Source organism: Streptomyces kryoterrae (genome assembly GCF_054072135.1).
Genome location: NZ_CM133358.1, coordinates 4069863 through 4126640, shown reverse-complemented (window position 1 = coordinate 4126640; position 56778 = coordinate 4069863). Strand labels below are relative to the sequence as shown.

49 protein-coding genes, 1 tRNA gene, 1 pseudogene and 1 riboswitch (2 of these 52 running past the window's edge) are annotated in these 56778 nt (G+C 70.7%); of the genes and pseudogenes, 31 read left to right on the top strand and 20 right to left on the bottom strand.

The features are described 5' to 3' along the window. The 15 genes from ACW4TU_RS17525 to ACW4TU_RS17455 all read left to right on the top strand — a co-directional run. Nucleotides 1-646 carry the 3' portion of a hypothetical protein gene (locus tag ACW4TU_RS17525; RefSeq protein ID WP_457428751.1) on the top strand. Its footprint begins 29 nt before the window's first position, so only the last 646 of its 675 coding nucleotides appear in the window; the start codon falls outside the window, past its left edge; its stop codon occupies nucleotides 644-646. Between the two features lie 65 nt (nucleotides 647-711). Further along, nucleotides 712-2166: a protein kinase domain-containing protein gene (locus ACW4TU_RS17520; protein WP_457430177.1), complete on the top strand. Its 1455-nt coding sequence runs from the start codon at nucleotides 712-714 to the stop codon at nucleotides 2164-2166. A 62-nt stretch (nucleotides 2167-2228) separates the two neighbouring features. Next, entirely contained in the window at nucleotides 2229-3059 is an 831-nt protein-coding gene (locus ACW4TU_RS17515) for a glycoside hydrolase domain-containing protein (protein ID WP_457430175.1), read from the top strand. A 139-nt stretch (nucleotides 3060-3198) separates the two neighbouring features. Then, complete coding sequence (locus tag ACW4TU_RS17510; RefSeq protein WP_457428750.1) at nucleotides 3199-3861, top strand: SurA N-terminal domain-containing protein; 663 nt, start codon at nucleotides 3199-3201, stop codon at nucleotides 3859-3861. 112 nt (nucleotides 3862-3973) lie between these two features. Then, entirely contained in the window at nucleotides 3974-5011 is a 1038-nt protein-coding gene (locus tag ACW4TU_RS17505; protein ID WP_457428749.1) for a nucleoside triphosphate pyrophosphohydrolase, read from the top strand. Nucleotides 5012-5166: 155 nt separating this feature from the next. Then, nucleotides 5167-6474, top strand: coding sequence for a cytochrome P450 family protein (locus ACW4TU_RS17500; protein ID WP_457428748.1), 1308 nt, complete (start codon nucleotides 5167-5169; stop codon nucleotides 6472-6474). A 169-nt stretch (nucleotides 6475-6643) separates the two neighbouring features. Then, nucleotides 6644-7639: a transglycosylase family protein gene (locus ACW4TU_RS17495; protein WP_457428747.1), complete on the top strand. Its 996-nt coding sequence runs from the start codon at nucleotides 6644-6646 to the stop codon at nucleotides 7637-7639. 184 nt (nucleotides 7640-7823) lie between these two features. Continuing rightward, a riboswitch (cyclic di-AMP (ydaO/yuaA leader) is annotated at nucleotides 7824-7995 on the top strand. 4 nt (nucleotides 7996-7999) lie between these two features. Beyond that, nucleotides 8000-8734: a transglycosylase family protein gene (locus ACW4TU_RS17490; protein WP_457428746.1), complete on the top strand. Its 735-nt coding sequence runs from the start codon at nucleotides 8000-8002 to the stop codon at nucleotides 8732-8734. Between the two features lie 389 nt (nucleotides 8735-9123). Then, complete coding sequence (eno, locus tag ACW4TU_RS17485) at nucleotides 9124-10404, top strand: phosphopyruvate hydratase (RefSeq protein WP_457428745.1); 1281 nt, start codon at nucleotides 9124-9126, stop codon at nucleotides 10402-10404. A gap of 247 nt (nucleotides 10405-10651) precedes the next feature. After that, nucleotides 10652-11122 (top strand): FtsB family cell division protein, encoded by a 471-nt coding sequence (locus tag ACW4TU_RS17480; protein ID WP_457428744.1) that lies wholly within the window; start codon nucleotides 10652-10654, stop codon nucleotides 11120-11122. A gap of 25 nt (nucleotides 11123-11147) precedes the next feature. Continuing rightward, nucleotides 11148-11753: a DUF501 domain-containing protein gene (locus ACW4TU_RS17475; RefSeq protein WP_457428743.1), complete on the top strand. Its 606-nt coding sequence runs from the start codon at nucleotides 11148-11150 to the stop codon at nucleotides 11751-11753. Further along, entirely contained in the window at nucleotides 11750-12706 is a 957-nt protein-coding gene (locus ACW4TU_RS17470) for a Ppx/GppA phosphatase family protein (protein WP_457428742.1), read from the top strand. The genes ACW4TU_RS17475 and ACW4TU_RS17470 overlap by 4 nt, the downstream gene beginning before the upstream one ends. Before the next feature lie 269 nt (nucleotides 12707-12975). Further along, on the top strand, nucleotides 12976-13647 hold the full coding sequence (locus tag ACW4TU_RS17465; protein ID WP_457428741.1) for a formylglycine-generating enzyme family protein: 672 nt from the start codon (nucleotides 12976-12978) through the stop codon (nucleotides 13645-13647). Nucleotides 13648-14229: 582 nt separating this feature from the next. Beyond that, on the top strand, nucleotides 14230-15630 hold the full coding sequence (locus ACW4TU_RS17460) for an NAD(P)/FAD-dependent oxidoreductase (protein ID WP_457428740.1): 1401 nt from the start codon (nucleotides 14230-14232) through the stop codon (nucleotides 15628-15630). 597 nt (nucleotides 15631-16227) lie between these two features. Beyond that, the gene (locus tag ACW4TU_RS17455; protein ID WP_457428739.1) at nucleotides 16228-17538 is read left to right on the top strand and encodes a class I SAM-dependent methyltransferase; all 1311 of its coding nucleotides are present in this window, start codon (nucleotides 16228-16230) and stop codon (nucleotides 17536-17538) included. Nucleotides 17539-17622: 84 nt separating this feature from the next. Here the strand turns inward: ACW4TU_RS17455 and ACW4TU_RS17450 are convergent, their stop codons facing one another. Beyond that, entirely contained in the window at nucleotides 17623-20166 is a 2544-nt protein-coding gene (locus ACW4TU_RS17450; RefSeq protein WP_457428738.1) for an ABC transporter permease, read from the bottom strand. A 102-nt stretch (nucleotides 20167-20268) separates the two neighbouring features. Then, the gene (locus tag ACW4TU_RS17445) at nucleotides 20269-21045 is read right to left on the bottom strand and encodes an ABC transporter ATP-binding protein (protein ID WP_457428737.1); all 777 of its coding nucleotides are present in this window, start codon (nucleotides 21043-21045) and stop codon (nucleotides 20269-20271) included. A gap of 435 nt (nucleotides 21046-21480) precedes the next feature. Here ACW4TU_RS17445 and ACW4TU_RS17440 point away from each other — a divergent pair. From ACW4TU_RS17440 to ACW4TU_RS17430, 3 genes are all read left to right on the top strand, one after another. Then, a tRNA-Leu gene (locus ACW4TU_RS17440) sits at nucleotides 21481-21564 on the top strand. Nucleotides 21565-21744: 180 nt separating this feature from the next. Then, the gene (locus ACW4TU_RS17435) at nucleotides 21745-22929 is read left to right on the top strand and encodes a 4-hydroxybenzoate 3-monooxygenase (RefSeq protein WP_457428736.1); all 1185 of its coding nucleotides are present in this window, start codon (nucleotides 21745-21747) and stop codon (nucleotides 22927-22929) included. A gap of 221 nt (nucleotides 22930-23150) precedes the next feature. Beyond that, complete coding sequence (locus ACW4TU_RS17430) at nucleotides 23151-24053, top strand: Bax inhibitor-1/YccA family protein (RefSeq protein ID WP_457428735.1); 903 nt, start codon at nucleotides 23151-23153, stop codon at nucleotides 24051-24053. Nucleotides 24054-24186: 133 nt separating this feature from the next. Here the strand turns inward: ACW4TU_RS17430 and ACW4TU_RS17425 are convergent, their stop codons facing one another. Continuing rightward, nucleotides 24187-24417, bottom strand: a complete 231-nt coding sequence (locus ACW4TU_RS17425) for a DUF4287 domain-containing protein (protein WP_457428734.1) — start codon at nucleotides 24415-24417, stop codon at nucleotides 24187-24189. 104 nt (nucleotides 24418-24521) lie between these two features. On the opposite strand from ACW4TU_RS17425, the gene ACW4TU_RS17420 reads away from it, so the two are divergent. Then, complete coding sequence (locus tag ACW4TU_RS17420; RefSeq protein ID WP_457428733.1) at nucleotides 24522-24833, top strand: hypothetical protein; 312 nt, start codon at nucleotides 24522-24524, stop codon at nucleotides 24831-24833. Between the two features lie 37 nt (nucleotides 24834-24870). On the opposite strand, the gene ACW4TU_RS17415 is transcribed toward ACW4TU_RS17420, so the two are convergent. The 3 genes from ACW4TU_RS17415 to ACW4TU_RS17405 form a co-directional block, all read right to left on the bottom strand. Beyond that, nucleotides 24871-25659: a hypothetical protein gene (locus ACW4TU_RS17415; RefSeq protein ID WP_457428732.1), complete on the bottom strand. Its 789-nt coding sequence runs from the start codon at nucleotides 25657-25659 to the stop codon at nucleotides 24871-24873. Between the two features lie 328 nt (nucleotides 25660-25987). After that, nucleotides 25988-27208 carry an acetyl-CoA C-acetyltransferase gene (locus tag ACW4TU_RS17410; protein WP_457428731.1) on the bottom strand — a complete coding sequence of 407 codons (1221 nt, stop codon included), beginning with the start codon at nucleotides 27206-27208 and terminating at the stop codon, nucleotides 25988-25990. A 139-nt stretch (nucleotides 27209-27347) separates the two neighbouring features. Further along, nucleotides 27348-28496, bottom strand: coding sequence for a helix-turn-helix domain-containing protein (locus ACW4TU_RS17405; protein ID WP_457428730.1), 1149 nt, complete (start codon nucleotides 28494-28496; stop codon nucleotides 27348-27350). 279 nt (nucleotides 28497-28775) lie between these two features. Here ACW4TU_RS17405 and ACW4TU_RS17400 point away from each other — a divergent pair, with 279 nt between their 5' ends. Together ACW4TU_RS17400 and ACW4TU_RS17395 are read left to right on the top strand one after the other, a co-directional pair. Then, on the top strand, nucleotides 28776-29180 hold the full coding sequence (locus ACW4TU_RS17400; protein ID WP_457428729.1) for a hypothetical protein: 405 nt from the start codon (nucleotides 28776-28778) through the stop codon (nucleotides 29178-29180). Nucleotides 29181-29297: 117 nt separating this feature from the next. Then, the gene (locus tag ACW4TU_RS17395; RefSeq protein WP_457428728.1) at nucleotides 29298-30209 is read left to right on the top strand and encodes a hypothetical protein; all 912 of its coding nucleotides are present in this window, start codon (nucleotides 29298-29300) and stop codon (nucleotides 30207-30209) included. 89 nt (nucleotides 30210-30298) lie between these two features. On the opposite strand, the gene ACW4TU_RS17390 is transcribed toward ACW4TU_RS17395, so the two are convergent. Beyond that, on the bottom strand, nucleotides 30299-31267 hold the full coding sequence (locus ACW4TU_RS17390; protein ID WP_457428727.1) for a LysR family transcriptional regulator: 969 nt from the start codon (nucleotides 31265-31267) through the stop codon (nucleotides 30299-30301). A gap of 114 nt (nucleotides 31268-31381) precedes the next feature. On the opposite strand from ACW4TU_RS17390, the gene ACW4TU_RS17385 reads away from it, so the two are divergent. Next, nucleotides 31382-34738, top strand: coding sequence for a S8 family serine peptidase (locus ACW4TU_RS17385; protein WP_457428726.1), 3357 nt, complete (start codon nucleotides 31382-31384; stop codon nucleotides 34736-34738). A 146-nt stretch (nucleotides 34739-34884) separates the two neighbouring features. Here the strand turns inward: ACW4TU_RS17385 and ACW4TU_RS17380 are convergent, their stop codons facing one another. After that, nucleotides 34885-35322: a hypothetical protein gene (locus ACW4TU_RS17380; RefSeq protein WP_457428725.1), complete on the bottom strand. Its 438-nt coding sequence runs from the start codon at nucleotides 35320-35322 to the stop codon at nucleotides 34885-34887. A gap of 849 nt (nucleotides 35323-36171) precedes the next feature. Further along, nucleotides 36172-36696: an AAA family ATPase gene (locus ACW4TU_RS17375; protein WP_457428724.1), complete on the bottom strand. Its 525-nt coding sequence runs from the start codon at nucleotides 36694-36696 to the stop codon at nucleotides 36172-36174. Nucleotides 36697-36846: 150 nt separating this feature from the next. Here ACW4TU_RS17375 and ACW4TU_RS17370 point away from each other — a divergent pair, with 150 nt between their 5' ends. Next, complete coding sequence (locus tag ACW4TU_RS17370) at nucleotides 36847-37560, top strand: FlgD immunoglobulin-like domain containing protein (RefSeq protein WP_457428723.1); 714 nt, start codon at nucleotides 36847-36849, stop codon at nucleotides 37558-37560. 244 nt (nucleotides 37561-37804) lie between these two features. Here ACW4TU_RS17370 and ACW4TU_RS17365 read toward each other — a convergent pair whose 3' ends face one another. Beyond that, complete coding sequence (locus tag ACW4TU_RS17365) at nucleotides 37805-38848, bottom strand: SGNH/GDSL hydrolase family protein (protein ID WP_457428722.1); 1044 nt, start codon at nucleotides 38846-38848, stop codon at nucleotides 37805-37807. A 150-nt stretch (nucleotides 38849-38998) separates the two neighbouring features. Here ACW4TU_RS17365 and ACW4TU_RS17360 point away from each other — a divergent pair, with 150 nt between their 5' ends. Then, complete coding sequence (locus ACW4TU_RS17360) at nucleotides 38999-40390, top strand: cystathionine beta-synthase (protein WP_457428721.1); 1392 nt, start codon at nucleotides 38999-39001, stop codon at nucleotides 40388-40390. A 413-nt stretch (nucleotides 40391-40803) separates the two neighbouring features. Here the strand turns inward: ACW4TU_RS17360 and ACW4TU_RS17355 are convergent, their stop codons facing one another. The 5 genes and pseudogenes from ACW4TU_RS17355 to ACW4TU_RS17335 all read right to left on the bottom strand — a co-directional run bounded on the left by ACW4TU_RS17355 (nucleotide 40804) and on the right by ACW4TU_RS17335 (nucleotide 44763). Beyond that, a complete protein-coding gene (locus tag ACW4TU_RS17355; protein WP_457428720.1) occupies nucleotides 40804-41247 on the bottom strand; it encodes a hypothetical protein in 444 nt (147 codons plus the stop codon). A 97-nt stretch (nucleotides 41248-41344) separates the two neighbouring features. Continuing rightward, entirely contained in the window at nucleotides 41345-42280 is a 936-nt protein-coding gene (locus ACW4TU_RS17350; RefSeq protein WP_457430174.1) for an ABC transporter substrate-binding protein, read from the bottom strand. A 56-nt stretch (nucleotides 42281-42336) separates the two neighbouring features. Then, nucleotides 42337-42999, bottom strand: coding sequence for an ABC transporter permease (locus ACW4TU_RS17345; protein WP_457428719.1), 663 nt, complete (start codon nucleotides 42997-42999; stop codon nucleotides 42337-42339). A 1-nt stretch (nucleotide 43000) separates the two neighbouring features. Next, complete coding sequence (locus tag ACW4TU_RS17340; RefSeq protein ID WP_457428718.1) at nucleotides 43001-43642, bottom strand: ABC transporter permease; 642 nt, start codon at nucleotides 43640-43642, stop codon at nucleotides 43001-43003. Then, nucleotides 43639-44763, bottom strand: a pseudogene (locus tag ACW4TU_RS17335) (ABC transporter ATP-binding protein). The gene ACW4TU_RS17340 and the pseudogene ACW4TU_RS17335 overlap by 4 nt, the downstream one beginning before the upstream one ends. A gap of 153 nt (nucleotides 44764-44916) precedes the next feature. On the opposite strand from ACW4TU_RS17335, the gene ACW4TU_RS17330 reads away from it, so the two are divergent. From ACW4TU_RS17330 to ACW4TU_RS17320, 3 genes are all read left to right on the top strand, one after another. Beyond that, complete coding sequence (locus ACW4TU_RS17330) at nucleotides 44917-46494, top strand: aromatic amino acid ammonia-lyase (RefSeq protein WP_457428717.1); 1578 nt, start codon at nucleotides 44917-44919, stop codon at nucleotides 46492-46494. Further along, nucleotides 46491-47420 carry a MurR/RpiR family transcriptional regulator gene (locus ACW4TU_RS17325; RefSeq protein WP_457428716.1) on the top strand — a complete coding sequence of 310 codons (930 nt, stop codon included), beginning with the start codon at nucleotides 46491-46493 and terminating at the stop codon, nucleotides 47418-47420. Before ACW4TU_RS17330 ends, ACW4TU_RS17325 begins: the two co-directional genes overlap by 4 nt. A gap of 128 nt (nucleotides 47421-47548) precedes the next feature. Then, a complete protein-coding gene (locus ACW4TU_RS17320) occupies nucleotides 47549-48142 on the top strand; it encodes a hypothetical protein (RefSeq protein WP_457428715.1) in 594 nt (197 codons plus the stop codon). A gap of 31 nt (nucleotides 48143-48173) precedes the next feature. Here the strand turns inward: ACW4TU_RS17320 and ACW4TU_RS17315 are convergent, their stop codons facing one another. The 5 genes from ACW4TU_RS17315 to ACW4TU_RS17295 form a co-directional block, all read right to left on the bottom strand. Further along, a complete protein-coding gene (locus tag ACW4TU_RS17315) occupies nucleotides 48174-48548 on the bottom strand; it encodes a roadblock/LC7 domain-containing protein (protein WP_164318636.1) in 375 nt (124 codons plus the stop codon). Nucleotides 48549-48574: 26 nt separating this feature from the next. Next, nucleotides 48575-49102 (bottom strand): roadblock/LC7 domain-containing protein, encoded by a 528-nt coding sequence (locus ACW4TU_RS17310; protein ID WP_457428714.1) that lies wholly within the window; start codon nucleotides 49100-49102, stop codon nucleotides 48575-48577. Between the two features lie 37 nt (nucleotides 49103-49139). Continuing rightward, nucleotides 49140-50018 (bottom strand): transcriptional regulator, encoded by an 879-nt coding sequence (locus tag ACW4TU_RS17305; protein WP_457428713.1) that lies wholly within the window; start codon nucleotides 50016-50018, stop codon nucleotides 49140-49142. Next, complete coding sequence (locus ACW4TU_RS17300) at nucleotides 50015-50425, bottom strand: hypothetical protein (protein WP_457428712.1); 411 nt, start codon at nucleotides 50423-50425, stop codon at nucleotides 50015-50017. Before ACW4TU_RS17300 ends, ACW4TU_RS17305 begins: the two co-directional genes overlap by 4 nt. Nucleotides 50426-50661: 236 nt before the next feature. Next, nucleotides 50662-52050: a type III PLP-dependent enzyme domain-containing protein gene (locus ACW4TU_RS17295; RefSeq protein WP_457428711.1), complete on the bottom strand. Its 1389-nt coding sequence runs from the start codon at nucleotides 52048-52050 to the stop codon at nucleotides 50662-50664. Nucleotides 52051-52232: 182 nt separating this feature from the next. Here ACW4TU_RS17295 and hutU point away from each other — a divergent pair, with 182 nt between their 5' ends. From hutU to hutI, 4 genes are all read left to right on the top strand, one after another. After that, complete coding sequence (gene hutU / locus ACW4TU_RS17290) at nucleotides 52233-53897, top strand: urocanate hydratase (protein WP_457428710.1); 1665 nt, start codon at nucleotides 52233-52235, stop codon at nucleotides 53895-53897. A gap of 98 nt (nucleotides 53898-53995) precedes the next feature. Then, a complete protein-coding gene (locus ACW4TU_RS17285; protein ID WP_457430172.1) occupies nucleotides 53996-55198 on the top strand; it encodes an allantoate amidohydrolase in 1203 nt (400 codons plus the stop codon). Next, nucleotides 55195-56553 (top strand): formimidoylglutamate deiminase, encoded by a 1359-nt coding sequence (locus ACW4TU_RS17280; RefSeq protein ID WP_457428709.1) that lies wholly within the window; start codon nucleotides 55195-55197, stop codon nucleotides 56551-56553. The genes ACW4TU_RS17285 and ACW4TU_RS17280 overlap by 4 nt, the downstream gene beginning before the upstream one ends. Nucleotides 56554-56600: 47 nt before the next feature. Beyond that, nucleotides 56601-56778 carry the 5' portion of an imidazolonepropionase gene (gene hutI / locus ACW4TU_RS17275; protein WP_457428708.1) on the top strand. The gene runs 1079 nt beyond the window's last position, so only the first 178 of its 1257 coding nucleotides appear in the window; the start codon lies at nucleotides 56601-56603; its stop codon lies beyond the right edge, outside the window.

The window sequence follows — 56778 nt, the reverse complement described above, 5'->3', positions numbered from 1 at the left end:
CCCCAGCATGGGCACCGTCATCACCCTGCGCGTGCTGATCGCCGCCGCCGGGTTCCTCTCGTGCGGCCTCCTCGCGTGCCTCCCGCTGTTCCGGGTGGCCTTCCTGCGCGGCCGGTGGTTCAACTGGACCGCGGCCTGGGTGAGTCTGCCGCTGTCCATCACGTGCTTCGGGGTGGTCGGCACGGTGGCGGAGAAAGACGTCAAGGGCGACATCGCCCTCAGCACCGTGATGATCCTCGGCGCCCTGGCCAGCACCTACTTCCTGATCATGGACATACGGCCGGGCAACCGACAGCGCCAGTACGCCGGTTACGCGCCGGCCCGGGCCGCGACCGTGCCTCCCGGGTACGGCTACCCGCCCCCGTCGCCGTACGCGAACATGCCGACCGGGCCGCAGCCCCCCATGCCCCACACGCCGATACCCCGGCCCCAGCCTCAGGCCCCGGCACCCCGGCCGCCCGTCGCCCAGGGCCACGTACCGCCCCCGCCGCAGCGCCCCGCGCCCGCCCGCATCGACCAGGTGCGCGCCGAACTCGACGAGCTCAGCGACTACCTGCGCAAGCACGACAGCAACGGCAACGGCACCCCCAACCCCAATGGCACCCCCAACCCCAACCCCAACAGCAGCCACGAGGGCGGACGGTGAGCGTGGCGACGGGCCGTGTCATCGCCGACCGGTACGAACTGTCCACGCTCATCGGACAGGGCGGCATGGGCCAGGTGTGGACGGCGTACGACCAACGGCTCGACCGGCGCGTCGCGGTCAAGCTGCTGCGCCCGGACAAGGTCGCCGGCCAGGAGGCCGACGAACTGCGCCGCCGCTTCGTGCGCGAGTGCCGGGTGACCGCGCAGGTCGACCATCCCGGGCTCGTCACCGTGCACGACGCGGGCAGCGAGGCCGAGGAACTGTTCCTCGTCATGCAGTACGTCGACGGCGCCGACCTCTCCGATCACCTCGCCGAACACGACCCGTACCCCTGGCAGTGGGCGGTCGCGGTGGCCGCGCAACTGTGCGCCGTGCTGAGCGCCGTGCACGCCGTGCCGATCGTCCACCGCGACCTCAAGCCGCGCAACGTGATGGTGAAGCAGGACGGCACGGTCACCGTCCTCGACCTGGGCGTCGCCTCCGTCATGGACACGGACACCACCCGCCTCACCCACACCGGTTCACCCATCGGCTCGCCCGCCTACATGGCCCCCGAGCAGGCGATGGGCGGCGCGGTCGGCCCGTACACGGACCTGTACGCACTCGGCGTGGTCCTCCACGAACTCCTCAGCGGGGACGTGCCGTTCTCCGGCTCGACGGCCCTCGGGGTGCTGCACCGGCACCTGTACGAGCCGCCGCTGCCCGTGCGCCGCCTCAGACCCGAGGTGCCCGAGTCGCTGGAGGCGCTCGTCCTGCGGCTGCTCGCCAAGGACCCCCAGCACCGGCCCGCCTCCGCGCAGGAGGTGTACGAGCACCTGGCACTGCTCCTCCCGGAGCGCGGCATGCCCACCGGGGCGCCCCTGGACCCCACCCGCCCCTTCCTGCGCCCGCACGCCCCCTGGCCGGACCGCGCCCGCACCCCCGCCACCCAGCCGACGGCATCCCCGGCGGCCGAGAGGCCCGACGTCGCCGGAGCCGTCGACGAGGTCAAACGCCTCCTCGGCGAGGGCCGGATCACCCAGGCCGTCGACATCCTCGGCGGGATCCTGCCCGCCGCCGCCGAACAGCACGGCGAGCACTCCCCGGTCGTCCGCACCCTCCGCAAGCAGTACGCGGCCACCCTCATGGACGACGGCCAGTACCGCCGCGCCCTGCCCGAACTGCGCCGCCTCGCCGACGAACGCGCCGCCGAGGCCGGCCAGGCCGACCCCCAGGCGCTGCGCTTCCGCTACGAGGCCGCCCAGTGCCTCGAACAGCTCGGCGAACCCGCGGCGGCCCTCGCCGAGTACCGCGCCCTGCTGCCGTACTACGAGAACCAGTACGTCGCCGGCGACCCCGAACTCGCCCTCGACGTCCGCCGCCGCATCGGCCACCTCCTCCTCGCCCTTGGCGACCGCACCGCCGCCCGCGACACCCTCGCCCGCCTCCTCCACGACGTGGACCGCCTGCGCGGCCCCGGGCACCCGCTGGCGGCGGAGATCCGACGGACCCTGGAGTGGCTGGGGCAGGTGCGGGGGTAGTTTGGCCGGGCTCTGAAAACCAGTCGCAGAAGAACGTCGTAGAACCAGGAGTGGGTTACGTGGTGTCCAGTCACCGGCAGTCCAAGAAGCGCCGATACGTCACCTGGGCGGTGGCCGGCGCGGCCGTCGTCGCCGGGGCCGGGCTCGCCGCGCAGTCGTCGATGGCCGCCACCACCTGGCCCGCCCAGCGCACGTACACCGGCCGCGCGTTCGACACCTGCACCGCGCCCTCCCTCGCCGCGATGAAGGCCTGGCGCACCAACAACTTCTACGGCGCCGCAGCCGTCTACATAGGCGGCAAGAACCGCGGCTGCGCCCAGCCCAACCTCACCGCGTCCTGGGTGAAGTCGGTCAGCGCGCAGGGCTGGAAGCTCATCCCCCTGTACGTCGGCGCCCAGCCCTCCTGCCAGACCGGCTCCAGCCCCGAGAAGATCACCGCCGCCACGGCCGCCTCACTCGGCGCGAAGGACGCGGCGGACGCGGTGACCAAGGCCTCGGCGCTCGGCATGAAGGCCGGCAGCCCGGTCTACCTCGACATGGAGTCGTACGACATCACGAACAAGGTGTGCAACGACGCCGTACTGACGTACGTACGCGCCTTCGGCAAGGCGCTGCAGGCCAAGACGTACCGCACCGGCTACTACGGCTTCACCAGCTCCAGCGCGAAGGCGATCGCCCAGGCCACCGACCGCACCAACCTGCCGGGCAACATGTGGTACGCGCTGTCGGACAAGCAGAACACCACCACCGCGGACTGGCCCTTCGCCGCCACACAGTGGACCAGCCACAGCCGGGCCCACCAGTACATGGTCAACAGCAAGGAGACGCGCGGCGGTTACACGATCACGGTGGACCGCAACGCGTGGGACGCGCCGGTGGCGATCACCGGCTGAGGTCGCCGGAGTGGGCATGGCGGTGCCCGAAGTCCTGGTGAATCGTTGGTCGAATGGCTTGGCCGGAGCCAGGCCACTGCCTAACATCGATCACCGCAAGACTTTGTGCTCTGCCGCACAATCTCCTCGGGAGGCTTCCTTGCACCGCCGTAGTCGCACCGCGCTCTTCCTCTCCGCCGCGATCGTCGCGGCGGCCCCTCTCCTCACCGCCTGCGGAAACGACGCGCATCCCGGCGCGGCGGCCGTAGTCGGCGGGCAGCGGATCACGGTCGCGCAGCTGGAGAGCAGGGTGAACGAGGTACGCGCGGCGCAGCGGGCGGCCACCCCGGACCAGGCCCAGTACGCGCAGACCGTCGCCAGAACCGGCAGCCTCACCCGGGACACCCTGCACACGATGGTCCTCGACCGCGTCCTGAACCAGGCCGCGAAGAACGCGGGCGTGACCGTGACCCGCAAGGACGTCCAGACCCTGCGCGCCTCCCTGGAACAGCAGGCCGGCAGCGCGAAGTCGCTGGCGGACGCCTGGCTCCAGCAGTACGGCGTCGCCCCGGCACGCCTCGACGACAGCCTGCACACCGAGATCGTGGCCCAGAAGCTGGCCACCGCGCTCGGCGCCGACATGAACACCCCGGACGGCCAGGCCACGTTCTGGAAGGCGATGTCCGAGGCCTCGAAGACCCTCGACGTCGACCTCAACCCGCGCTACGGCAGCTGGGACGTCCAGAAGAGCAGCCGCGTCGACGCCAGGACACCCTGGGTACGGGAGGTCACGGCGCCGCAGACGGCCGAGGGGACGGCGTAACGGCCACGGCGTAACGGTTGTCCGCACGGGTGTACGAGCGCCCTGTGCGCATCCGCGTGGTGGCCTGTGGACAACCGGTCGGGCTGTCGGTGGCGTGGGTTACGTTCGGAGGGTGAACGCAACCAGCGGCTTCGAGACCGCTCCGGAGACGGAGACCGACCCCGGTCGTGTCGTCCTGCTCACCACCAGCCACCGCGTCGCGCCCGGCCTGTTGTCCTGGCCCGCCTGGCAGGTGCTGCACGCGGCCGACCGGGTGCTGTGCGCGGACGGTACGCATCCGCAGCTGCCGTATCTGCGGGACGCCGGCATAGCGGTCGAGGAGACCTCCCCGGCCGCCGAGCACCTGATCGAGGCCTGCGCCGGCGGCCGGACGGTCGTGGTCGTGACCACCGGCGAGGGCGACCCGGCCCTCACGGACGGCCTGGCACGCCTCGCCGGCTCCGGCCGCGTACACATGCCGGACCTGGAACTCCTCCCCGCCTCCTACGACCTCCCCGGTGCCCGACTCCTCGACCTCGTGCAGGTCATGGACCGCATTCGCCTGGAGTGCCCGTGGTCCTCCCGTCAGACCCACAAGGGCCTGGCGAAGTACGGCATCGAGGAGGCGTACGAACTCGTCGAGGCGATCGAGGAGGGTGACCGGGACGAGCTGCGCGAGGAGCTGGGGGACGTCCTGCTCCAGGTCGTCTTCCATGCGCGCATCGCCGAGGAGGGCAGCGAGGAGGAGGGCGAGGAGGGCACAGCCCCGTTCTCGATCGACGACGTGGCGGCCGGCATCGTCACCAAGCTGATCCACCGCCACCCGCACGTCTTCGGCGACGAGACGGCGTCCACCCCGGAGGACGTCAAGGAGCACTGGCTGCGCACCAAGGCGATAGAGAAGCGCCGTACCTCCGTCACCGAGGGCATCCCACTCGGCCAGCCCGCCCTGGCCCTCGCGGCGAAACTGGCGTCCCGGGTACACACGGCGGCCCTGGACGTCCCGCTGCCGCAGGGCGAGGGCGTCGGCTACGAGCTGCTGGAGCTGGCCGTACGGGCGGAGCGCGAGGGCGTGGACCCGGAGGCGGCACTGCGGGTCGCCGCGCGGGCCTACCGGGATGCGGTGCGGGTGCGGGAAGGGGTGGGCGCCGGGACGGCTGCGGAGGAGTGACGGTGTGCAGGGCCGGGCCCGGCGCTCAGCGTGGTACCGGTGTCCCCGATGTCCCGGGGCCCGCGCCGAGCCGTGGGGGTGTGCCGGGCGTGTGGCCGCCTCAATGCCGACCAGGGCCCCGCTGAAGTCCTCCGCCCTCCCGATACCGTCACCGGGTGACCAACCAGCCCCCCGCCACGCCCCCGGCCCCCGCCCCCGAACTCTTCACCTGGGAGTTCGCGACGGACCCCTACCCCGCCTACGCCTGGCTCCGTGAGCACGCGCCCGTGCACCGGACCAGGTTGCCCAGTGGCGTCGAGGCCTGGCTCGTCACCCGATATGTCGACGCCAAGCAGGCCCTCGCCGACCCCCGGCTCTCCAAGAACCCCGAGCATCACGACGAGCCCGCGCACGCCAAGGGCAAGACCGGTATCCCCGGTGAGCGCAAGGCCGAGCTGATGACCCATCTGCTCAATATCGATCCGCCGGACCACACCAGGCTGCGGCGGCTCGTCGCCAAGGCGTTCACGCCTCGCCGCGTCGCCGAGTTCGCGCCCCGCGTCCAGGAACTCACCGATCACCTGATCGACCAGTTCGCGGCGAGCGGCTCCGCCGATCTCATCCACGAGTTCGCGTTCCCGCTGCCCATCTACGCGATCTGCGACCTGCTGGGCGTACCCCGCGAGGACCAGGACGACTTCCGGGACTGGGCCGGGATGATGATCCGGCACGGCGGAGGGCCCCGGGGCGGGGTCGCCCGATCCGTGAAGAAGATGCGGGGCTATCTCGCCGAGCTGATCCACCGCAAGCGCGAGGCGCTGACCGACGTGGCCGAACCCGGTGAGGACCTCATCTCCGGGCTCATCCGCGCCTCCGACGAGGGCGAGCACCTCACCGAGAACGAGGCCGCCGCCATGGCTTTCATCCTACTATTCGCTGGTTTTGAAACCACCGTGAATTTGATCGGCAATGGCGTCCACTCCCTGCTCACCCACCCCGAGCAGCGCGCCCGCCTCCAGGCCTCCCTCGCCGTCGAGGACTCCTCCCTCCTCGAAACCGGCATCGAGGAACTCCTCCGCTACGACGGCCCCGTCGAGCTGGCCACCTGGCGCTTCGCCACCCGGTCGCTCAGCATCGGCGGGCAGGACATCGCGGCCGGCGATCCCGTCCTCGTCGTCCTCGCCGCCGCCGACCGGGACCCGGCGCGGTTCGCCGACCCCGACACCCTCGACCTCGGCCGCCGGGACAACCAGCACCTCGGATACGGCCACGGCATCCACTACTGCCTCGGCGCCCCGCTCGCCCGTCTGGAGGGCCGCAGCGCGCTGGCCACCCTCCTCACCCGTCTCCCCGACCTGCAACTCGGTGCGGAACCCGCCGAGTTGAGATGGCGGGGCGGGCTCATCATGCGTGGACTGCGTACCCTGCCCGTCGAGTTCACGCCGGTTCATGGGGCCGGGCAGGCGTCGCCAGTGGTGTCGTAGAGGATCGCGAGAAGGTGACACTCCCTCAACAAAGTGATCTTCACGTGATCTGCGCGGCATTAACTTGTGACAAGCGTTCGTCTGTAGATACGTTCGTGCACCAGTGCGATGCCTTGGTGTCTTGCGGCGCCGGTTGCACTGCCCCCAGTTGTCTCGTGAAAGGCACCGCATGCTCTCCGGGAACGGTCGTCACCGTCGCCCCCGTCAGGCCCCGGCTCTGCTGGTAGCGGCCGGCGTGACAGGCTCCGCCATCGCCATCCCCCTGCTCGCCGCGTCCGGCGCCAGCGCGGCAAGCGGTACCACCTGGGACAGGGTCGCGGAGTGCGAGAGCGGCGGCTCCTGGAGCGCCGACGGCGGCAACGGGTTCTACGGCGGGCTCCAGTTGACCCAGGCGGACTGGGAGAAGTACGGCGGGCTCGCGTACGCCGCGAGCGCCGACCAGGCCAGCCGTTCGCAGCAGATCGCCGTCGGCGAGAAGATACTCGCCGACCAGGGGGCGGGCGCCTGGGAGGCCTGTGCGCTGTTGTCCGGGCTCGGCAAGGACACCGGCTCGGCCGATGTCGACACGGGCGTCGCCGGGGGTGACACCGGCGCGGCCGAGGGCGACACCTCGGGTTCGGGCCTCGGCTTGACCTCGGGCTCGGACTCCTCGCCCTCCTCCTCGACTTCGGCGTCGCCCACGCCCTCGGTGTCCCCCTCGACCGGCTCCTCGGCCTCGACCAGGACCTCCGGCTCGTCTCCGTCCCCCGCGGCGTCCGTCGGAGCGACCACCGGCCCTGTCGGCTCCGGCGACTCCGCCGGGTCGGTCACCTCGCCGGCCCCGTCCTACTCGTCGCCCGGTGCGGGTGACGGTGAGGAAAGCGACAGTTCGCCCATAGGTGCCCCAGAGGGTGAAGAGCAGGGCAACTCCGGTCAGAGTGCGGAAAATCGGGGCGCCGAAGTCGGCACCGAAACCGCCGTCGGTACCGGACGTCATCGGGGTGAGGCCGAGGGCTCGTACGCCGACAGTGTCGGGGGCGTCCTCTGGGGCGTCACCGACTCCCTTGATCTTGCGGGCGGGCAGTCCGGAACCTCCACCGGGACCGAGTCCTTCCTTGACGCGGACTCGGGTCTCATCCTCCCCGGTCAGACCCTTGCGGTAGGTAGCGAACCCGGGCAAAACTGACCGGAGTTCACGTCCTGCTTTCAGGCTGAATGTCCGCTATTGACGCGGTGAGACAAAGGTCTCAGAAGCCCTGATCGTCTTTGTATTTCAGAGGATCAGCTGTTTACGGTCGTCATCGCCCGCCACAGTGGGCCCCGCCGGTCGCAACGCCGAATCCTGCCAACGGCCGTACGGGAACAGTCGTCGCTGTCAAGCGCCGTAGGCAGGAGCGGGGGACCCAAGGTAAGTGCCGCACCGGGCAGTTGTCCGGAGCGGCTTGGGGTGAAGCCGTACGACGCCCGCAAGGGACGTACGGCCGGGCAACTCAACCGGCCCGAACCCGACAGCTCACCTCGCAGGCGTCGGTGAGGGGATACACGCATGCTGTTTACCGGTAAGGGCAAGCACCGCCGTCCGTCCAAGGCCACCCGCGTCGTCGCCATCGCGGGCGTGACCGGTGCCGCCGTCGCCGCTCCGCTCCTGGCGGCCGGCTCCGCCTCCGCCGCCACCTCCGCCGAGTGGGACACCGTCGCCCAGTGCGAGTCCGGCGGCAACTGGTCCATCAACACCGGCAACGGCTACTACGGCGGCCTGCAGTTCTCCGCCTCGACCTGGGCCGCGTACGGCGGCTCGGCGTACGCCTCCACGGCCGACCAGGCCTCCAAGTCCCAGCAGATAACCATCGCCGAGAAGGTCCTCGCGGGCCAGGGCAAGGGCGCCTGGCCGGTCTGCGGCACGGGCCTGTCCAGCGCCTCCTACGGCGGCGGCGCGAGCAGCGGCACGGGTACGAGCACGAGTGACAACAACTCGTCCGGCAACTCCAGCAGCTCGAACAACTCCAGCGGCTCCGGCGAGACCTCCACCCGCTCCACCGACAACCAGCAGGCCTCCCGTTCGCAGGAGCGGCCGGCTGCCAAGAAGACCGTCACCACCCCGACCGGCAAGAAGGTCGAGAAGGGTGACGGCGAGTACAAGGTCGTCAAGGGCGACAGCCTGAGCGCGATCGCCGAGGCGCACGACGTCAAGGGCGGCTGGCAGAAGCTCTTCCAGCTGAACAAGGACATCATCGACGACGCCGACTTCATCTTCCCGGGCCAGCAGCTGCACCTCAGCTGACGCGGCCGTATCTCGGTTGTACGGCAGCTGACCCCGGTCACCTGCGGGCCGGAATCTCCCCCAGATCCCGGCCGGCTCGCAGGTGAACCACAGGGCCCTCACATCCGCGCCTTCCACAGTGAAGGCCTCGTGAGGGCCACCCCCGTCCCCCACGGGCTCCCCGCTTCGGTGCGTCTTCCCCCGTACGCACCGGAGCGGGGCTTTTTGTTCCCCGGGGGAACAATGTTTACCCTCGGTTCCGTTCATGTTCCGTCCATGGGGTGGCCGGAAGGCTGGCCGATCCCCCGGAGCCGGTTAGGCTCATCATCGCGGAGCCGCCGCCGCCTCGTACTCACGAGGCCCAGCAGCCCCGCGTACCCGCGTCACATCCCAGCAAGAAGGAGATGCTCGTGCCGTCCATCGACGTCGTCGTAGCCCGGGAAATCCTCGACTCGCGAGGCAACCCCACCGTCGAGGTCGAGGTCGGCCTCGATGACGGCAGCACCGGCCGTGCCGCCGTCCCGTCCGGCGCCTCCACCGGAGCCTTCGAGGCCGTCGAGCTGCGCGACGGTGACCCCAACCGCTACCTCGGCAAGGGTGTCGAGAAGGCCGTCCTCGCCGTCATCGAGCAGATCGGCCCGGAGCTCGTCGGCTACGACGCCACCGAGCAGCGCCTGATCGACCAGGCGATGTTCGACCTGGACGCCACCGACAACAAGGGCTCCCTCGGCGCCAACGCCATCCTCGGCGTCTCCCTCGCCGTCGCCCACGCCGCGTCGGAGGCCAGCGACCTCCCCCTCTTCCGCTACCTCGGCGGCCCGAACGCGCACCTGCTGCCCGTTCCGATGATGAACATCCTCAACGGCGGATCCCACGCGGACTCCAACGTCGACATCCAGGAGTTCATGATCGCCCCGATCGGCGCGGAGTCCTTCTCCGAGGCGCTGCGCTGGGGCGCGGAGATCTACCACACCCTCAAGAAGGTGCTGAAGACCAAGGGCCTGTCCACCGGCCTCGGCGACGAGGGCGGCTTCGCCCCGAACCTGGAGTCCAACCGCGCCGCGCTCGACCTCATCATCGAGGCCATCAAGCAGGCCGGTTACGTCCCCGGCGAGCAGATCGGTCTCGCGCTCGACGTCGCCGCGTCCGAGTTCTACAAGGACGGCAAGTACGAGTTCGAGGGCAAGTCGCGCACGGCCGCCGAGATGACCGAGTACTACGAGGAGCTCGTCTCCGCGTACCCGCTCATCTCCATCGAGGACCCGCTGTACGAGGACGACTGGGCCGGCTGGAAGACCATCACCGCCAAGCTGGGCGACAGGGTCCAGATCGTCGGCGACGACCTCTTCGTCACCAACCCGGAGCGCCTCGCCCGTGGTATCGAGGAGGGTTCGGCCAACGCCCTGCTCGTCAAGGTGAACCAGATCGGCTCGCTGACCGAGACCCTGGACGCCGTCGAGATGGCCCAGCGCAACGGCTTCAAGTGCATGATGTCCCACCGCTCCGGCGAGACCGAGGACGTCACCATCGCCGACCTCGCCGTCGCCGTGAACTGCGGCCAGATCAAGACCGGCGCCCCGGCCCGCTCGGACCGCGTCGCCAAGTACAACCAGCTGCTGCGCATCGAGGAGATCCTCGACGACGCGGCGGTGTACGCCGGTCGCTCGGCCTTCCCCCGCTTCAAGGGCTGAGAACAGCGACTCAGAACACCGGCTGAGAACAACGGCCGACCCAACCCGGGTCAAGGCATAGCCAGTCGCACGTACGTCCCCGTACCCGGTCCCGTACCGTGTGCGGGGACGTACGCGCGTGTGAACGGGAGGCGGGGAACATGGGCCGTACTGTGCTGTGCCTTCCCGGGGGACGACCTCCCGGACCCCCGGCCGCGAAGATCAGGTGCGCGAGCGTGACCGGCCTAGAGCTGCGAGGTGAGCATCAGTGACCAACCGGGACCGGTTCTCCACCGCGACCAGGATCAAGCTGCTCGGCGAGCAGACGGCGGCCCGTGTCTACCGGTCCCAGACCAAGCGCCAGGCCCGCCGCTCCCGGCTGACCGGCCGGGCGGCCCTGCTCGTCCTGGTCCTCTGCACGCTGATCGTGGCCCTCGCCTACCCGATAAGGCAGTACGTCTCCCAGCGCGCCGAGATCGCCGCCACGGAACGCGAACGCGACCGGACCAGCCGGCGGGTCGAGCAACTCCGCGACCTGAAGGCACGCTGGCAGGACGACGCGTACGCGGAGCAGCAGATCCGGCAGCGGCTGCACTATGTGCTGCCGGGTGAGACCGGGTTCATCGTGATCGACCCGGACGCGGCGAAGCAGTCGCGCGCCGACCTCGGCGCGGCCGACCGCCCCTGGTACGCGAACGTCTGGGACGGCGTGGACAAGGCCGACGCCGCCGACCAGTGAATTGAACGGAACAGAGAAGACAGGTATGGACACGCCCCCGCCTCCCACTCCGCGCACCGAGCCGACCGACGCGGACGTCGAGGCCTTCCAGCAGCAGCTGGGCCGCCCGCCGCGCGGGCTGCGCGCCATCGCGCACCGCTGTCCCTGCGGTCACCCGGACGTCGTGGAGACGGCTCCACGGCTGCCGGACGGCACGCCCTTCCCCACGACGTACTACCTGACGTGCCCGCGCGCCGCCTCGGCGATCGGCACGCTGGAGGCGAACGGCGTGATGAAGGAGATGACGGAACGTCTGGCGACGGATCCGGAGCTGGCCGCCGCGTACCGGGCCGCGCACGAGGACTACATCGCCCGCCGTGACGCCATCGAGGTCCTGGAGGGCTTCCCGAGCGCGGGCGGCATGCCGGACCGCGTGAAGTGCCTGCACGTCCTCGTGGGCCATTCGCTGGCCGCGGGCCCCGGGGTGAACCCGCTGGGCGACGAGGCGATCGCGATGCTGCCGGAGTGGTGGGCGAAGGGGCCCTGCGTCATGCGCTCGAGGCCTCCGGAGGGGGACGGCTGGGAGGTTCACGAGAGCGAGTCCGGCTACTTCGCGTTCAAGCCGGTGGAGCCCGGGGAGGGCGGCAAGTGACCCGCGTCGCCGCCATCGACTGCGGTACGAACTCGATCCGCCTCCTCGTCGCCGACGCCGACCCGGACACGGGCGAACTCGTCGACCTGGACCGGCGGATGACCATCGTCCGCCTCGGGCAGGGCGTCGACCGTACGGGGCGGCTGGCCCCCGAGGCGCTGGAGCGGACCTTCGCGGCCTGCCGGGAGTACGCCGCGGTCATCAAGGAGCACGGCGCCGAGCGGCTCCGCTTCGTCGCGACGTCCGCCTCCCGGGACGCGGAGAACCGGGACGAGTTCGTACGGGGCGTGCTGGACATCCTGGGTGTCGAGCCCGAGGTCATCTCGGGCGCACAGGAGGCCGAGTTCTCCTTCACCGGCGCCACCAGGGAACTGACGGGACGCGACGACCTCGCCAAGCCCTACCTCGTCGTGGACATCGGCGGCGGCTCGACCGAGTTCGTGGTCGGGGACGACCACGTGCGCGGGGCGCGGTCCGTGGACATCGGGTGCGTACGGATGACGGAGCGGCACCTGGTGCGGGACGGCGCCGTCACCGATCCACCCGCCGAGGAGCAGATCGCGGCGATCCGATCGGACATTGAGGCGGCCCTGGACCTGGCGGCGGAGACGGTCCCGCTGGGCGAGGCGCGCACGCTGGTGGGTCTCGCGGGGTCGGTCACCACGGTGTCGGCGATCGCGCAGAACCTGTCCGCGTACGACCCGGAGGCCATCCACCACTCCCGGGTCTCCTACGACCGCGTCCGCGAGATCACCGAGACCCTTCTCCGCTCCACCCACGCCGAGCGCGCCGCGATCCCCTCCATGCACGCGGGGCGCGTCGACGTGATCGGGGCGGGGGCGCTCGTACTGCTCTCGATCATGGAGCGCATCGGTGCGTCGGAGGTCGTGGTGAGCGAGCACGACATTCTTGACGGGATCGCGCACAGTTGCGCGGCCGAGTCGCGTTCGTAGGCGTTCCTCGACGGGATCACGTTCACAGTGGCCCAGGACGTCGCAGAGGATGACAGTAGAGATTGACCTGCGGTGATGCGCTGAGCTGAGCGCGAGGCGGCCCCGGAACCTCGTTCAGAGGGACCGGGGCCGTCGTCTGTGCGGGGCCCTCGGCCGCCTGCTGCCCTTGCCGTGTGGCAACGGAGCATTGCTGTCCCATCTCGTCGGTTGTTCTGCTCTGGTCCGGGCCGCCGTGGAGTACTGACAGGTCTCGGTAGGATCTCCCGATCATGGACGTGGTCGCAGGAAGCGGGATGGTCGTCGTTCCGCCGGGGCAGGTAACGCTGTCGGACCGGCGGACACAGCGCAGTTGGCCGGTCGAGGTCGCGTCGTACCGGCTCGGGGCACGTCCGGTCACCCAGGCGTTGTACGCACAGATCACCGGCCGGCGGCCGAGCGCCGCCTGTGGGGACCAGTTGCCCGTTGAGTCCGTTTCCTGGTGGGACGCGGCGCGGTTCTGCAACGCCCTGTCCCTGCGCGACGGGTTCACGCCCGCTTACCACCTGCGTACCGGCAGCGAGGGCGTCGAGTGGGACGGGTCCGCCGACGGGTACCGGCTGCCGACCGAAGCCGAGTGGGAGCACGCCTGCCGGGCGGGCACGACCGGACCGCAGTACGGGCCGCTCGACGAGATCGCCTGGTACCGGGACAACTCGGACGAGCGGATCCATGCCGTGGGCGGCAAACGTCCCAATCCGTGGGGTCTCTACGACATGCTCGGCAATGTCTGGGACTGGTGCTGGGACGTCTACGACGCCGAGGTCTACGGCACCTACAGAGTGCTCCGCGGCGGTGGCTGGTTCGACGAGCACTGGAGCTGCCGCGCCTCTGCGCGGCGCCGCAGCCACCCGACCTTCCAGGTCGACGACGTAGGGTTCCGCCTCGCGCGCTCCATCGTGTGACGACCGGTTCCCGCGTGTCGCCGCAGGGGCTGTCCGCCGCCGGCCCGCACCCGTTGAGGGCTGGTCGGCCTTGATGGGGCATCGAACGAATCTGATCACCCGGTGAACGGTTTCGCCCGGCCGGATGGGGCGCGTTCGATCGGTCCTCGGCTGTTCCCAAAGGGCTACCGGCAGCCTCTCCTGAGCAGGTCGGACAACGTATGAGCGCACCTGGGGGACTGTTTGCGGCCCTCCGGTGACGCCCTCGCGGGAAACTTCGTGAAGTTCTTCACAAGGAATTCGGTCCTGTTGGGCGACGAACGTGGTCCGAAGGCCTCTTTCGGGGGCTCACCTGGGGCGGGAGCGTGCTCGGGGGAGCGTTTCGGCGGTGTTTCCAGGGGGTGTGACCGAGGGCTGGTCCAGTCACTCCGGCGGCCCGGAAGAGCAGTTCACGCGGCATTGACATCGGGGCGTACCGCCCGCTGGTACCTCTCGCGTGGCAGGGTCTCGCCCAGGCGGGGCGCGCAGTGTAGCAGAGGGTCCGCATAAGCTTGTGAAGGGGCGCACGAGCGACCCCCCTGGAGCGGGTGGATACTCGATGGCATGAGCACCACGGAGCGTCCCAGGATCCTCGTAGTAGGCGGTGGGTACGTAGGCCTGTACGCAGCTCGGCGCATCCTCAAGAAGATGCGCTACGGCGAGGCGACCGTCACGGTCGTCGACCCCCGGTCGTACATGACCTACCAGCCCTTCCTCCCCGAAACCGCCGCCGGCAGCATTTCGCCGCGCCACGTCGTCGTACCGCTGCGACGCGTGCTGCCCAAGGCGGAAGTTCTCACCGGTCGGGTCACCACCATCGACCAGGACCGCAAGGTCGCCACGATCGCCCCCCTCGTGGGTGAGGCGTACGAGCTGCCTTTCGACTACCTCGTCATCGCCATGGGCGCGGTCTCCCGCACCTTCCCGATCCCCGGCCTCGCCGAACAGGGCATCGGTATGAAGGGCATCGAGGAGGCCATCGGCCTGCGCAACCACGTCCTGGAGCAGCTGGACAAGGCTGACTCCACGACCGACGAGGAGATCCGCCGCAAGGCGCTCACCTTCGTCTTCGTCGGCGGTGGCTTCGCGGGTGCGGAGACCATCGGCGAGGTCGAGGACATGGCGCGCGACGCGGCGAAGTACTACACCAGCGTGTCCCGCGAGGACATGCGGTTCGTTCTCGTCGACGCCGCCGACAAGATCCTTCCCGAGGTCGGCCCGAAGCTGGGCCAGTACGGCAAGGAGCACCTGGAGAGCCGCGGGGTCGAGATCTACCTCTCGACGTCGATGGACTCCTGCGTCGACGGTCACGTGGTCCTGAAGAACGGCCTCGAGGTCGACTCCAGCACCATCGTGTGGACCGCGGGCGTCAAGCCCAACCCGGTCCTGTCGCGGTTCGGCCTTCCGCTGGGCCCGCGCGGTCACGTGGACGCGCAGCCGACGCTCCAGGTCACGGGTACGGACTACATCTGGGCCGCGGGCGACAACGCCCAGGTGCCGGACGTGGCCGCCCGCAAGGCCGGCGTGGAGAACGCCTGGTGCCCGCCGAACGCGCAGCACGCGCTGCGGCAGGCGAAGGTGCTCGGCGACAACGTGGTCTCCGGTATGCGGGGCTTCCCGCAGAAGGAGTACGCGCACTCCAACAAGGGCGCTGTCGCGGGTCTCGGCCTGCACAAGGGCGTCGCGATGATCGTCATGGGCAAGCTCAAGATCACGCTCAAGGGCCGGCTGGCGTGGTACATGCACCGCGGCTACCACGGTCTGGCGATGCCGACGTGGAACCGGAAGATCCGGGTGTTCGCGGACTGGACGCTGGCGATGTTCCTGAAGCGTGAGGTTGTGGCGCTGGGGGCGCTGGAGACTCCTCGTGAGGAGTTCTACGAGGCTGCGAAGCCGGCGCCGGTCGCTGCGGCGAAGAAGGCGGAGGAGAAGGCCGAGGAGAAGACAGAGGCCAAGGCCTCCTGACCTCCTCCCTTTGACCTCCGGTCACTGAAACACCCCTGAAGGGGCCGCTCGCCATCCGTGGTGCGAGGGGCCCCTTCAGGCGTTTCTCCGCCCCCGCCGCCCCTACCCGTCCCGTCCCGTTCCTGGGGGCTGCCGCCCCCAGACCCCCGCTTCGGCCCTGAAGGGGCCTCGTCCTCAAACTCCCCCAGAGGGGGGACCCCCAACGGGCTGGGAAGGGGTGCCTGGGCCTGGGCTGGACAACTGCGGTGAACGGGTGGGTGGGTGGGAAACCAGGGCTGGGCTGTATCGGCCTTGTCCTGGAACGCCGGATCGGGTGACGTGGCCGGGCCTGGGCTGGACAGGTGTGGGAAACCAGGCCCGGGCTGTATCGGGCCTCGTCCCCGAATGCCGGATCGGCCGGCGTGGCCGGGCCCCCGGCTGGACAGGTGCGGTGAACGGGTGGGCGGGTGGGTAAACACGGCCTGGGCTGCGACGGCGCCGCCCCTCGCATCACCCTTTTGCCCAGTTGTGATCAACCCTGGGGACTGCGAGCCCGACCCGTTGGTGTTTTCGTGGGTGTTGGACATTCCCGGTGATGTCGTCACGGAGGTGTGCGTCATGCCCGAAGCCGCATCGCGGCTCCAGAGCTTCGCCGAACAGGTGCTGGGGGCCCCGCTCCCGATGCGTATCCGCGCCTGGGACGGTTCACAGGCCGGCCCGCCCGGCGCCCCCGCACTGGTCGTCCGTAACCGCCGCGCCCTGCGCCGGCTGCTGTGGAAACCCGGCGAACTGGGGCTCGCCCGGGCCTGGGTCGCCGGCGACCTGGACATCGAGGGCGATTTCTACGCCGCCCTCGATCACCTGTCCGGGCTGGTCTGGGAGCGCGGGGAGGACACCCGGAGACTCACCGAGGCCCTGCGCGAACCCGGCGTGCGGACCGCGGTGCGAGGGCTGGTGAAGATGGCCGGGCTCCCCGTTCCTCCCGCCCCGCCCCGTGAGGAGGTTCCGCGGCGGCGCCGGCGGCTCCACACCAGGCGCACCGACAAACGTGCCGTCAGCCACCACTACGACGTCGGCAACGACTTCTACGAGGTCGTCCTCGGCCCGTCCATGGTGTACTCCTGCGCCTACTGGGAAAGCCCCGACGGAGCCCCTGGCGGCGCCGCCGGCCTCGAAGACGCCCAGCGCGACAAGCTCGAACTGATCTGCCGCAAGCTCGCCCTGACGCCGGGCCTGCGGCTCCTCGACGTCGGCTGCGGCTGGGGCTCCCTCGCCGTCCACGCCGCCCGCGAGCACGGCGTACAGGTCGTCGGCATCACCCTTTCGCAGGAACAGGCCGCGTACGCCCGTAAACGCGTCGCGGAGGAAGGGCTCGCGGACCGGGTCGAGATCCGGGTGCAGGACTACCGGGATGTCACCGACGAACCCTTCGACGCCGTCTCCTCCGTGGGGATGGCCGAGCATGTGGGGAGCGAGCAGTATCTGGCGTACGCGCGCGATCTGTACGCCCTGCTCAAGCCGGGCGGCCGGCTGCTCAATCACCAGATCGCCCGTCGGCCGCACACGGACGAGGACGCGTACAGCCTCAACGGGTTCATCGACGCGTACGTCTTCCCGGACGGCGAACTCGCGCCCGTCGGCACCACCGTCACCCAGCTCGAACGGGCCGGGTTCGAGGTGCGTGACGTCGAGTCGATCCGGGAGCACTACGCGCTGACCCTGCGTCGGTGGGTCGCCAATCTGGAGGCCGACTGGCCGCGGGCCCAGCGGCTCACCAGCCCGGGGCGGGCCCGCGTCTGGCGGCTGTACATGGCCGCCTGCGCCCTTGCCTTCGAACACAACCGGCTCGGCGTCAACCAGGTCCTCGCCGTACGGACCCCCGGGTCCGGTGCCTCCGGGATGCCCTTGCGGGCCCGTACCTGGAACTGACCGCGACGAGAGGGGAGTTGGGCCCGCTGTGCTGTCAGTGGGCCCAACTCCCGTATGGCTGCTACCGCTGCGACTGCCGCACCCCTACTCCGACTTGATCGCCGCCAGCATGTTCAGGCGGGCCGCGCGGCGGGCCGGCCACAGGGCCGCCAGGACGCCCACCGTGGCCGCGAGGAGCAGGAAGAGCGCCATCCTGGCCCAGGGCAGGACGAGTTCGTACGTCGGCATGCTCGTGCCCAGCAGTTCGCCCGCCGCCCAGCCGAAGAACACGCCCAGGCCGATGCCCAGGACGCCGCCGAACAGGGAGATGACCAGGGACTCCAGACGGACCATCCGCTTGATGCCCTTGCGGTCGAGGCCGATCGCGCGGAGCATGCCGATCTCCTGGGAGCGTTCGAAGACCGACATGGCCAGGGTGTTGATGACCCCGAGGACCGCGACCAGGACCGCCATGGCCAGCAGGCCGTAGAGCATGTTCAGCATCAGCGTGAACATCTGCGCGATCTCGTTGGAGATGTCCTTCTTGTCCTGGATCTTGATGGCCGGGTTGGCGCCCAGGGCCTTCGCCAGCCTGTCCTTCGTCGCGCTCGTCGCGCCGTCCGACGTCTTCACCATGACCTGCGTGTCGGCGTGGTCGGCCGGGTCCGTCCGGTGCGGGGCCAGCAGGGTGTTGTCGAGCATGATGCCGCTCACCACCTCGTTGCCCTCGTACACGCCCGCCACGGTCAGCCGCTGCTTCTGCCCGTCGTCGTAGGTGACCGTGAAGGCCGAACCCGCCTTCCATCCATGGGACTTGGCCGTCCGTTCGTCCACGACCACCTGGGTGCCGCCGACCTTGAACGTGCCGTCGTCGACCGTCAGCTTCGTCAGCTTGCCGATGGCGCCGCCGGTGACGCCGGTCATGTACTCCGACGTGCCGTCGATGAGGACGGGGGCGTCGCTCAGGGGACTGACGGCGGTCACTCCCGGCGTCTTCGCCAGCTTCTCGGCGACGTCGGGGGAGAGGCCGTTGCCGTTGGCCATCGAGACGATGTAGTCCGCGCTGATCGAGGCCGACGCCATCTTGTCGATCGCCTGCTGGAGGCTGCCCGCCATCACCGTCATACCGGTGATGAGGGTGAGCCCGATCATCAGCGCGGAGGCCGTGGCGGCCGTACGACGGGGGTTGCGGACCGAGTTCTGGCGGGCCAGCTTCCCGGAGACGCCGAACACGCGCATGAACGGGCCGGCGGCGGCGATCAGCGGGCGGGAGAGGAGGGGGGTGAGGATGAAGACGCCGATGATGAGCAGTACCGCGCCGATGCCCATGGGGGCCTGGCCGTCCGAGCCGTTCATCGTCGTCGCGGCGAGGACCACGGCGATGCCCGCGCCCGAGAAGAGCGCGCCCAGTGTGTTGCGCAGCACCAGCGACTTGGTGGTCGCGGTGGCGTGGACGCTGCTCATGGCGGCCACCGGCGGGATCTTCGCGGCGCGGCGGCCGGGCAGCCAGGCCGCCAGCATGGTGATGAGGATGCCGACCGCGAGGGCCGCGCCGACCGTGCCCGGAGTGACGACCAGCGGCCCGTCGGGCACGGTCGCGCCGATCGTGCCGAGGAGCGCCTTCAGTCCCGCTCCGATTCCGATGCCCGCGACCAGCCCGGTCACCGCCGCCACCGCGCCGACCACGAACGCCTCGACCAGCACGGACCGCGTGACCTGCCGGCGCGAGGCGCCGACCGCCCGCATCAGCGCCAGTTCCTTGGTGCGCTGGGCGACCAGCATGGTGAAGGTGTTGGCGATGATGAACGTACCGACGAACAGCGCGATGCCCGCGAAGACCAGCAGGCCCTGCTTCAGGCCGCTCATCCCGGAGGCGATGATCCTCGCCTGTTCGTCGGCGAGTTCGGCGGCCGTCGTCGTCTCGACGGCGTTGCGCGGCAGGGCCTTGTCCAGCGCCGCCTTGAGCGTGGCCTGGCTCGTCCCGGCCGCCGCCCTGACGTCGATCTCGTCGTACGCGCCCGCCTTGCCGAACAGCCGTTGCGCGGTCGCCGTGTCGAAGAGGGCGAGGCTGCCGCCGGCCGTCACGTTGCCGTCGTCCGTGGTGAAGATGCCGGAGACGGTCGGGGAGAGGACGGGGCCGTCCACCGACAGGCGTACGGTGTCGCCGACCTTGTATCCGGCCCGCTCGGCGGTCTTCGCGTCGAGGGCGACCTGGCCGGCGCCCCTGGGCGCGTTGCCGTCCGTCAGCGGGTACCGGGCGTCCTTGTCGCCCCAGTAGTTCGCGCCCCGTGACTCGAAACCGTCGCCGACGAGCTTGCCGTCCTTGTCGGCGATGGCCGTGAAGCCGTTCACGACCCCGATGACGGACGCGGCGCCCGGAACCCTCGCGCTCTCGTCGAGCAGGGCCTGCGTCAGCTCCGGGGGCCTGCCGGTCGTGCCCCGATCGTTCGCAACGTCCCCGGTGCCCGGCTGCACGGCGACGTCGACCTGGTCGAAGCCCTTGGCGGAGCTGTTCTGGAGGGCGTTCGAGAGGGTGTTGGTGAAGACCAGGGTCCCGGTCACGAACGCGACGCCGAGCATCACGGCGAGCACGGTCATCAGGAGTCTGGCCTTGTGCGCGAGTACGTTGCGCAGGGCGGTACGGAACATGGGTGTCGTCTCAGTCCGTCGAGGTCGAGGTCGTGCCGAAGTCGGTTCGGGCACACGGAAGTTGAGGTAGCGTCAACTGGTGGCCCGTGCGGTGGCGGTGCGTCAGCTGGTGCGGACCGTCCTGGTGTCGAGCCGCTTCATGCGGTCCAGGACGCCGTCCGCCGTCGGGCCGTACAGCTCGTCCACGATCCTGCCGTCCGCGAGGAAGACCACCCGGTCCGCGTACGCCGCCGCCACCGGGTCGTGGGTGACCATCACGACCGTCTGACCCAGCTCCCGTACGGAGTTGCGCAGGAAGCCCAGTACCTCGGCGCCCGCGCGGGAGTCGAGGTTCCCGGTCGGTTCGTCGCCGAAGATGATGTCGGGGCGGGAGGCCAGGGCCCGGGCCACGGCGACGCGCTGCTGCTGGCCGCCGGAGAGCTGGGACGGGCGGTGGCGGAGCCGGTCGGCGAGGCCGATCATCGAGATCACCGAATCCAGCCACTCCTTGTCCGGCTTACGGCCCGCGATGTCCATCGGGAGGGTGATGTTCTCCAGGGCGGTCAGCGTCGGCAGCAGGTTGAACGCCTGGAAGATGAAGCCGATCTTGTCCCGGCGGAGCTTGGTGAGCTGCTTGTCCTTGAGCGAGCCCAGCTCGGTGTCGCCGATGCGCACGGAGCCGGACGAGAAGGAGTCCAGGCCCGCCACACAGTGCATCAGCGTGGACTTGCCGGAGCCGGACGGGCCCATGATCGCGGTGAACTCGGCCTGCTTGAAGTCGACGGAGACCCGGTCGAGGGCGACGACCCGCGTCTCTCCCTGTCCGTAGACCTTGGACAGTTCCGTGGCGCGGGCGGCCACCGTGGTGGTGGTCCGGTCGGCGAGGGGAGTGGTCGTCACGGGTGGGGCTCCTGTCGGGACGGCGGTGCGCGGCGATGGGCCAGAGATGTGCCGGCTTCGAGGTCCGAAGCTCGTGAACCCATCGTCATGGCCCGGGGCCGCCGTGTAGTCAGCCGCTGTTCCGGTTCCGAAGGCAGACCCGGGACGGACCCGGGGGGCCCGTGTCATACCTGGGGATGACGGTCGTCCCCCAGGACCTCCGGACGCGGCCATGGCAAGAACAGGTGGAGCCCCCTTGTTCGAACGGTGAAATTCCGTCATTCCGCATGTGCGCCGAACCGCCTCACGAAAGGCTATTGGCAAGTGCGGATGGCGCGTTCCAGGTGCTGATGCACCCTCAGAAGTCAATAAAATAAGACAACATCGGTTCCCTCACCCGCAGTTCGGGTGGGGCGTCCCGATAGGCTCGGAACCTCGATGCGGAGCCCAGGGCCTGCCCGGATGGTGGAATGCAGACACGGCGAGCTTAAACCTCGCTGCCCCTTCGCGGGCGTGCCGGTTCAAGTCCGGCTCCGGGCACTTCCGACTGCCGTAACGCCGGATTTGTCGGTGCTGTGTTCATTGAGGACTTCATCGCGGAAGCGTTGACATCGGGCGTGTGCGGCCAGAGACTCATCACAGAGCATTCGTGAAGAAAATTTCACCACGCGAACGTACTCCCGCTGGATGACCGTACCGCCCGTATGAAGGGAACGACCGATGCGTACCACCGTCGGCATCATCGGAGCCGGCCCCGCCGGGCTCCTGCTCGCCCGGCTGCTCCACAACGCCGGTATCGACTCGGTCGTCCTGGAGAGCCGGGACCGGGAGTACGTGGAGCGGCGCCAGCGGGCCGGGATCCTGGAGCAGGGCACCGTCGACGTGCTGCGCGCGGCCGGGGCCGGCGCCCGTATGGACCGCGAGGGCCTGCGCCACGACGGCATCGAGCTGCGCTACGACAGGAAGCGCCACCGTGTGGACTTCCCCGCCCTCACCGGCGGCCGGTCCGTGATGGTGTACGCGCAGACCGAGGTCTGCAAGGACCTCATCGCCCTCCAGCTGGCCGAGGGCGGCCCGCTGCTCTTCGAGGCGGAGGCACTCGCCGTGGAGGGAGTCGGGGGCGCCGACGGCGGTGGCCCCCGGGTGCGGTTCCGGCACGAGGGGCGCGAGGACGTACTGGAGTGCGAGTACGTCGTCGGGTGCGACGGCTTCTGGGGGGTGGCCCGTACGGCGGTCCCCGCCGAACTCACCCGCGTCTTCGAACGGTCGTACCCCTTCGGCTGGCTCGGCATCCTCGCCGACGTACCGCCTTCGCACGACGAGCTGGTCTACGCCCGCCACGACCGCGGCTTCGCCCTGCTGTCCATGCGCTCCCCGTCCGTCTCCCGCCTCTACCTCCAGGTGCCGGACGGCACCGACGCCGAGGCGTGGAGCGACGAGGAGATCTGGGACGAGCTGGAGCGGCGCTTCGAGACCGCCGACGGCTGGAAGCTCGACCGGGGGCCCATCACCCAGAAGTCCGTGACACCGATGCGGAGCTACGTCCACGAGCCGATGCGGTACGGACGGCTGTTCCTGGCCGGGGACGCCGCGCACATCGTGCCGCCCACCGGCGCCAAGGGGCTCAACCTCGCCGTCGGGGACGTCGTGACCTTCGCGCGCGCACTGACGCACGAGAGGGAGACGGGGTCGGCGGAGCTGCTCGACGCCTACTCCGAGACCTGTCTGCGCCGCGTCTGGCAGGCCGAGCGGTTCTCGTACGACATGACGACCCTCCTGCACCGCGCCCCGGACGCCACTCCCTTCGAGGACCGGCTCCAGCTGGCCCGGCTGGAGCGGATCGCCGGCGCCCGCTCGGCGGAGACCGACCTCGCCGAGGGGTACACGGGCTTCCCCCTGGAGTGACGGCGGGGTGAGGGGTGCCGCCGCCAGGCTTGATCAGCGGGCGGTCTCGGGTCTGTACCGGGTTGGTCATGGTCCCAGGGGGCCGTGGCCGGGAATCCGGGGGACGCGTAGCGTGTTCGCGACAGGACAGGGAAAGATCCTCCCCAAGCACTAGGGTCAATCCTTTGCCCACCCATTACCCTTGAGCCCAAGGCCACGCACTGTGGCCATGGAGGAGTGAAATGAGGAGCAGCAACCCGGTCTTCTCGCGACGGGGGTTCAGCCGCGACAACGGCTACGCGGGCTTCAACACCGCGCCGCAGGCCGGGGGCGTCGGCACGCAGTCGGGCAACCCGTATGCGGACCAGCAGGCCCAGCAGGGCGGCAACCCGTACGCGACCAACCCCTATGCGCAGCAGGACCTTCAGCACGGCGCACCGCCGCAGGCCCCGGTCTCCACCGGCCGGATGACGATGGACGACGTCGTCATGCGGACGGCCACCACGCTCGGTGTGCTGGTCGTCACGGCGGCGCTCGCCTGGGCGCTCCTGCCGGTCGACGACGCGAACATCAGCCGGTCCTACGGCATCGCCATCGGCGCCGGTCTGGTCGCGATGGTCCTGGGCCTCGTCCAGTCCTTCAAGCGCAAGCCCTCACCCGCGCTGATCGTGACGTACGCGGCGCTCGAGGGTGTCTTCCTCGGCGTCGTCTCCAGCGTCGTCGACAACCGCATCGCGAGCGGTGCGGCCATGCAGGCCGTGATCGGCACGCTGGCGGTCTTCACCGCCGTACTCGTGGCGTACCGGGCGGGCTGGATCCGCGTCAACCGCCGCTTCTACGGCTTCGTGATGGCGGCGGCGCTCGGCTTCGTGCTGCTGATGGCCGTGAACCTGCTGTTCGCGGTGTTCGGTGGCGGTGACGGCCTCGGCTTCCGCAGCGGCGGCCTCGGCATCATGTTCGGCATCATCGGCATCCTGCTCGGTGCGTGCTTCCTCGCCCTCGACTTCAAGCAGGTCGAGGACGGCATCGCCTACGGCGCGCCGCGCGAGGAGGCCTGGCTCGCCGCCTTCGGCCTCACGATGACGCTGGTCTGGATCTACCTGGAGTTCCTGCGGCTGATCGCCATCCTGCAGGGCAACGACTAGTACGCCAGGCAGTAGGCAGTAGGCAGTAGGCAGTAGCCAGTAGCCAGTAGGCAGTGGAAGGGCCCCGGGGTCACCCGGGGCCCTTCGTCGTTGTGTCGGTGTGCGCCTCGGTCTCTCGTGGAGGGCCGTGCTCTCAGAGGAGCTTGCGCGCGGCCCTCCTCAGGTCGTACTCGTGAATGATCGCCTTGGCGTGGCCGTACGCGAGATTGTGCTCGTGCCGGAGCCAGCTGACCTTCTCCTCGAAGCGGAAGAGGGAGGGGCCGTCGTCAACGGTGCGCAACCAGTCGGCGACTGCACGACCGGTGCATTGAGGGATGCGGGCGAGCATGTTGCGGTGGGTCTCCTCGGAGAGGACGTGGGACATCGGCGCCTCCGGACGCAAAGGGGATGTAAGCCGGTCCTTCACGCCACGGTGCCTGAGGGTTGGGTTGTTGGCAACAGTCCGGCTACGACGGCTAGTCTCACGGCGTGCTGGATACCGAGCCTTTGACGCTTGCCGTGGACCACTTCGCCGACCGGTTGCGGGCGGCGCCGCAGAGTCGGTTGCAGAGGGGTGCCGCGGCGGAGGCGCTGGGGCTGGCCAGGGAGTTGGCACGGCGTGCCCAGCTTCTGGAGTCGCCAGGGGCCGAGCCCAGGGTGATGCCTGATGTGGGGATGTTCGCCGCGGCGGATCAGGTGACCGTCGCCGCGCACGATCTGGCGCTCGTTCTCAGCAGCGAAGGGGAGCTGGCCTCGGCGCTGGCCCTGGTGGCGGAGGCTCAGCAGCGGGCGGGGGTCTGAAGGGCGACCGCGAGACCACCACTGTCACGCCCCGCGACTACAGGGACGCTATGACCCTGTCCGCCAGCACGTACACCGTTTCCTCGCCGCATTCGAAGGTCAGGGCGTAGGCGCCCGAGATGCCCGAGCCGCCGAGGAGGACCGGTGCCTCGCCCGTGCGCAGGGCCGCGGAGAGGCGTTCGGCGGTTTCGCGGTGGCCCGGGGTCATACAGAGGGTCGTGCCGTCGGTGAAGACGTAGACGTCGAGGGTGCCCAGGGGACCGGGGCGGACGTCGGCCAGAGCGGTACGGGACTCGGCGAGGTCCTCCAGGCAGGCGACCGTGCGTTCGTGGTCGTTCACGATGGGCGACTGGGCCGGTACGAAGTCGGGGTGCGAGGGGTGCCGGCGACGGGCGGCGGCCAGTTCGGCGGACTCTCCCGCGAACTCGTCGGCGTCCGTGCTGGGCTCGGTCACCGGCTCCAGGGACTCCAGGCCCGCGAAGTCCGCCGCCCGCGGCAGGAACAGCTCGCTGTCGGGGAGGCCGAGCAGGGAGGGCGCGTCGGAGGCGTCACGGGCCTCCTGGGCGGCCCAGAAGGCACGCGCCTCGGCGAGCTCCCGCTCCCGCTCCTCGGCGAGCGCCTCGGCCACGGCGGCGCGTATCCGGTCGGTGTCGCCGGGAGTGCGGGCCTGCGGCACGAAACCGTGCGCGCCGACGGCGAGACTCTGGGCGGCGAGCTCCGCGTGCAACGCCGCGATCTGTCGACGCAGCCCCAGCAGGGTGCGCAGAACGGCGACGCCCACAGCCGTGGTGACGGTGGCTGTGGCGAGCAGCAGAGCAAGAGGCATAGCGCTCACTGACGTACTCCCGGTTCAAAGTCGGCCCCCGACTTCCTACATCAGCTTGAAGGGTGGACTAACCACCTGTCAGTGCGTAACGTCACGAAACGGACAGGACTTTGGGCCCGGGGTTTGGTATCGAACCTGCCTTGACCTGCGCAAATACCCCGCCAGAGCGAGATAGGTCACATCCTGGGGGAGATTGGATCACAAAACGGCCCAGAACCCCGGTGGTTACAGGGCTCCGGACCGTTTTCTCACGCGGTGCGTCCGGCCGACTACCGAAACGATTCCGCCGGTTGGGGATCGCGGCGACTTCGCTTCGGGCGCTCGGGGCTCAGCTCAGGCGCTCGATGACCATCGCCATGCCCTGGCCGCCGCCGACGCACATCGTCTCCAGGCCGAACTGCTTGTCGTGGAACTGGAGGGAGTTGATGAGCGTGCCGGTGATCCGGGCGCCCGTCATGCCGAAGGGATGGCCGACGGCGATGGCACCGCCGTTCACGTTCACCTTCTCCAGCGGGATGCCGAGGTCGCGGTAGGAGGGGATCACCTGGGCGGCGAACGCCTCGTTGATCTCGGCCAGGTCGATGTCGTCGACGGTGAGACCGGCGCGGCGCAGCGCCTGCCGGCTCGCCTCGACCGGGCCGAGGCCCATGATCTCGGGGGAGAGGCCGGAGACGCCGGTCGACACGATGCGGGCCAGTGGCGTGAGGCCCAGCTCGCGCGCCTTCGTGTCGCTCATGACGACGACGGCGGCGGCGCCGTCGTTCAGCGGGCAGCAGTTGCCGGCGGTGACGAGTCCGTCCGGACGGAACACCGGCTTGAGCCCCTGGGTGCCCTCCAGTGTCACGCCCGCCCGCGGACCGTCGTCCTTGCTGACGACCGTGCCGTCGGGCAGCGTCACCGGGGTGATCTCGCGCTCCCAGAAGCCGTTCTTGATGGCTTCCTCGGCGAGGTTCTGCGAACGGACGCCGAACTCGTCCATGTCGAGTCGGGTCACGCCCTTGATGCGGGCGAGGTTCTCGGCGGTCTGCCCCATCGAGATGTAGGCGTCCGGCACGAGACCGTCCTCGCGCGGGTCGTGCCACGAGGTGCCCTCCTGCTCCGCGACGGCGGCGGTACGGGCCTCGGCCTCGGCGAAGAGCGGGTTGCGCGTGTCGGGCAGCGAGTCCGAGTTGCCCTTCGTGAACCGGGAGACCATCTCGACACCGGCCGAGATGAAGACGTCGCCCTCGCCCGCCTTGATGGCATGCAGTGCCATCCGGGACGTCTGGAGGGACGAGGAACAGTAACGGGTGATCGTGCAGCCCGGCAGGTAGTCCATGCCCATCTGTACGGCGACGATCCGCCCGAGGTTGTTGCCCTGCTCGCCGCCGGGCAGACCGCAGCCGAGCATCAGGTCGTCGATGTCCCGCGGGTCCAGCTCGGGCACCTTGGCCAGCGCGGCCTGGATGATCGTGGCGGTGAGATCGTCGGCGCGCAGCTCCTTGAGGGAGCCCTTGAAGGCGCGTCCGATGGGGGAGCGGGCGGTCGAGACGATGACGGCTTCCGGCATGACGGCTCCATTGGCGTACGAGGGACTGCTGGGCGTTCTTACTTCTTGCGGGCGGACCTGCTTGGGAAGTTACCCGTACGTATGGCCCCGGTCACGGGTGTCGCGGTGTGACTCGGGCCGCACTTTTCTAAGCGCTTGCTCAGAGGGACGGTGAGGGGGACGGCGAGCCCAGGTATGCCCGGTCGCAGTGGGACCAGTCGCTGAAGTCCTTGGCGCGCCTGTACAGGCGGTACGCGGCCTGGATGTTCCACTCCGGCTCCAGGGCGGTGCGCGGGGTGCCGCCCAGCTCCCGCAGTCGGGCGTCGGAGATCTGGAAGACACCCCAGTTCCTGCTGCCGTTGGTGTTCGGCAGGACGTACAGCGGATCGAGGTACGACTGACAGTCGGCGATGGCGACCGCGCGATCCGCCCCTTCCAGGAACACCTTGTGGATGCGCTGCCGTACCTTCTCCGGCGACCAGGTGTCCATCCGCGTCCTCTGCGCGTAGAGCGCCTTCTTCGTCTGCTCGCCGACCACCCCATTGACGGTGATGCCGGACAGCACCTGGAAAGCGGTCACGCCTCTCAGCGTCTGCGGTCCGAAACTGCTGTCCACGTCGATGTCGGCCCCCGCCAGGACGAGGAGCCGCTGCACCTCCCGTACGCAGGCATCCTGCTGGCCCATGCTCACCGTCCCGGCGCACGCTTCCGAGAAGAGGAGACGGCTGTCGTTCTTCGTCGGGCTGTTCGCCTGGAGCGCGGTCTCCGACACGGCAACCCATACCCCCGTCGCGAGTACCAGGGCACTCGCCCCGAGGACCATTCGGCTCGGCAGCCGGTACCGGTTGCCGAGCCGGGCGGGCGCCGCCGACACCGGTGCCGGTGCGGTGTCCGACGCGGAGGCCGGGTCCCGGGTCGGTGCCGGTCCGGTGTCCGACGCGGAGGCCGGGTCTCGGGTCGGTTGCGGGTCCGGGTCCGGCATGGGCTCGGAGGCCGAGATCTGCGCCGAACCGCTGCCTGGTACCGGTACGGGTTCTGGGCTTGCCCCTGCGGATGTCGGCCGGTCGGCGTCCGCGAGAGCCCACAACCGGTGCAGGCGTCGCAGTTCCTCACGCGAGGCTCCGCAGGCCGTGGCGAACCGGTAGGCGTACCCGTAGTCCTGCGGGACATAGGAGCCCGAGCAGTACCGGTGAAGGCTGGAACTGCTGATTCCGGTCTTCTGGGCGAGTGCCTCGTAGCTGAGATCCGCACGATCCTTCAACGCCCTCAAACAGGCCGCGAATCTCTCGAATTCCGCACTGTGCGTCACGGGAACACCCCTTCAGGCAACCGTGGCTGTAGGAGGCCGGATCCTAGCCCCCTGCGCTGTGCTTGTCCCACCCCCGTCCCACAGCCCCTCGAAAGCACTGCGTTCACGCAGGTCGTCCCATCCCAACGTCCCATTCAGGGCTGACTCGTTGCCGTCGGCGGACACCCCTTGCCAGTGTCTGCGGCGTTCGACGGGGGACGGTCGGCGCGGCGGGAACGCCGCGCCGTTCCCGTCCCTCCGTGAGCCGATCCGTAGCACCACCGACTCAAGGAGAAATCCATGAAAAAGCTCTGGGCAGCGCTGGCTACGACGGGCGTGATCGGCGCCTCCCTGGTCGCTGTGGCGCCGGCGGCCTCCGCGGCCGCCCAGGCGTGCGTCACCACGACCATCACCACGGGCTACCGCACGTACTCGGAGACGGCGACGAAGTCGTCCACGAGCAGCTGCAGCGACCTCAACCTCACCCTCGCGAACGACACGTCGGCAGCGGCCTACGACTGTTACCGCGGTATGTACCGCAACTCGGCGGGCACCTGGTTCCGGGGCACGTCCGGCTGGCACTGCCTCGACGACGGCAGCTACGCGGTGGACACGCAGCTCCTGCTGACCGACCTCAACGACGGCACCACGTTCGCCGTCGAGAGCTACTACGACGCGCCCGACTACGTGAACATCACGCACTAGTCCTTCCGTCCCTGTCCGGTGGGGCCGCCCGGCGGCGACCCCACCGGACACGGTCATGGACACCGTCACGTACACGGCATCCGTCACTGTTCGCGAAAGAGAAGGAGAAGGCCCCTGATGGCCGGACCGACCCGGACCGCCACAGCACCGCCGCGCACTGTGCTCACACTGGTCACGATGGTCATTCTTGTCGCGTGCGCAGCCGGCTGTTCGGAACCCTCCGCCTCCCCCGGCGGAGGCGATCCGGTCGCCGCAGCGCTCCGAACCGCGCCCGTCACCTACGAGGTACCGGCGGACCTCACGCCCGCCGTAGTGCCGGCGACCGGCGCCGAGGCCCGGTGGTCCCAAGGCCTCGACGCCTTCGGTGAGGCGGTCGCCGACGGTGAGATCCGCGACTGCCTGCTGTCCCGAGGCGAGGAGATGCCGGAGTTGGCGCCGCTCGCCTTCACCAGATACATGGACCTGCCCGACCTGGACTTCATCCGGCGCCAAGGCTTCGGATCGACCGCGGTTCCGGTGACCACCCCCGAACCCGCCGCGTCGCAGGACTCTCCGGGGCCTGAGCTGATGCGGCGTTGCCTGACAGCGGGCCAGACCGTTCTGAACGAGTTCCGGGCGCTCTACGGTCCGCTGCGGATGTCGTGGTTCAAGGCGATCGGTCGACTCGGATCCGACGAGTCGGTCGCCCTGGCCTACCGCGCCTTCCCCTCCTGCCTCGCACAGCGGGGTGTGCAGGTGAAAAGCGAGAGCAGGTTCTTCGGGCTCGTGGACCGGCGGCTCGCCGCCGGCGGAACCGACATGGACCTGGCCGCCGACTACGCGGCCTGCATGGCCCCGGTCGAAGCCGTCCGTGAGCCGCTGCGCAGGGAGCTGCGGACCCGGTTCGTCACCGACCACCGCCAGGAAATCAAGGAACTGACGGACAAGCTGATGCCGCGGGTCCGGCAGCTGGAGGCCCACTACAACGTACGGCTCTGCTTTCCCGCTCTCGAACGGGCTGGTGCGGACGTCACGGAGACTGCTCGCTGACCCGGCCCGCACCGGGCCCGGCGCCACGTTCGCGGCAGATCGGGCCCGCCCGTGAAGCTTGGGCGTTCCTCCTTCTCGCGGGCGCTCGGTCACAGGGGTGGGGCCGGCGGCAGCCGACCCTTGTTCTCCAGCCACTCCCAGTACACCCGCGCACGCCGCGCCTCCGCCCAGTACGCCTTCGTGAGCGCGTCGTGCAGGGCGGGCGCGTGCTCGGCGAGGGGACTGGACGCCGCCCACACCAGCCGTTGCCGCACGCCCATCGGATCCCCGGTCAGCGGCCGTGCGACGACACCCTCGCGCTCGGTCACCAGCGGGTGCGCGAGGGCGACCCCGTGCCCCTGCCCGACCAGCGGGAACACCACGCTCGCGCTGAGGCGCTGCACCCGGCGCGGGGCGAACCCGGCCCGGCGGCACGCGGCCCTGAACTGCGCCCGCATCCGTACGTCCTTGTTCTCCCCGACCAGCCAGGCCTCGCCGGACAGGTCCCGCAACGGTATGTCCGGCCGGCCGGTGAGCGGGTGCCCTTCGGAGATCAGCACGAAGACGGGTTCGACGGCCAGGAGGGCGTCGCTGAGCCCGGGGCGCAACGCGAGCTCGTACTCCGGGTAGTCCACGACCAGCCCGAAGTCGAGCCGGCCGGTGGCGAGCAGTTCGAGCTGCTCCTCCTCCGTGTCGCAGGTGTGCAGGGTGATCTCGGCCCGGGGCAGCAGCCGGCGCGCGGTGGTCACCAGTACGGCGGTGAGCGGGCCGGGGATCGAGCCGAGCCGCAGGGCGGTCAGGTCGGAGTCGTCGGGGCCCCGCTGCCGTACGTCACGCATGAGGTCCTCGTGGGCGGTGAGGATGCCGTGCGCGTGCGCCAGCACCATCGCGCCGAACGCCGTGGGCCGTGAGCCGTTCCCGTCCCGTATGAACAAGGAGCCGCCCAACAGGCGCTCTATGCGCTGGAGTTGTGCGGTCAGCGCGGGCTGGGTGAAGCCGAGAGCCGCTGCGGCACGGCTGATGGAGCCGGCGTCGGCGATCGCGTTCAGGACGCGTAGGTGGCGGACCTCCAGCTCCATAGCGCGATGTTATGGGCGGTTGGGAGTACCCGGAAGATCGCATCGGGCGGGACAGTCGGTCGCAACCCGAGTCACGACCGTCACCACCACAACAGTGGAGGCCGTATGTCCCGCATGTCCCGAAGACTGAGCGGCGCACTCGTCACCGCCCTGCTGGTGCAGGGAGTCGCGGTGGTCACCCCCGCGACCGGCGCCACCGGCGGCATCAGCGCGGCCGGCGCGACGGACCCGACCGCCGCCGCGTCCGACTGGACCCACGGAACCGGACAGGGAGCCGTCACCCACCGGGTCACCCTCGTCACCGGCGACCGCGTGGACCTGTCGGGGGCCGCAGTGGCCATCGAGCCCGGCGCGGGGCGCGAGGCGATGGGCTTCCAGCAGTTCGAGCGCGACGGCCACCAGTACGTCGTCCCGAACGACGCCCTGCGCCTGGTCACCGGCGGTCAGGTCGACGAGCGGCTGTTCGACGTGACGGGCCTCGTCGCGGCCGGGTACGACGACGCCGGTACTGCCGTACTGCCCACGATCGTGACGTACGCCGACGCGACGCTCGGCAGCCGCAGCCTGCGCGCCACGGCCGGAGCCCTGGTGACCAGGACCCTGGGCGCCGTCGACGGCGCGGCCGTGGCCGTGCAGAAGAGGACCGCGGGCACCTTCTGGGACGGGATGACCACGGGCAGCCCTACGACGGGACTGCGCACGGCGAGCGGTGTCGCCAAGCTCTGGCTGGACGGCAAGCGGCAGGTCAGCCTGGACCGGAGCGTGCCGCAGATCGGGGCGCCGACGGCCTGGCAGGCGGGGTACGACGGGCGGGGCGTGACCGTCGCGGTCCTCGACACCGGATACGACGCGACCCACCCCGACCTGGCCGCACGGGTCACGGAGGCCGTGAACTTCACGGACGCGGCCAGCGCCGACGACAACGTCGGCCACGGCACGCACGTGGCGTCGACGGTGGCGGGCGGCGGCGCGAAGTACAAGGGGGTCGCACCCGGCGCCACGCTGATCGTCGGGAAGGTGTGCAGAGACCGCAACTGCGCCGATTCGTCGATCCTGGCCGGCATGGAGTGGGCCGCTCCCCGCGCCAAGGTGATCAACCTGAGCCTCGGCGCTGAGGACACACCGGGCGAGGACCTGCTCGAAGAGGCCGTCAACACGCTGACGGCGCAGACCGGCGCCCTCTTCGTGATCGCCGCGGGCAACGAAGGCAGCTCGGAGGGCACGGTCGGCTCCCCGTCCACCGCGGACGCCGCGCTCTCCGTGGGCGCCGTCGACAAGCAGGACGTGATGGCGTCCTTCTCCAGCCGGGGCCCGCGCGAGGACGGCGCGATCAAGCCGGAGATCACCGCACCGGGCGTGGACATCGTCGCCGCGCGGGCCGTGCACGCGACCAGCGACTACCTGGAGGTCGAGCCCGGCTACACCACCCTCTCCGGTACCTCCATGGCCACCCCGCACGTGGCCGGAGCGGCGGCCCTGCTCGCCGGGCAGCACCCGGACTGGCGGGCGGCCGAGCTGAAAGCGGCCCTGATGGCGTCGGCGACGCCCACTCCCGGCGCCGACGTCGACGCGCAGGGCGCGGGCCGGGTGGACGTGGCCCGCGCCATCCACCAGTCGGTCCTCGCCACGCCCACGTCCCTGCCCCTGGGCACCCAGGAGGCCCCGGCCGACGACGACGTACCGGTGGTCAGGACGGTGACGTACCGGAACGACGGCACGGAGCCGCGCACGCTGGACTTCGCGGCCCGGGTGACCGGGCCCGACGGTTCCCCCTCCCCGGCGGGCATGTTCACGGTCACCCCGGAGCGGGCGACCGTCCCGGCGGGCGGCACCACCACGGTGACGGTGACCGCCGACACGCGCGTACAGAGCGGCACGGGAGTGTTCGAGGGCGCGCTGGTGGGGGTGGACACGACCACCGGCACCTCGGTCCGCGTCCCGCTGACGATCACCAAGGCCACCCCCACCCACAAGCTGACGGTCAAGGTCATCGACCGTGACGGCAACCCGGCGGGCGACTACTGGACCGACATCATGAGCCTGGACGGCTCGGTCTACCGGTTCGTGTACCCCTCCGGCTCGGGCACGGTCTCCCTCCCGGCGGGCCGCTACACGGTCAACGCGTCGGTCATCACCCCGTCGGACGGCAGTTCGACCCTGCTGGTCCGCCCCACCCTCACAGTGACCGGCGACAGCGAGATCGTCCTCGACGCCCGCAAGGGCACCCCCGTCTCGGCGACCCTCCCGCGCAAGGACGCGAGTCTGCGGCTCGCCGCGGTCGGCTTCCACCGCGAGCTCACCAACGGGACGGGCTACGGCATGCGGGTCACCGCCGACGCCTTCGGCAAACTGTTCACGGCCGCGCTGGGCGACGACGTGGGCCCGGGCGAGGGAGCGCTGGTCGCCGACGTACGCGGCTTCTGGGCGAAGAAGGGCAAGGACGGCACGTACGACGACTCGCCGTACGAATACGTGCTGGCGTGGTTCGAACGGGGCCATCTGCAGACGAACTTCAGGCGGGTGGTGCGCCAGAGCGAACTGGCGGAGATGCGGCAGCGGTGCTACTCGGTGACACCAGGGACCCCCGCGCGGGCGTTCCAGCACCACTTCGCCTTCCCGCCGGAGGGCGGGAGCGCGCTGTCCGCGGGCGCGATCTGGTTCGACAACCCGGGCCGCCGGACCGTCTACTACAAGGCCGACGACACCATGTGGGAGACGCGCTACAACCAGTACGCGGCCGACGGCACGTTCCAGACGCAGTTCTATTCGAACTACGAGACCTACAAACCCGGCAAGCGCTACACCGTGACCTGGCAGAAGGCGGTACCCGGTCCACGCTTCACCCGTCAGACGTTCGTCACCCGGGAGGGCAACCACCTCTCCTTCAACATCCCGATGGCCGGCGACCAGGCAGGCCACACCGGCTACTCCACGTACGACAAGAGCAGGGTCGCCTTCTACTACGGCGACCGGAAACTCGTAGAACTGGACTACCCGTGGACCGACGCCGCGGGCTCGGTCCCGGCGGCGGAATCGACCTACCGCCTGGAGTACTCCGCCGAACGCGGCGCGGCCAACGGAGGCTTCGGCCACGGCACGAGCATCAGCGGCTCGTGGACCTTCCGCTCGGGCGAGGCGAACGGGAGCACGGCGGTCGGCCTGTCGGCGTTCGACTTCGCTCCGGCTGTCGACCAGACCAATACGGGGCGTACGGCCGTCATTCCGATGCGGTTGGTACGGCAGCCGGGGGCAGCTCCCTCGGCGGTGCGGACGGTGTCGGTGGACGTGTCGTACGACGACGGGAAGAACTGGCGGAAGGCGCGGCTGGTGCGGTCGGGGCGGGATGCCTGGGTGATGCCGCTTCCCGGGCGGCCGGTGGCCGGCGGGTATGTGTCGCTGCGGGCGAGTGCCGGGTTCGTGGATGGGGGAGCGGTGGAGTATCGGGTGATTCGGGGGTACCGGGTGGGGTGAGGCGCGGGTGCGTGTGCCTGTGGCGGCACCGGTGAGGTGCGGGCGGGGTGCTGCGGCGTACGAGTTCACGCTGCGCCGAGGTGCTGGGCGCCACACGGCATGCACGCTCGGTCGCGGTGACACGGGTGCGGCTCGCGGGACGGCGGCTAGGGGATCGTGATCCTGTAGACACCGCTGGAGACGTCTGCGGCCGTGGGCTTGACGGTCACGCCGCCGAGGGACTGCTGGCCACCCGAGTTGCAGTTGCCGGTCTCCCAGGCGGAGACGCCGTAGGTGGTGCCCGGGGTGATCTTGTAGTTGGTGGCGAATATGATCCGGCCGTTGCCGCCGGAGGGGGTGGCGTTGCTCGTGTTCACGCAGGTGACGGAGGTGCCGTCGTCGATCCGGAGACTGCCGAAATACACGACGGAGTTGCCGGCGCCCCTGGCGGCCATCGGAACGTCGGCGGTGAGTGAGGCCGTGGGGGCCGCGGACGCTGTGGGCGCCGCGGCAAGGGCGCCGGCACCGGTGAGGGCGAGCAGTGCGGCCAGGGAAGCGGAACGGGCAGTGCGGTGAGTGCGGCCGTGGGGGGACGTCAGGCGCATGCCTCTTCCAATCGTCGAGGGGTTGTCCAAGTCTCAAGCAACTTGTGTGACCAGTGTTACGCGCGAGAACACCAGCACAGGACCCCGATTTCGGCCATGTTCGAGATCCGTCGCGCCCCGGGCGTACCGGAGGAAGCGCCGACGCCGTTCGGGCCACGAAAATGCCTCTGTGCTCCGGCTCGGCGCAGAGGCCATGCGGACGCGCCTCGGCCGGCGGGGCGGCGACTTCGGACTGTCGTGGCAGCGCCTTACCGCATATCGGCGTTGCCGAAGATGAGAGGAGGGCCCGGACGGCAAGTCGCCCACCGTCTACGTCGACGACGAGAAGGGCACGTACCTGGTGGCAGGGTTGGAAGGCGGTCGACGAGGCTCGTCGCTCCCAGCTGGACACTTCCGGCCATGAGGACCTGATCGAGATTCCGAAGCGCATGGTGCGGTTCTTCCCGGAGGTCAATGGTGGCGGCACCGACGCTTGAGGAGCGGCTGAGGAGGTGCACGCGTTCCGCCGTCCACCTGGAGATGCGCGACGGGTACATGCGCTCCGACTCCCGTAGCCCAGGGCGTTGAGATACGCAGAGCCCGGGAAAGGACACCGGAACTCCCGTTCCGCTCCCCCCGCTGCGTCCTGAGCGAGCACCCCCAGTGCCAGGACTCCGAACCCCGCGACACCGGCGTACCCGGAGTGCACTACCTGGTGTGCACCCGCGCCTGCCACCACCCGGCTCTGGCCGCGGCCCCGGTGAAGGAAGCACGTACCTGAACTCTCCTCACCCCCGGTCAAGTTGGTTCCGGGTGTACTGGAGTCCAAGGGGCCAGGCTGCCGCACTTCGCAGCCGGGCTCCGGTCGGGTCACCTCTTGACAGCCTCCGCGATCCGCACGGCGGCCTGGGTCGGCGTGAGGTGGGTGGTGTCGACGACCTCGGCCTCGGCGTGCAGCCAGGTGCGGGCCGCCTCGGCGTACGGCTCAAGGTATGTGAGGCGGAACGGGGAGTTGGGGCCGAGGACGGTGTCGTTCGCGATGCGCCCGCGCAGGGTGTCCTGGTCGGCGTGGAGGACGAAGTGCCGTACGGGGATGGAGTGTTGGGCCAGGCCCGTGCTGATCTCGCGCCAGTACCGCTCGACCAGGACGGTCATGGGGATCACCAGGGTGCCGCCGGTGTAGTCGAGCACGCGGCGGGCGGTCTCGACGACGAGCGGTCGCCACGGGGGCCAGTGCTGGAAGTTGTCGGTATCGGGAAGCCCCGGCTTGATGTCCATGAGCGTCTCGCCGACCTTCTCGGCGTCGAACACCCGTGAATCGGGGATCAGTTGCTGTACGAGCGCACTGGTCGTCGTCTTGCCCGCGCCGTGCGTGCCGTTGAGCCATACGATCATGGGACCAGACGATAGTGCCGCCCCGCGTTGATCCTATGGGGGGTCGCTGGGCGGACGAAGGCGTGTATTTCAGCCCTGTGGGGGAACACCCTGTGGACGGCCCGGACCGCCTCGGGCAAGGCCGTGTTCGAGACGTACTCACTGCCCTCCATGCGGAAGCTGGGCAGCCTGTCGGTCAGTTCCTGCCTCCCGTCCCATCTGCAGGTGGTGGGCCGGTACGTCTACTGGTCCTGCGGGCCGAACGCCCAGGCGGTCGTCTACGACCAGGTCAAGCGGACGACGCAGACCGTGCCGCGGGGCTACGCGCGGCTGGCCGACGGCTACCTGGTCTCCCAGGACAACAAGGCCGGCAAGCTGCTGATCACCTACCTGAAGGGCGCGGTCCCCGCCGCCAAGGTCGGTACGAAAGAGCTGGGCCCGCTGCTGTCCCCGCCGAACGCCCCGGCCGACCGGCGCGGCCGGTTCTGGAACGTGGACCGGTTCGGCGGTCCGGTCGCCTACTCGACGGCGTCCGGTGACGTGACGGTGAAATGGCCGCAGGTGACCACCTCCCCGCTCGCGGTGACCGACGCCACCGCCCCCACCTCTGTAGCCCCGCGCCAGGGCGGCGACTTCAAGGGCGTCTGGCACCTGAACAAGCCGACCGCGAACTGGAAACTGACCGTCACCACCTCCACCGGCGCCGTCGTACGGACCATCACCGGTGGCCGGGCCCACGGGAAGATCGCCGTGACCTGGGACGGGCGCGCCGCGAACGGGGCACTGGTCCGAGCCGGCACCTACCGGGTGACCCTGATCGCCCGCACCGCGAACGGCACACCCCGGAACGCGGTGATCTACGACAGGCCGCTGACGGTGCGGTAGACGGTGCGGCAGACGGACCGTCACGGCCTGTACCGATCCCGCTCGCCCCTGCCATCGGGCCCGGTCGCGACTCCCCGCGGCCGGGTCCGGTCAGGTCCGGCCCCGGTTCCTGACCGCCTCCGCGATCCGCAGGGACTGCACCGGGAGACGGACCCGAGCCGGATCGAGCGGGTCTCGATGGCCGCACTCTTCGTGGACCGGGCGACGGGGTGCCGTGCGGCGCTCTGGCCCCTTGTGGCCGGGATCAGCCGCTCGACGCTCCTCGCGTCGTCGTCGGCGCAGGGGACGGGTCCGTCGCCGGTACCCGCCTGCGTCGCCTGCGCTTCATCAGGGCCCAGGGGCCCCTGGGCCCCGTCGGCATCGCCGCGGTGACCTCCGTGCCCGGCTCCGACGCCGCCTCCGCCGCCGCCCGTGCCACCGGCAGGAAACCCTCGCGGCGGGTCACGTCCGGGCGCTCCTCGTCCGCCGGCCACAGGCCCAGCGCCGCGCACACCGTCGGGAGGACCGCCATCGCCGCCGTCGCGTAGCCCTCCGCCGAGGGGTGGTAGTTGTCCGGGCCGAACAGTTCGCGTGGGTTGGCCTCGAACTCGGGGCCGAGCAGGTCGCCCAGCGACACCGTGCGGCCTCCCTGTTCCACGACCCCGATCGTCTGTGCCGCCGCCAACTGGCGGGACGCCCGCCGGGCCAGCCAGCGCAGCGGCTGCTGGACGTGCTCGACGGTGCCCAGGTCGGGACAGGTGCCCACGACCACCTCCGCACCGGCCGTACGCAGGCGGCGTACCGCCGAGGAAAGGTGACGGACCGAGCGCGTGGGAGGCATCCGGTGGGTGACGTCGTTCGCGCCGACCATGATCACGCAGATGTCCGGGATCCGGTCGGACGCCGAGACGGTCAGCCCCACCTGGCGGTCCAGATCGTCGGACTGGGCGCCGGCCAGCGCCACGTTGCGCAGTTCCACCGGACGTTCCGCGAAGGCCGACAGGCCGGACGCGAGCAGCGCGCCCGGGGTCTGACGGGCCCGGTGGACGCCCTGGCCGGCCGCCGTGGAGTCGCCCAGCAGGACGAGTCCGAGCGGGGGCTCACCGGGGGTGGCGTATCCGTGTCCGTACAGGCCGTCCGCGCTCGGCGGGTGCGGGCCGCCGCCGTTGCCCACCTGGCGTCTCGCCATCCGGACCTCGGCCAGCACCACTCCCACGGCCGCCGCGCTCATCAGGCCGATACCGCCACCGCCGTACGCGGCACCGGCCGCGATCCGCCGGGCCACCCTTGCCCTGGACATGCTCGTCATGCGTCGCCGCCACCTCCTCGTAGCCGTACACCCACTCCTTGCCCCGAACCCACGGTCCGCCAATCGTGACGTGAGGTGAATGCCGAGGCGGAGCCTTAGGCTGGCCGCACCAATGACAACCACATTTATGTGCGGCAACCGGAGACAACGGTGCAATTCCACGACTCGATGATCAGCCTCGTCGGCAACACCCCGCTGCTGAGGCTCAACAGTGTGACCGCGGGCATTCAGGCGACCGTCCTCGCGAAGGTCGAGTACTTCAACCCCGGCGGGTCCGTGAAGGACCGCATCGCCCTGCGCATGATCGAGGCGGCGGAGGAGAGCGGCGAGCTTCGGCCCGGCGGCACGATCGTCGAGCCGACCAGCGGAAACACCGGGGTCGGGCTGGCCATCGTGGCCCAGCAGAAGGGGTACAAGTGCATCTTCGTCTGCCCCGACAAGGTGTCCACCGACAAGATCAACGTGATGCGCGCCTACGGCGCCGACGTCGTGGTCTGCCCCACCGCCGTTGACCCCGAACACCCGGACTCTTACTACAACGTGTCCGACCGGCTCGTGCGCGAGACTCCGGGCGCCTGGAAGCCCGACCAGTACTCCAACCCCCACAACCCCCTCTCGCACTATCACTCCACCGGCCCCGAGCTGTGGGAGCAGACCGAGGGGCGGATCACCCACTTCGTGGCGGGTGTCGGCACCGGCGGGACCATCTCCGGCACCGGGCGCTATCTGAAGGACGCCAGTGACGGGCGCGTCCAGGTCATCGGGGCCGACCCCGAGGGGTCCGTGTACTCCGGGGGGTCCGGGCGGCCGTATCTGGTGGAGGGGGTGGGCGAGGACTTCTGGCCCACCGCCTACGACCGGACCGTCGCCGACGAGATCATCGCCGTGTCCGACAAGGACTCCTTCCAGATGACCCGGCGGCTCGCCAAGGAGGAGGGCCTGCTGGTGGGCGGCTCCTGCGGAATGGCCGTCGTCGCCGCGCTGCGGGTCGCGGAGCGGCTCGGACCGGACGATGTCGTCGTCGTGCTGCTGCCCGACAACGGGCGCGGATACCTCAGCAAGATCTTCAACGACGAGTGGATGGCCGACTACGGCTTCCTGGAGGACACCGGCCCCTCCGCGCGCGTCGCCGACGTCCTCGACTACAAGGAGCACGGCCACATCCCCTCCCTCCTCCACATGCACCCGGACGAAACCGTCGGCCAGGCCATCGAGGTGCTGCGTGAGTACGGCGTCTCGCAGATGCCGATCGTGAAGCCCGGCGCCGGTCACCCCGACGTCATGGCGGCTGAGGTCATCGGGTCGGTCGTCGAACGCGAACTGCTCGACGCGCTGTTCACCCAGCGGGCCTCGCTCGACGACCCGCTGGAGAAGCACATGTCGGCACCGCTGCCGCAGGTCGGCTCCGGTGAGCCCGTCGGCGACCTGATGTCCGTACTCGGTACCCACGACGCGGCGATCGTGCTGGTCGAGGGCAAGCCGACCGGAGTCGTCAGCCGGCAGGACCTGCTGGCCTTCCTGGCCAAGGGCGGCAACCAGTAGCGAACGTCCGGTGAATGGGGCGTGCCGGAGGGGAACCTGCGGCGTCCGCCGCGATGTCCCGTTCCGCTTCCTTTCGGACGGAGACTTCGTGGAAGTGGTACGAGGGTGTCACGTCCGCGCAGCACACGCTTAACACGGGACCGGCACAGTAGTGGATGTCGGCAAGGGCGGGAGCGGCTCCCCGCCCCGGCCGGCACCAAAACGGCGTCACGGACCTCCGGAGCGGCTCCCGGACCTCCACCGACGCCCAGGACGCGCCAGCCCGGCCCTGACCCGGCCCGCGTCCCTCGCGGGGACCGCCGTCGTCCCGCCCCCCGGCAACGGGGGTGCGGCGGTCCCCGCGAAAGCTTTTTTGCCCGGCGTACGGTGACGCTCCCTGCCCGTGGTGACTCCTGGACGTCAGCCGGCGGCCCTCAGTCCTCCCAGTCGCTGTCCTGGCCGGACCTCTTGTGCCGGCCGAAGAGCCACGCAGAACTGGCGACCGCCTGGAACGCGTTCACGCCCACGATGCCGCCCCAGGCGACCAGCAGGCCGGGAAGGCCCGCGGTGCCGGCGCCGATGGCGGACAGGGGTATCGCCAGAACCAGCGAGACGATGGCGAAGCCGAAGCGTTCGCCGAAGGTGTCGGTGGATTTCGGGCCGCGCGAGTCGCGGGCCACCACCATCTGCTGCTCGGCGAGCTGGCGTCGTACCCGGCGCTCCACCGAGCCGTCTATCCGCTGGTCGACCTTCTCCAGGAACGAGTCGACCAACGCGGACTCGTAATCCTCGCCCAGTTCCCTGCGGGCCTGCAGAGTGGCGCTGAGTTCCTTGTTCAGGTCGGCGTCGTGCGCGCCCGTGGTGTCCATACCGGTCATACACACCACGGTAGGGAAACGGGACCCGCCCGGCACTGGGGTTAGCCCCCCTGTTGCCCCTGGGCCGGACCCTAGGGGGGCCGGCCCCCCAGGGCGCCTACTTCGTCAGGCCCTTCTCCTTCGCGTACGCGTTTGCCACGTCCTCCGGGTCCTTCTTGTCCTTGTCCACCTTGCGGTTCAGCTCGGTGAGGTCATCCGTGGTGAGGACGTTGCCGAGTTCCGCGAGGGCCTTGCGGACCGTCGAGTCGGCCTTGCGGTCGGCGATCAGGGGGACGATGTGCTGGCCGGGGATCAGGTTCCTGGGGTCCGTCAGGACCACCCAGCCGTTGTCCAGGATGTCGGTGTCCGTGGTGAAGAGGTTCGCCACGTCGGCGTCACCCTTCTTCAGGGCGCCCTTGACCAGCGGACCGGAGGAGTCGAGCGACTTGAACTCCCTGAACTCGACCCCGTACACCTCCTTGAGGCCCACCACGCCCACCTCGCGCGTCTTCACCTCGGCCGCCGCGCCCAGCGTCAGCTTGCCGTTCTGCTTCTTCAGGTCGGCCAGCGAGGTGAGGCCGTACTTCGCCGCCGTCTCGCGGGTCACGACGAAGGCGTCGGAGTCCTCCGCCATGCCGTAGGGGAGGACCTGGAGGCTCGCCGGGAGGGCGATGGTGAGGGCGTTCTGCGTCTCGCCCTCCTCCGTGGCCGTCGCCTTGGGGGCCAGGTAGTGGAGCAGGGCGCCCTGGTACTCGGGGAGGAGGTCGATGTCGCCGCCCTTCATCGCGGGAATGAGGATCTCGCGGCTGCCCAGGTTCGGGCGGACCTTCGTCTGCACGCCCGCCGCGTCGAGCACGGCGGCGTAGAGGTAGCCCAGCACCTGGTTCTCGGTGAAGTTGGCGGTGCCGATGGTGAGGCTGCCGGCGCTGGAGCCACTGCCTCCGCCCGAGCTGCCGCCGCCCTCGTCGAGGGAGGTGATACCGCCGCCGCACGCGGCGAGGGCGGGGACGGAGGCGGCTGCGAAGAGGCCGCCGAGGAGGGCGCGTCGGTTCATCGGAAGGGCCATCGGAAGGGCTCCTGGGCGGGATCGGTGGGTGCTCGCGCGGGTGGTCACGCGGGGCGGTGGCGGAAGAGGAAGCGCTGGACACCGGAGAGGGTCAGGTCCAGGGCGATGGCGACCACGGCGACCAGCACGGCGCCGCCCATCACCTGGACCAGGTCGCGCTGGGCAAGGCCGTCGAAGACGTAGCGGCCCAGCCCCCCGAAGGAGACGTACGCGGCGATCGTGGCCGTGGCGACCACCTGGATCAGCGCCAGCCGCAGGCCGGTCATGATCAGGGGGAGTGCGAGCGGCAGTTCGACCTGGAAGAGGACCTGGTGCCAGCGCATGCCCTGGCCGCGTGCCGCGTCCTTCACGTCCGGGTCGACGGCGGTCATGCCCGCGTAGGTGTTCGTGACGATCGACGGGACCGCGAGCGCCACCAGGGCGATGTACACCGGCCACATCGACAGCCCGCTGGCCAGGAACACGAGAACCACCAGGCCGACGGTCGGCAGGGCGCGGCCGAAGGAGGCCAGGTTGATCGCCACGAACGCGCCCCGGCCCGTGTGGCCGATGAGCAGGCCGAGCGGGAGGCCGATGACCGTCGCGATGACGGTGGCGAGGAGTGAGTACTGGAGGTGCTCGGCGAGCCGGTGCGCGATGCCGTCGTAGCCGGACCACTGGTCGCCGCTGGTCAGCCAGGCGCCGAGATCCTTGAAGAGTTCGAACATGTCAGGCTCGCCGCCTCGTCCACGGGGTGAGTACGTACTGGACGGCGACCAGCAGCGCGTCCGCGACCACCGCGAGCAGGAGCGTGAGGACCACTCCCACGATCACCGGGGTCGGGAAGTCGCGCTGGAAACCGTCCGTGAAGAGCTGGCCGAGACCGCCGTCGCCGATGTAGGTCGCCACCGAGACGAGCGAGATCGACATGACCGTCGCGATACGGACGCCCGCCATGATCACCGGGAGGGCGAGCGGGAGTTCGACCGTGAGGAGGGTGCGCAGCGGGCGCGTGCCCATCGCCTTGGCCGCCTCCTTGGTCTTCACCGGCACCGAGTCCAGGCCCTCGACCGTGTTCCGCAGCAGCACGACCAGGGTGTAGACCGTCAGGCCGATCACGGTGGTGGTGCGGGTCAGACCGCTGACCGGGAGCAGCAGCACGAAGATCGCGATCGACGGGATCGTGAAGAGGACGTTGGACAGGCCGAGCAGAAAGCCGCGCAGCGGGCGGACCCGGTGTGCGACCACGGCCAGCGGGAGAGAGATCAGCAGGCCGAAGAAGACCGCCGAGAGGGCCGCCTGGAGGTGGGAGACCGTGAGGGTGGTGAGGTCGTCGGTGTGGTCGCCGATCCACGACCAGTCGATGGTCATGCCTCGACCTGGGCTTCGGTCGTCACCGGGGCCGCTGCCTGTGCTTCTGTCTGGGCCTCGGTGTGGGCGCGGCCCGCGTGCGTGTGGATGTCGTCGCGGGAGGAGACGCCGGTGAGGGTGCCCGTCGCGTCGACGCGGGCCACGAGCCCGGTGGGGGAGGCGATCGACTCGGTGAGCGCCGCGAGGAGCGAGTCGCCGTCCTTCAGCGGTCGTACGGGGATGTCGGCACCGTGCGTGCCCTGGTCGGCGGCGTGCCAGCGCAGTGGTCTGCGGGCCTCGTCGAGTGCGAGGGTCCAGGCGCCGCTCTCGGGGGCCGGGGCCTGCGGGAGGGCCGCGAGGGTCTTCAGGGAGAGCAGCTTGAGGCCGCGCTCGGCGCCCAGGAAGTCGGCGACGAAGTCGTCGGCCGGGCGGGCGAGGAGTTCGGCGGGGGCCGCGCACTGGACCAGATGGCCGCCGGTGCGGAAGATCGCTATCTGGTCGCCGAGCCGGACGGGCCTCGTCCACGTCGTGCGTGACGAAGACGATGGTTTTGTTCAACTCCTTCTGCAGGCGCAGCAGTTCGTCCTGGAGCTGGGTGCGCACCACCGGGTCGACCGCACCGAACGGTTCGTCCATGAGGAGGACGGGTGGGTCGGCGGCGAGGGCGCGGGCCACGCCGACGCTCCCCCAGTGCCTTAAAGGCCTGGGGGGACCCCCAGCTGCTGGCCGCCGGACAGTTGGTGCGGGTATCGCTTGCCGGCGTCGGCGGCGAGGCCGACGGTCTCCAGCAGTTCGGCCGCGCGGGCGCGGGCCTTCTTCCGGCCCCAGCCGAGGAGCAGGGGCACGGTCGCGATGTTGTCGAGGACCGTGCGGTGCGGGAAGAGTCCCGACTGCTGGATGACGTATCCGATGGACCGGCGCAGGTCGGCGGCGTCCTGTTGCAGGATGTCCTTGCCGCCGACCTGGATCGTGCCGGAGGTCGGGTCGACCATTCGGTTGATCATCCGCAGGGTGGTCGTCTTGCCGCAGCCGGAGGATCCGACGAGAACGGTCACGCCGCCTTCCGGCATCCGGAGTGAGAGGTCGTGGACCGCTGTGGTGCCGTTCGGGAAGCGCTTGTGAACCGCGTCGAACTGGATCATGGGGTGCCCCTTGCCGGGCCTGTATAACGTCATGCAGAGTTCTCTGTGTCTGAATAGATTGTCAATGCCCTGGTGTTAATCCGAGGTAACGGCCGTCCAGCAAGCAAGATCGAGTGCCCGGTTTGCTTCCGGTTTGAGAGGAGTCCGCGTCTTATGTCGTCTCGAATCGTGGATACGTCGTCTTCGGTGCCACCTCCGACACCACCTCCGGTGTCCACCGGCATCGTCGTCCTGGACGGTGTCGGCCTCGGCGTCGAGGACGTCGTCCGCCTCGCAGACGGGGCCGCGCGGCCCGTCGCCGGCACCGACGCGATGAAGCGCGTCGAGGAGGTCTGGGACGTCGCCCGCCGCATCGCCGCGACCGGCCGTGTGTACGGCCGCTCCACCGGCGTCGGCGCCAACCGCAACGAGGCCGTCCCGACCGAGGCCGCCGCCGACCACGGCCTGCGCCTGCTGCGCAGCCACGCCGGTGCCATCGGCGCGGAACTGCCGGCCCGGCAGGTGCGGGCGATGCTCGCCGTCCGCGCCAACCAGCTCCTCGCCGGGGGCGCCGGACTGCGCCCCGGGGTGGTCACCGCCCTGTGCGAGGCGCTGGAGAACGGGGTCCATCCCGTGATCAACGAGTTCGGATCGGTGGGCACCGGGGACATCGCGGCGCTGGCGCAGATGGGCCTCGCGCTGGCCGGGGAGCACGAGTGGATCGGGCCGGAGACGACGGCGGGGGGATCCGCTTCGCGGGGCTGGAGCGTCGCCGGAGCCCCCGAGCCCCAGGCCCTCGACAACAACGACGCCCTCGCCCTGATCAGCAGCAACGCCCTCACCCTCGGGCAGGCCGCGCTCGCCCTGCACGAGCTGCGCGGGCTCATCGCCGCCACGCAGGTCGTCGCCGCGCTCTCGCTCTACGCCGTCGACGGTTCCCACGAGGCGTACGCCGCGCCCGTGCACGCCGCCCGTCCCCACCGGGGGTCGGTCGAAGTTGCGCGCCGGATGCGGGAGTTGATCGGTTCCGCGGCCCGGCCCACCCCTCCCCTCGGGCGCATCCAGGACCCGTACGGCTTCCGGTGTCTGCCGCAGATCCACGGGCCCGCGCACGACGCGGCGGACGCCCTGGAGGGGGTGCTCGCCATCGAGATCAACGCCGCCGCCGAGAACCCGCTCATCTCCCCCGAGGACTTCACCGCCTACCACCACGGGGGCTTCTACCAGGCCCAACTGGCCCTCGCCCTCGACCACTTCAGACTGGCTGTCACCCAGGTGGCGCGGCTGTCCACCTCCCGCCTTTCCACCCTCAACGAGCCCGCCTTCACCCGTCTGCGCCCCTTCCTCGCCGACCACGAGCCCGCCGCCTCCGGCGTGATGATCCTGGAGTACGCCGCCGGCGCCGCCCTCGGTGACCTGCGGGCCTTCTCCGCGCCCGCCTCCCTCGGGCACGCTGTACTCTCCCGGGGCGTCGAGGAACAGGCCAGCTTCGCCTCGCTCGCCGCCCGCCAGACACTGCGCGCCTGCGACGCGTACCGTCTCGTCGTCGGCTGCGAACTGGTCGCCGCCGTACGGGCGCTGCGCCAGCGCGACCTGCGACCGGACCCGGAACTGCCGGCCGGACGGGCGCTGGAGCTGGCCGAGTCGGTCCTCGACGCCGAATCGGCCGACCGGCCGCTCACGGACGACGTGACAGCGGCGGCGGCACTGCTGGACCGGTTCACGGAGATCTGGAGGGGGAGCGCGGCATGAGCACGCCGAGTGCGGACGACAACAGGGGCGCCGGTACGGGTACGAGTACGGCTGCGGGTATCGAGGGGGAGGTGGGCGCGAGCGGTCACCTGCCCGACAGCCCCGCCGTCCGGCTCCAGGCCCTCTTCGAGGGGCACCGGCTCACCCCGACGCAGCGGCGCATCGCGCACAGCATGGTGCGCCGGGCCTCCGAGGTGCCCTTCCTCTCCAGCGTCGAGCTGGCCGAACTGGCCGGTGTCAGCCAGCCGTCCGTCACCCGCTTCGCCGTCGCCCTCGGCTTCGACGGCTACCCGGCGCTGCGCAAGCACCTGCGCGAGGTCGCCCCCACCGAACAGAGCGCCCAGCCGGGCTCGTACAACGAGTACCAGCAGGCCGTCGAGGCCGAGATCGAGAACCTGAAGCACCTGGCCGAGGTGCTCGCCGACCCGCGCCCGGTGCGGCGGGCGGGCCAACTCCTCGCCGCGTCCCGCCCCCTGCCCGTCCTCGGGCTGCGCGCCGCCGCCTCCCAGGCGTACGGCTTCGCGTACTTCGCCGCCAAGGTCCACCCGGACGTACGGCTCCTCAACGAGGGCGGCACGATGATCCACGACCGGATCGACGCCGCCGTACGGGCGGGCGCCACGACCCTGCTGTGCTTCGCGCTGCCCCGGCATCCGCGCGAGGTCGTCGACACCCTCGCCTACGCCAGGTCGGCGGGACTGACCGTGGTCACCGTCGCCGACTCGGCGTTCGCGCCGGTCGCGAAGGTCTCCGACCTGCTGCTGCCGGCCGCCGTCGGCACCGGGCTCGCCTTCGACACCGTCTGCGCGCCGATGCTGCTCGGCCGGGTGCTGCTGGAGGCCATGTGCGACGACCTGCCGGACGCGCAGGCCCGCCTGGAGGAGTTCGACGCGCGGGCGGCGAGCCGGGGGCTGTTCATCGAGTAGACACCGGCCGGGGCAATCCGCCGGGGCTCCTTCCGGTCTCTGTCCGGGTTCTCAGACTCGTCTCACGTTCGCTCGTTACTCTCCCGCTCCGACAGGACTGTGCCGGATGAACGAACCGGGAGGCGGACGTGGCACGCGGAGTTCGCGGAGGGCAGGGTCTCGCTCGGGTCGCCGTGGTCGTACGGGCCGGAGCGGCGCCCATGTGGTGGTTCGGGGTGTTCGCGGCGGGCATCGGCGTACTGGTGCCGGGGCTCACCGGCCGCCGGATCGGGGTGATGGCGGGGGCCGCGCTGTTCATCGTCGCGGCCGGTGTCGTGGCGTATCTGCGGCGCGGGCGTTACACCGCGCTCGCCGCCGGTGCCGCCCGGGCCGGCCGGCACGACGTGCTCCAGGACCGTGCGGTGACCGTGCGCAACTGGCGCCGTGGCCACCGCTGGTGGCTGCTGCTCGCCTTCGTCGTCGCGCTGGGCAGCTCCCTCGCGGTGCCCGCGGCGGGCGGGATGCTGCTCGCCGGGGCCGGCACCGGGCTGCGGCTGAAGGCCGCCTGGCTGGGCCGCCGCGAGCGCGCCGACGACGTACTGCTGTGGGTACGGGTGGACTGGCTCGGACCGCGCTCCGGCGCCCCGGCGGGCAGGCCGGTCAAGGCCTACCGCGCCACGGGAATCGCCGCCGGCGACGCCACCCCGGGCGGGGCGCGCCGCCGCGCCGGCGTCCTGGTCTAGCCTCCTCGTCGCCGCGGGCGCCGGGAGGAGCTCAGACCTCGATCTCCGCCTCGATCCGCTTCAGCTGGTGGCGGGCCATCGCCAGGTTGGAGCGGTTGATGTCGAGCACGAGGTAGAGGAAGAGGCCGTTGCCGCCGCGCCCTTTCATCATGCGGATCAGGTGGTACTGGCTGGAGAGCGTGATCAGGATGTCCTCGATCTCGCCCTTCAGGCCCAGGTGCTCCATGGTGCGCATCTTGGCGCGCACGACGTCGGTGTTGCCGGCGGCGGCGACGTTCAGGTCGAACGTCTTGCTGCCGCCCATCGTGCCCAGGGCCATGCCGCTGGTGTAGTCGACGAGTGCGACTCCGGTGGCGCCCTCGATGGAGGTGAGCGCCTCTTTCAACGCGGTTTCTGTGGTGGCCATGACGGTGTTCCTCTCCTGCTTCCGGTTCAGTTTTCCGTGGTGGTGCGCGCGTTGGGCGTGGTTGTCGGTGTGCGTGGCGCGCGCGGGGTTCTGGTTCGGGTGGGCATGGGTTCGGGTGCGGCCGGGGGCGTGGGTTCGGGTGCGGCGGCCGGTTTCGCCGGTGCGGATGCCTGCTCCGCCTCGGCCGCCGCGTCCACCAGCTCGCCGATCCGGAGGCCGGCCCGGCGGCCCTCCAGGTGCAGCCGGCCGACGTTGACGCGGTCCTGGGCGAGCAGCGTCAGGACGGCGGTACGGCCCGCCGCGTACGTCGCCACATAGCCGTAGACCCCGCGGATCAGCAGCTCGCGGAAGTCGCCCTGGCCGGTCGCGTCCGCCATGCGCACGGCGACGCTGAGCGCGGTGGCGGTGAGTGCCGCGACCGTCTCCGGTTCGACACCGGGGGTGTCCTGGACGAGGACGAGACCGTCGACGCTGGCCGCGAGTGCGCCGGTGAGCTGCGGGACGCGCGCCCGCAACCGGCGTAGTTCGTCCATGACCTCGGCCTCGGCTGCCATGAGTTGTTGCCTCCTCTCGGCACGCGGGCGCTGCTTTTCAAAGGGCCTCCAGCGCATCCCTGAGCCTCTTCAGCAGCGTGATGTTGGGGTCGGCGAACGACGGCGGCAGTGTCCCGGGGGGAGCCGGGGGAGCCGAGGACTCCGACGGTGGTGGAGGGACGACGGGGGCCGGCGCCGGGGTCGGCGCGGCCTCCGGGGCTATGACGCCGGCGGCTGCCAGGCGCCGCACGTCCACGAGGGTGTGGAAGGCCGGGCGGGCCAGCGCCAGGGCGATGTCCGCCGCCGTACGGACACCGTTCACCAGGGCCAGTACGGCGTGCTGGCGGGTGGTGACCGTCGGCGCGGCCGGGCTTCCGGAGAGGAGCAGCGGGGCGCTGTCGGGGGCCGGGTCGGGCCAGATGCGGTGCAGCAGGGCGCGTCGGCGCAGGGTCTCGTGCTCGACGGCCGCCACCGGCACCGGGCGCACCGGGCCGAGCCAGTGCGTGTCCCCGTACTTGAAGTGCCCCGGCGTCCCGCTGGGCGCGAGGGCGAAGTACGCCGCGTCGTACACCGCTCCCAGGTGGCACACCTCCAGGGCGCCCGCGCCGATCCGGCCGCTCTCGACCAGGAACCGCCCGACCCGGTGCAGCTCGCCGGCCGCGCCGACCGCGTCCCGCCAGCCCTCCGCGTCCAGCGTGCCGCGCGCGGTGAGCAGCACGTCCAGGCCCGGTACGGCCGGGCTCTCGGCGTGCACGACCTGGCCGTCGGCGAGGTAGAGCGAGCCGTGCTCGCGGACCAGGACGCCGGTGGCCCGCTCGGTGGCGAGCCGGCCGAGCATCGGTGAGACCCCGCCCCACGCCCGCTGCCGGGCCGCCGCCCTGTCCCGCACCGGCAGGCGTGGCGGCGGGGTCGTCAGGTTGGTGTGCAGAGCCGTCATCCCAGCACCAGCCGTCCGGCCATCTCGCCGAGCCGGATACGGGCCAGCGCGAGATTGCCGTCCGCGCGGGCCAGCCACAGGTGCAGGAACACACTGCTGTCGAAGCTCGTCGTGACGAACCGCAGGACGTGATAGCTGTCGCGGTTGCTGATGATCAGGTCCTCGACCGGAGGGTCCTGCCCCGCCCGGCCGCCGTTGAACTCGTCGTCGTCCTCCGGGGCGAACGCGCGGTGCTCGGCGGCCAGCCGGGCCAGCTCCGCCGCCTCGGCCGCCATCGTCTCCGGGTCACCGCCCGGGGACTCCCCGACGGTGCCCAGTGCCAGCCCGCTGGTCCAGTCCACCAGCGCGGCACCCCGGGCACCGGGCAGCCGCATGGCTTCCAGTAAGCACTCGTCGATTCCGGGCACCCTTGGCCCCTCCCACCTGTCCCGCTCGCGTCTGTCCGGCTGGTCCTCGGCCGCCTGGTGTTCGGCCGACGGATGTTCGGCCAACCGGCGTTCGGCTGAGTGACGCAGACGCTACGCAACGTGTGCGCGAGGAGTGAGAGATCTGGCATTTTCCGGTGGAACATGCGGCGGATGACTAAGGTAGGTCGACTGACCCCGTTTTCAGGGCAGTTGACCTGCATGTTCCCCGGAGTCCGTCAAGGGCGTGCGGAGGGGGAGGTGGTGGGAGCGAGGGTGGTGAGCGCCGAGGCGTGCGCCCCACCGGATTCGGCCACGATCTCCGCGACGGTCTGCGGCTTCCGCACGACCGCGAAGGTGACATCGTCGGCTCGTCCGCCCCCGCTCCCGTTCGGCACGAAGCCGTAGATCCCGGGCCGGGCAAGGGAGTTGTACGCGTAGTGGTGCGCGAAGTAGTACGCGCCCGTGTCCAGCGCCGCCGCGTAGTCACCCTGTTCGAGCAGCGGCAGCGCCCGCCCCTCGGCGAGCAGATCGCCCGAGAAGCAGGCGGGTCCGGCCACGTCCTGCACCACGTCAGCCCCGGACTTGGGGAGCCCCTTCCCGTCGTACGCGGCGATCCTGAGCGGCCACGACGCCGGTGCGTACACCGTCCGCGTCGCGACCTGCACGCCCGCGTGCGTGACCGCGACCGGTCGCCCGCCGGCGCTCTTCGCGTACTCGACCCGCGCCACCACCGTGCCGTGCTTGGCCAGCAGCGACCGCCCGAACTCGGTCACCAGCCCGTACCGGCCCCCGAACAGCCCCGGCACCGCGTCGCTCAGCAGTCGCGCGTACTGCGTGTACGTCGGACTCGTCGCGTCCGACGTGAAGTTGACCGGCAGCCCGCCGCCGATGTCGATGGTGTCGATCTGCCGCCGCCCGACCCGCCGGTTGATCTCCTCGGCGAGCGCGTAGGTCTCCGCCGCGCCCCGCACCATCAGGGACAGCGGGATGCCCTGGGACCCGGTGTGCGCGTGCAGCCTGGTCAGCCACGGGCGCTCGGCGTACGCCCCCACGATCCACTCGCGCGCCCCTTCGTCCAGCAGTGCGACCCCGAACTTCGAGGTCGCGGTGGCGGTGGACGTGGCCCCGATCGACCCTCCGCCGATCTGCGGATTCACCCGGATCCCGATCGGGGACCGGCTGGACGCGGACCGCATCAGCGCGTCGATCCGGTCCAGCTCCTGCGGGTTGTCGGCGTTCACGGCGATGCCCAGCGCCAGCGCCTCGCGCAGCTCGGCGGGCGTCTTGGCGGGAGAGTCGAGCACCGTCCGGTTCGGCGGCACCCCCGCCGCCCGCGCCAGTGCCAGCTCCCCCGGACTCGCCACCTCGGCGCCGATCCCCTCCTCGCGCAGCAGCCGCAGGACGGGCACCAGCGGCGTCGCCTTCACCGCGAAGGCGTGCAGGACGGGCGTGCCGGGCGCCACGACCGCGTCGAAGGCGGCCCGCAGCTCGGCGGCGGACTCGCGGATGCCGATGACGTCGAGAAGTCCGACGATGGGAGCGTCGGTGCGGAGCAGTCCCTGCTCCACGGCGGCGCGTACGGCTTCGTCCCGGCGGCCCGTGCGATCGGAACCGTTGCTTTCCATGTGCGTCCCCCGTGGTGTCGTTCTGTGCTGATGTCCGTGTCGACGTCCGTGCCGACGGGTCAAGCCAAACATCCTCGGCGCGCGCATGCCGGTGCGAGAAGGTATTGACTAGTTCTATTCAGAAGGTCAGGATGTGAATATCCACTGCAATAGTCCACTGTCAGTCCGCTGGGAGGCAGACCATGTCAGGACCCCGCCCCGTACGAGCCCCGCGCGGTACGGAACTGAGTGCCCTGGGATGGCAGCAGGAGGCTGCCCTGCGGATGCTGCAGAACAACCTGGACCCCGAGGTCGCCGAACACCCCGACAAGCTCGTCGTCTACGGCGGCACCGGCAAGGCCGCCCGTGACTGGCGCTCCTTCGACGCCATGGTCCGCACCCTGCGGACCCTGAAGCAGGACGAGACGATGCTCGTCCAGTCGGGCCGCCCGGTCGGTGTCATGCAGACCCACGAGTGGGCCCCGCGTGTCCTGATCGCCAACTCCAACCTGGTCGGCGACTGGGCCAACTGGGAGGAGTTCCGCCGCCTGGAGGCCCTCGGCCTGACCATGTACGGGCAGATGACGGCCGGCTCGTGGATCTACATCGGCACCCAGGGCATCCTCCAGGGCACCTACGAGACCTTCGCCGCCGTCGCCGCCAAGAAGTTCGGCGGCACCCTCGCCGGGACGATCACCCTCACCGCCGGCCTCGGCGGAATGGGCGGCGCCCAGCCGCTCGCCGTGACGATGAACGACGGCGTCGCGATCTGTATCGACGTCGACCCGCGCGCCATCGAGCGCCGCATCGAGCACCGGTACCTCGACGTGAGGGCCGACTCCCTGGAGCACGCCCTCCAGCTCGCGGTGGAGGCACGTGACGCCCGCCGCCCGCTCTCCATCGGCCTGCTGGGCAACGCGGCCGAGCTGCTCCCGCGCATGCTCGCCGAGAGCGCCCCCATCGACATCGTCACCGACCAGACCTCGGCCCACGACCCGCTGTCCTACCTGCCGGTCGGCGTCGACTTCGACGACCTCGCGACCTACGCGGCGAAGGACCCGGCCGGCTTCACCACCCGGGCGCGCGAGTCGATGGCACGGCACGTGGAGGCGATGGTCGGCTTCATGGACGCCGGCGCCGAGGTCTTCGACTACGGCAACTCGATCCGCGGCGAGGCCCAACTGGCCGGATACGAGCGGGCGTTCGCCTTCCCCGGCTTCGTGCCCGCGTATATCCGCCCCCTCTTCTGCGAGGGCAAGGGCCCCTTCCGCTGGGCGGCCCTGTCGGGCGAGGCGTCCGACATCGCGAAGACGGACAAGGCGATGCTGGAGCTGTTCCCCGAGAACGAGTCCCTGCACCGCTGGATCAAGATGGCCGGGGAGCGGGTCCACTTCCAGGGGCTGCCGGCCCGGATCTGCTGGCTCGGCTACGGCGAGCGGGACAAGGCGGGCGAGCGCTTCAACGACATGGTGGCGAGCGGTGAGCTGGCCGCGCCGCTGGTGATCGGCCGCGACCACCTGGACAGCGGATCCGTCGCGTCTCCCTACCGGGAGACCGAGGCGATGCTCGACGGCTCCGACGCGATCGCCGACTGGCCGCTGCTGAACGCGATGGTGAACGTGGCGTCCGGGGCGTCGTGGGTCTCCATCCACCACGGCGGCGGTGTCGGCATGGGACGGTCCATCCACGCCGGCCAGGTGTCGGTGGCCGACGGCACGAAGCTGGCGGGCGAGAAGATCCGCCGGGTGCTCACCAACGACCCCGGGATGGGTGTGATCCGGCACGTGGACGCCGGGTACGACATCGCGGAGTCGGTCGCGGACGAGCGGGGTGTGCGGGTGCCCATGCGCGAGGGGGACGACGCGTGAGGCGTCTTTCCGGCGGGCGGGACGGCGACTCTTCGGTGGGGGCGGGTGATTCGTTGCCGCCTGCCGGTTCGCCTGTCGGCGGCGCCTCGTTCCAGGAGATGTGGCGCGAGCTCGCCCCCATCGGACGGCACCCCGACTCACGCGGCTATCGCCGTTACGCCTGGACAGGCATCGACCTCGAATGCCGGGCCTGGTTCAGGGAGCAGGCCGAGAGCCGAGGGCTGTCCTACGAGGTCGACCGGAACGGGAACCAGTGGGCCTGGCTCGGGGATCCCGCCGCCGGGGACGCGGTTGTCACGGGGTCGCATCTTGACTCCGTGCCCGATGGCGGGGCCTTCGACGGGCCCCTCGGTGTCGTCTCCTCCTTTGCCGCTCTCGATGAACTCCGGGGCCGGGGTGCGCGGTTCGGCAAGCCCCTCGCCATCGTCAACTTCGGGGACGAGGAAGGTGCCCGGTTCGGGCTCGCCTGTGTCGGATCACGGCTCACCGCCGGGGCCGTCACCGTCGAGCAGGCCCGGCTGCTGACCGACGGGGACGGGGTCACCCTGCCGCGGGCCATGGAGGCCGCCGGGTACGACCCGGACGCCATCGGGCCGGACCCCGAGCGGCTCGCCCGCATCGGCGCCTTCGTCGAGCTGCACGTCGAGCAGGGCCGGGCCCTCGACCTGAGCGGCGACCGTGTCGGCATCGCCAGCGCCATCTGGCCGCACGGGCGGTGGCGGTTCGATTTCCGCGGCGAGGCCAACCACGCCGGTACGACACGCCTCGTCGACCGGCGCGACCCCATGCTGTCGTACGCCGAGACGGTTCTCGCCGCCCGGCGCGAGGCGCAGCTCGCCGGTGCCGTCGCCACCTTCGGGAAGATCAGCGTCGAGCCCAACGGCGTCAACGCCATCCCCTCCCTTGTACGCGGCTGGCTCGACTCCCGCGCCGCCGACCAGCACGCCCTCGACACCGTCGTCTCCGGCGTCGAGAAAGCGGCCCGTGAGTACGCCGAGGCGCACGGCGTCGAGCTCGACGTCGTCCGGGAGTCGTTCACCCCCGTCGTCGAGTTCGACCACGCCCTGCGCGACGAACTCGCGCGTGTGCTCGGGCAGGAGACCGAACTCTCCGTCCCCGTCCTCGGCACGGGTGCCGGACACGACGCCGGGATCCTCTCCGGGAGCATCCCGACCGCCATGCTGTTCGTGCGCAACCCCACGGGCGTCTCGCACTCCCCGGCGGAGTACGCCGCCGAGGACGACTGCGTGGCCGGGGTGACCGCACTCGCCGACGTACTGGAAGGGCTGGCCCGCACGTGACGCAACCGCAGCGCACCTACTGGCTGGAGCACGCCTGGCTCGACACCAACGTCGAGCCGGGCGTCGCCCTGGACGTCAGGGACGGCCGGATCGCCGCCGTCCGGACAGGGATCGACGCCCCGCCGGCCGGCGCGGAGATCCTTCGCGGGCTCACCCTTCCCGGGCTCGCCAACACCCACAGCCACGCCTTCCACCGAGCCCTGCGCGGCACCGTCCAGGTCGGCTCCGGCACCTTCTGGACCTGGCGCGAGGTCATGTACTCCTTCGCCGACAAGCTCACCCCGGACAGCTACCACGCCCTCGCCCGAGCCGTGTACGCCGAGATGGCCCTCGCCGGCATCACCGCGGTGGGCGAGTTCCACTACGTCCACCATGCCCCCGGCGGCACCCCGTACGCCGACCCGAACGCGATGGGCGAGGCCCTCGTCGAGGCCGCCGCCGACGCCGGGATCCGCATCACCCTCCTCGACACCGCCTACCTCTCCGCAGGCATCCTGAACAAGCACAGCGGCCAGGCCCCGAACCGTCACCAGCTCCGCTTCTCCGACGGCACGGCCGACGCCTGGGCGGAACGCTGTTCAGTTCTCAAGGAACGGGATCACGCGCGGATCGGTGCCGCCATCCACTCCGTACGGGCCGTGCCCGCCGGTCAGTTGGCGACCGTGGCCCGCTGGGCCGAGGAACGGCGGGCGCCGCTCCACGTCCACCTGTCCGAGCAGACGGCGGAGAACGACGCCTGCCAGGCCGCACACGGGTGCACGCCCACCCGGCTCCTCGCCGACCACGGCGTTCTCGGGCCGCGCACCACCGGCGTCCACAACACCCACCTCACCGCCGAGGACATCGCGCTTCTCGGCGGCGGCGGAACCGGTACCTGTATGTGCCCCACCACCGAGCGCGACCTCGCCGACGGCATCGGCCCCGCCGTGGCCCTCCAGCGCGCGGGCTCACCGCTCAGTCTCGGCTCCGACAGCCACGCCGTCATCGACCTGCTCGAAGAGGCGCGCGCCATGGAGCTGAACGAGCGCCTGCGCACCCGCACCCGGGGTCACTGGACGGCGGCAGCCCTGCTCCGGGCAGCCTCCGCCGACGGCCACGCGGCCCTCGGCTGGGACGACGCGGGCATCCTCGAAGCAGGCGCGCTCGCCGACTTCACGACGATCGCGCTCGACTCGGTCAGAACTGCGGGGCCGGTGCCTCGGCTGGGAGCGGAGACCGCGGTATTCGCAGCGTCGGCAGCGGATGTGCGCCATACGGTCGTGGGCGGCCGGCACGTTGTGCGCGACGGGGCGCACACCCTCGTCCCCGAGGTGCCGCGGGCGCTTGCGGCCGCTGTCGAAGCCCTGCGCGGCTGACCCCCGTACGTCCCCCCGCCCGCAGGCCCGCCACCCATGAGGACGCGATGAACAGCACCAGCACGCCGAGCAGTCCGGGCAGCCCGAACCGGACGAACAGCGCTATCGGCAGCACGACCGACACCACCACCGGCACGACGACCGTCATCACGAACATCGGCAGCCTGGTCACCAACGACCCCTCTCTCGGCGACAAATCCCCCCTGGGACTGGTCCTGGACGCGG

Excerpts from the sequence above, each read along its gene's own strand:
- ACW4TU_RS17520 (WP_457430177.1), top strand. The coding sequence starts at position 712 with ATGGGCCAGGTGTGGACGGCGTACGACCAACGGCTCGACCGGCGCGTC.
- ACW4TU_RS17495 (WP_457428747.1), top strand. The coding sequence starts at position 6,644 with ATGCTCTCCGGGAACGGTCGTCACCGTCGCCCCCGTCAGGCCCCGGCT.
- ACW4TU_RS17490 (WP_457428746.1), top strand. The coding sequence starts at position 8,000 with ATGCTGTTTACCGGTAAGGGCAAGCACCGCCGTCCGTCCAAGGCCACC.
- ACW4TU_RS17475 (WP_457428743.1), top strand. The coding sequence starts at position 11,148 with ATGGACACGCCCCCGCCTCCCACTCCGCGCACCGAGCCGACCGACGCG.
- ACW4TU_RS17465 (WP_457428741.1), top strand. The coding sequence starts at position 12,976 with ATGGACGTGGTCGCAGGAAGCGGGATGGTCGTCGTTCCGCCGGGGCAG.
- ACW4TU_RS17460 (WP_457428740.1), top strand. The coding sequence starts at position 14,230 with ATGAGCACCACGGAGCGTCCCAGGATCCTCGTAGTAGGCGGTGGGTAC.
- ACW4TU_RS17455 (WP_457428739.1), top strand. The coding sequence starts at position 16,228 with ATGCCCGAAGCCGCATCGCGGCTCCAGAGCTTCGCCGAACAGGTGCTG.
- ACW4TU_RS17450 (WP_457428738.1), bottom strand. The coding sequence starts at position 20,166 with ATGTTCCGTACCGCCCTGCGCAACGTACTCGCGCACAAGGCCAGACTC.
- ACW4TU_RS17435 (WP_457428736.1), top strand. The coding sequence starts at position 21,745 with ATGCGTACCACCGTCGGCATCATCGGAGCCGGCCCCGCCGGGCTCCTG.
- ACW4TU_RS17430 (WP_457428735.1), top strand. The coding sequence starts at position 23,151 with ATGAGGAGCAGCAACCCGGTCTTCTCGCGACGGGGGTTCAGCCGCGAC.
- ACW4TU_RS17425 (WP_457428734.1), bottom strand. The coding sequence starts at position 24,417 with ATGTCCCACGTCCTCTCCGAGGAGACCCACCGCAACATGCTCGCCCGC.
- ACW4TU_RS17415 (WP_457428732.1), bottom strand. The coding sequence starts at position 25,659 with ATGCCTCTTGCTCTGCTGCTCGCCACAGCCACCGTCACCACGGCTGTG.
- ACW4TU_RS17410 (WP_457428731.1), bottom strand. The coding sequence starts at position 27,208 with ATGCCGGAAGCCGTCATCGTCTCGACCGCCCGCTCCCCCATCGGACGC.
- ACW4TU_RS17400 (WP_457428729.1), top strand. The coding sequence starts at position 28,776 with ATGAAAAAGCTCTGGGCAGCGCTGGCTACGACGGGCGTGATCGGCGCC.
- ACW4TU_RS17395 (WP_457428728.1), top strand. The coding sequence starts at position 29,298 with ATGGCCGGACCGACCCGGACCGCCACAGCACCGCCGCGCACTGTGCTC.
- ACW4TU_RS17390 (WP_457428727.1), bottom strand. The coding sequence starts at position 31,267 with ATGGAGCTGGAGGTCCGCCACCTACGCGTCCTGAACGCGATCGCCGAC.
- ACW4TU_RS17385 (WP_457428726.1), top strand. The coding sequence starts at position 31,382 with ATGTCCCGAAGACTGAGCGGCGCACTCGTCACCGCCCTGCTGGTGCAG.
- ACW4TU_RS17380 (WP_457428725.1), bottom strand. The coding sequence starts at position 35,322 with ATGCGCCTGACGTCCCCCCACGGCCGCACTCACCGCACTGCCCGTTCC.
- ACW4TU_RS17375 (WP_457428724.1), bottom strand. The coding sequence starts at position 36,696 with ATGATCGTATGGCTCAACGGCACGCACGGCGCGGGCAAGACGACGACC.
- ACW4TU_RS17370 (WP_457428723.1), top strand. The coding sequence starts at position 36,847 with ATGCGGAAGCTGGGCAGCCTGTCGGTCAGTTCCTGCCTCCCGTCCCAT.
- ACW4TU_RS17365 (WP_457428722.1), bottom strand. The coding sequence starts at position 38,848 with ATGACGAGCATGTCCAGGGCAAGGGTGGCCCGGCGGATCGCGGCCGGT.
- ACW4TU_RS17355 (WP_457428720.1), bottom strand. The coding sequence starts at position 41,247 with ATGACCGGTATGGACACCACGGGCGCGCACGACGCCGACCTGAACAAG.
- ACW4TU_RS17350 (WP_457430174.1), bottom strand. The coding sequence starts at position 42,280 with ATGAACCGACGCGCCCTCCTCGGCGGCCTCTTCGCAGCCGCCTCCGTC.
- ACW4TU_RS17345 (WP_457428719.1), bottom strand. The coding sequence starts at position 42,999 with ATGTTCGAACTCTTCAAGGATCTCGGCGCCTGGCTGACCAGCGGCGAC.
- ACW4TU_RS17340 (WP_457428718.1), bottom strand. The coding sequence starts at position 43,642 with ATGACCATCGACTGGTCGTGGATCGGCGACCACACCGACGACCTCACC.
- ACW4TU_RS17330 (WP_457428717.1), top strand. The coding sequence starts at position 44,917 with ATGTCGTCTCGAATCGTGGATACGTCGTCTTCGGTGCCACCTCCGACA.
- ACW4TU_RS17325 (WP_457428716.1), top strand. The coding sequence starts at position 46,491 with ATGAGCACGCCGAGTGCGGACGACAACAGGGGCGCCGGTACGGGTACG.
- ACW4TU_RS17315 (WP_164318636.1), bottom strand. The coding sequence starts at position 48,548 with ATGGCCACCACAGAAACCGCGTTGAAAGAGGCGCTCACCTCCATCGAG.
- ACW4TU_RS17310 (WP_457428714.1), bottom strand. The coding sequence starts at position 49,102 with ATGGCAGCCGAGGCCGAGGTCATGGACGAACTACGCCGGTTGCGGGCG.
- ACW4TU_RS17305 (WP_457428713.1), bottom strand. The coding sequence starts at position 50,018 with ATGACGGCTCTGCACACCAACCTGACGACCCCGCCGCCACGCCTGCCG.
- ACW4TU_RS17295 (WP_457428711.1), bottom strand. The coding sequence starts at position 52,050 with ATGGAAAGCAACGGTTCCGATCGCACGGGCCGCCGGGACGAAGCCGTA.
- hutU (WP_457428710.1), top strand. The coding sequence starts at position 52,233 with ATGTCAGGACCCCGCCCCGTACGAGCCCCGCGCGGTACGGAACTGAGT.
- ACW4TU_RS17285 (WP_457430172.1), top strand. The coding sequence starts at position 53,996 with ATGTGGCGCGAGCTCGCCCCCATCGGACGGCACCCCGACTCACGCGGC.